Annotated in this window: 57 protein-coding genes, 1 pseudogene and 1 riboswitch (2 of these 59 running past the window's edge); of the genes and pseudogenes, 28 read left to right on the top strand and 30 right to left on the bottom strand. The window is 67.4% G+C overall.

Going from position 1 to position 56,947, the window contains the following annotated elements; genetic code table 11:
• Positions 1-253, bottom strand: the 5' end (the start) of a protein-coding gene (rfbB, locus tag DR843_RS02635) for a dTDP-glucose 4,6-dehydratase (RefSeq protein ID WP_109683979.1). The gene continues 749 nt to the left of window position 1, outside the view; 253 of the gene's 1,002 nt are visible here — the first part of the coding sequence; the start codon lies at positions 251-253; the stop codon falls past the left edge of the window.
• A 135-nt stretch (positions 254-388) separates the two neighbouring features.
• Here rfbB and DR843_RS02630 point away from each other — a divergent pair, with 135 nt between their 5' ends.
• From DR843_RS02630 to DR843_RS02620, 3 genes are all read left to right on the top strand, one after another.
• A complete protein-coding gene (locus DR843_RS02630; RefSeq protein WP_109683978.1) occupies positions 389-1,339 on the top strand; it encodes a glycosyltransferase family 2 protein in 951 nt (316 codons plus the stop codon).
• A gap of 166 nt (positions 1,340-1,505) precedes the next feature.
• Complete coding sequence (gene rfbA, locus DR843_RS02625) at positions 1,506-2,390, top strand: glucose-1-phosphate thymidylyltransferase RfbA (protein ID WP_109683977.1); 885 nt, start codon at positions 1,506-1,508, stop codon at positions 2,388-2,390.
• On the top strand, positions 2,387-2,986 hold the full coding sequence (locus DR843_RS02620) for a dTDP-4-dehydrorhamnose 3,5-epimerase family protein (RefSeq protein ID WP_109683976.1): 600 nt from the start codon (positions 2,387-2,389) through the stop codon (positions 2,984-2,986). The genes rfbA and DR843_RS02620 overlap by 4 nt, the downstream gene beginning before the upstream one ends.
• Here DR843_RS02620 and DR843_RS02615 read toward each other — a convergent pair.
• From DR843_RS02615 to DR843_RS02605, 3 genes are read right to left on the bottom strand one after another with little or no spacing between them, the layout of a single operon-like run.
• Positions 2,972-3,436, bottom strand: a complete 465-nt coding sequence (locus tag DR843_RS02615; RefSeq protein ID WP_109683975.1) for a PTS sugar transporter subunit IIA — start codon at positions 3,434-3,436, stop codon at positions 2,972-2,974. The two genes, DR843_RS02620 and DR843_RS02615, sit on opposite strands and share 15 nt — an antisense overlap.
• A complete protein-coding gene (locus tag DR843_RS02610; RefSeq protein ID WP_109683974.1) occupies positions 3,433-3,663 on the bottom strand; it encodes a PTS sugar transporter subunit IIB in 231 nt (76 codons plus the stop codon). Before DR843_RS02610 ends, DR843_RS02615 begins: the two co-directional genes overlap by 4 nt.
• A 45-nt stretch (positions 3,664-3,708) precedes the next feature.
• Positions 3,709-4,707, bottom strand: coding sequence for an SIS domain-containing protein (locus DR843_RS02605; protein ID WP_245933955.1), 999 nt, complete (start codon positions 4,705-4,707; stop codon positions 3,709-3,711).
• Between the two features lie 181 nt (positions 4,708-4,888).
• Here DR843_RS02605 and DR843_RS02600 point away from each other — a divergent pair, with 181 nt between their 5' ends.
• The 3 genes from DR843_RS02600 to nagA are packed head-to-tail and all read left to right on the top strand — an operon-like array spanning position 4,889 to position 8,005.
• A complete protein-coding gene (locus DR843_RS02600; protein ID WP_211310173.1) occupies positions 4,889-5,623 on the top strand; it encodes a GntR family transcriptional regulator in 735 nt (244 codons plus the stop codon).
• Between the two features lie 10 nt (positions 5,624-5,633).
• Positions 5,634-6,899, top strand: a complete 1,266-nt coding sequence (locus DR843_RS02595; protein ID WP_109683971.1) for a PTS transporter subunit EIIC — start codon at positions 5,634-5,636, stop codon at positions 6,897-6,899.
• Positions 6,896-8,005, top strand: coding sequence for an N-acetylglucosamine-6-phosphate deacetylase (gene nagA / locus DR843_RS02590; RefSeq protein WP_109683970.1), 1,110 nt, complete (start codon positions 6,896-6,898; stop codon positions 8,003-8,005). Before DR843_RS02595 ends, nagA begins: the two co-directional genes overlap by 4 nt.
• Here the strand turns inward: nagA and DR843_RS20750 are convergent, their stop codons facing one another.
• A complete protein-coding gene (locus DR843_RS20750; RefSeq protein WP_109683969.1) occupies positions 8,006-8,578 on the bottom strand; it encodes an acyltransferase in 573 nt (190 codons plus the stop codon).
• Between the two features lie 41 nt (positions 8,579-8,619).
• Here DR843_RS20750 and DR843_RS02580 point away from each other — a divergent pair, with 41 nt between their 5' ends.
• Positions 8,620-9,882 (top strand): polysaccharide biosynthesis protein, encoded by a 1,263-nt coding sequence (locus tag DR843_RS02580; RefSeq protein WP_146202466.1) that lies wholly within the window; start codon positions 8,620-8,622, stop codon positions 9,880-9,882.
• Here the strand turns inward: DR843_RS02580 and DR843_RS02575 are convergent.
• Genes DR843_RS02575 through DR843_RS02565 form a run of 3 tightly spaced genes read right to left on the bottom strand, consistent with a single transcriptional unit; the run spans position 9,863 to position 14,552 of the window.
• Positions 9,863-11,059 carry an Nramp family divalent metal transporter gene (locus DR843_RS02575; RefSeq protein WP_109683967.1) on the bottom strand — a complete coding sequence of 399 codons (1,197 nt, stop codon included), beginning with the start codon at positions 11,057-11,059 and terminating at the stop codon, positions 9,863-9,865. The genes DR843_RS02580 and DR843_RS02575 overlap by 20 nt on opposite strands.
• Positions 11,056-12,039, bottom strand: a complete 984-nt coding sequence (locus tag DR843_RS02570) for a ribonucleotide-diphosphate reductase subunit beta (protein ID WP_109683966.1) — start codon at positions 12,037-12,039, stop codon at positions 11,056-11,058. The genes DR843_RS02575 and DR843_RS02570 overlap by 4 nt, the downstream gene beginning before the upstream one ends.
• Positions 12,036-14,552: a ribonucleoside-diphosphate reductase subunit alpha gene (locus DR843_RS02565; protein WP_109683965.1), complete on the bottom strand. Its 2,517-nt coding sequence runs from the start codon at positions 14,550-14,552 to the stop codon at positions 12,036-12,038. The genes DR843_RS02570 and DR843_RS02565 overlap by 4 nt, the downstream gene beginning before the upstream one ends.
• Positions 14,553-14,666: 114 nt before the next feature.
• A riboswitch (cobalamin riboswitch) is annotated at positions 14,667-14,875 on the bottom strand.
• 270 nt (positions 14,876-15,145) lie between these two features.
• Here DR843_RS02565 and DR843_RS02560 point away from each other — a divergent pair.
• The 8 genes from DR843_RS02560 to mctP all read left to right on the top strand — a co-directional run bounded on the left by DR843_RS02560 (position 15,146) and on the right by mctP (position 21,939).
• The gene (locus DR843_RS02560; RefSeq protein ID WP_109683964.1) at positions 15,146-15,970 is read left to right on the top strand and encodes an endonuclease domain-containing protein; all 825 of its coding nucleotides are present in this window, start codon (positions 15,146-15,148) and stop codon (positions 15,968-15,970) included.
• Positions 15,971-16,206: 236 nt separating this feature from the next.
• Positions 16,207-17,127: an ABC transporter substrate-binding protein gene (locus DR843_RS02555; RefSeq protein WP_109683963.1), complete on the top strand. Its 921-nt coding sequence runs from the start codon at positions 16,207-16,209 to the stop codon at positions 17,125-17,127.
• Positions 17,117-18,073 carry an amino acid ABC transporter permease gene (locus DR843_RS02550; RefSeq protein ID WP_245933954.1) on the top strand — a complete coding sequence of 319 codons (957 nt, stop codon included), beginning with the start codon at positions 17,117-17,119 and terminating at the stop codon, positions 18,071-18,073. Before DR843_RS02555 ends, DR843_RS02550 begins: the two co-directional genes overlap by 11 nt.
• Positions 18,073-18,909, top strand: a complete 837-nt coding sequence (locus DR843_RS02545) for an amino acid ABC transporter ATP-binding protein (protein WP_109683962.1) — start codon at positions 18,073-18,075, stop codon at positions 18,907-18,909. The genes DR843_RS02550 and DR843_RS02545 overlap by 1 nt, the downstream gene beginning before the upstream one ends.
• Positions 18,906-19,229 (top strand): S24 family peptidase, encoded by a 324-nt coding sequence (locus DR843_RS02540; protein ID WP_211310172.1) that lies wholly within the window; start codon positions 18,906-18,908, stop codon positions 19,227-19,229. Before DR843_RS02545 ends, DR843_RS02540 begins: the two co-directional genes overlap by 4 nt.
• A gap of 110 nt (positions 19,230-19,339) precedes the next feature.
• On the top strand, positions 19,340-19,741 hold the full coding sequence (gene sodN / locus DR843_RS02535; RefSeq protein ID WP_109683961.1) for a superoxide dismutase, Ni: 402 nt from the start codon (positions 19,340-19,342) through the stop codon (positions 19,739-19,741).
• Between the two features lie 195 nt (positions 19,742-19,936).
• Positions 19,937-20,248, top strand: coding sequence for a DUF3311 domain-containing protein (locus tag DR843_RS02530; RefSeq protein ID WP_109683960.1), 312 nt, complete (start codon positions 19,937-19,939; stop codon positions 20,246-20,248).
• Entirely contained in the window at positions 20,245-21,939 is a 1,695-nt protein-coding gene (gene mctP, locus DR843_RS02525) for a monocarboxylate uptake permease MctP (RefSeq protein WP_245933953.1), read from the top strand. The genes DR843_RS02530 and mctP overlap by 4 nt, the downstream gene beginning before the upstream one ends.
• Before the next feature lie 11 nt (positions 21,940-21,950).
• Here mctP and DR843_RS02520 read toward each other — a convergent pair whose 3' ends face one another.
• Complete coding sequence (locus DR843_RS02520; RefSeq protein ID WP_109683959.1) at positions 21,951-23,237, bottom strand: HD-GYP domain-containing protein; 1,287 nt, start codon at positions 23,235-23,237, stop codon at positions 21,951-21,953.
• Positions 23,234-24,631, bottom strand: coding sequence for an HD-GYP domain-containing protein (locus tag DR843_RS20745; protein WP_146202465.1), 1,398 nt, complete (start codon positions 24,629-24,631; stop codon positions 23,234-23,236). Before DR843_RS20745 ends, DR843_RS02520 begins: the two co-directional genes overlap by 4 nt.
• Before the next feature lie 427 nt (positions 24,632-25,058).
• Between DR843_RS20745 and DR843_RS20900 the strand changes: the two genes are divergently transcribed.
• Positions 25,059-25,133, top strand: a complete 75-nt coding sequence (locus tag DR843_RS20900; RefSeq protein WP_370670760.1) for a 50S ribosomal protein bL37 — start codon at positions 25,059-25,061, stop codon at positions 25,131-25,133.
• 65 nt (positions 25,134-25,198) lie between these two features.
• On the opposite strand, the gene rsrA is transcribed toward DR843_RS20900, so the two are convergent.
• Together rsrA and DR843_RS02505 are read right to left on the bottom strand one after the other, a co-directional pair.
• Positions 25,199-25,486, bottom strand: coding sequence for a mycothiol system anti-sigma-R factor (gene rsrA / locus DR843_RS02510; RefSeq protein WP_109683957.1), 288 nt, complete (start codon positions 25,484-25,486; stop codon positions 25,199-25,201).
• Positions 25,483-26,160, bottom strand: coding sequence for a sigma-70 family RNA polymerase sigma factor (locus tag DR843_RS02505; RefSeq protein ID WP_170119727.1), 678 nt, complete (start codon positions 26,158-26,160; stop codon positions 25,483-25,485). Before DR843_RS02505 ends, rsrA begins: the two co-directional genes overlap by 4 nt.
• A 136-nt stretch (positions 26,161-26,296) precedes the next feature.
• On the opposite strand from DR843_RS02505, the gene DR843_RS02500 reads away from it, so the two are divergent.
• Positions 26,297-26,845: a ferritin gene (locus tag DR843_RS02500; protein ID WP_109683955.1), complete on the top strand. Its 549-nt coding sequence runs from the start codon at positions 26,297-26,299 to the stop codon at positions 26,843-26,845.
• On the opposite strand, the gene DR843_RS02495 is transcribed toward DR843_RS02500, so the two are convergent.
• A complete protein-coding gene (locus tag DR843_RS02495) occupies positions 26,813-27,436 on the bottom strand; it encodes an alpha/beta hydrolase family protein (RefSeq protein ID WP_109683954.1) in 624 nt (207 codons plus the stop codon). The genes DR843_RS02500 and DR843_RS02495 overlap by 33 nt on opposite strands.
• On the bottom strand, positions 27,433-28,251 hold the full coding sequence (locus tag DR843_RS02490) for an SOS response-associated peptidase (protein WP_109683953.1): 819 nt from the start codon (positions 28,249-28,251) through the stop codon (positions 27,433-27,435). The genes DR843_RS02495 and DR843_RS02490 overlap by 4 nt, the downstream gene beginning before the upstream one ends.
• A gap of 45 nt (positions 28,252-28,296) precedes the next feature.
• Between DR843_RS02490 and aroA the strand changes: the two genes are divergently transcribed.
• The 6 genes from aroA (at position 28,297) to DR843_RS02455 (ending at position 36,257) form a co-directional block, all read left to right on the top strand.
• Complete coding sequence (gene aroA, locus DR843_RS02485) at positions 28,297-29,595, top strand: 3-phosphoshikimate 1-carboxyvinyltransferase (protein WP_245933952.1); 1,299 nt, start codon at positions 28,297-28,299, stop codon at positions 29,593-29,595.
• Between the two features lie 4 nt (positions 29,596-29,599).
• Complete coding sequence (gene rsgA / locus DR843_RS02480) at positions 29,600-30,628, top strand: ribosome small subunit-dependent GTPase A (protein WP_109683951.1); 1,029 nt, start codon at positions 29,600-29,602, stop codon at positions 30,626-30,628.
• A 3-nt stretch (positions 30,629-30,631) separates the two neighbouring features.
• The gene (locus DR843_RS02475; protein ID WP_109683950.1) at positions 30,632-32,365 is read left to right on the top strand and encodes an FUSC family protein; all 1,734 of its coding nucleotides are present in this window, start codon (positions 30,632-30,634) and stop codon (positions 32,363-32,365) included.
• A gap of 25 nt (positions 32,366-32,390) precedes the next feature.
• Positions 32,391-33,185: a histidinol-phosphatase gene (gene hisN, locus DR843_RS02470; RefSeq protein ID WP_109683949.1), complete on the top strand. Its 795-nt coding sequence runs from the start codon at positions 32,391-32,393 to the stop codon at positions 33,183-33,185.
• An 80-nt stretch (positions 33,186-33,265) separates the two neighbouring features.
• The gene (gene gabT, locus DR843_RS02465; protein WP_109683948.1) at positions 33,266-34,609 is read left to right on the top strand and encodes a 4-aminobutyrate--2-oxoglutarate transaminase; all 1,344 of its coding nucleotides are present in this window, start codon (positions 33,266-33,268) and stop codon (positions 34,607-34,609) included.
• 649 nt (positions 34,610-35,258) lie between these two features.
• Positions 35,259-36,257 carry an HNH endonuclease signature motif containing protein gene (locus DR843_RS02455; RefSeq protein ID WP_109683946.1) on the top strand — a complete coding sequence of 333 codons (999 nt, stop codon included), beginning with the start codon at positions 35,259-35,261 and terminating at the stop codon, positions 36,255-36,257.
• A gap of 26 nt (positions 36,258-36,283) precedes the next feature.
• On the opposite strand, the gene DR843_RS02450 is transcribed toward DR843_RS02455, so the two are convergent.
• Positions 36,284-37,603 (bottom strand): M16 family metallopeptidase, encoded by a 1,320-nt coding sequence (locus tag DR843_RS02450; protein WP_245933951.1) that lies wholly within the window; start codon positions 37,601-37,603, stop codon positions 36,284-36,286.
• On the bottom strand, positions 37,600-38,865 hold the full coding sequence (locus DR843_RS02445) for a M16 family metallopeptidase (RefSeq protein ID WP_109683944.1): 1,266 nt from the start codon (positions 38,863-38,865) through the stop codon (positions 37,600-37,602). The genes DR843_RS02450 and DR843_RS02445 overlap by 4 nt, the downstream gene beginning before the upstream one ends.
• 119 nt (positions 38,866-38,984) lie before the next feature.
• On the opposite strand from DR843_RS02445, the gene DR843_RS02440 reads away from it, so the two are divergent.
• Positions 38,985-39,209 (top strand): hypothetical protein, encoded by a 225-nt coding sequence (locus tag DR843_RS02440; RefSeq protein ID WP_109683943.1) that lies wholly within the window; start codon positions 38,985-38,987, stop codon positions 39,207-39,209.
• A 5-nt stretch (positions 39,210-39,214) separates the two neighbouring features.
• Here DR843_RS02440 and DR843_RS02435 read toward each other — a convergent pair whose 3' ends face one another.
• On the bottom strand, positions 39,215-40,675 hold the full coding sequence (locus DR843_RS02435) for an NAD(P)/FAD-dependent oxidoreductase (protein ID WP_109683942.1): 1,461 nt from the start codon (positions 40,673-40,675) through the stop codon (positions 39,215-39,217).
• A gap of 215 nt (positions 40,676-40,890) precedes the next feature.
• On the opposite strand from DR843_RS02435, the gene DR843_RS02430 reads away from it, so the two are divergent.
• Entirely contained in the window at positions 40,891-41,514 is a 624-nt protein-coding gene (locus DR843_RS02430) for an FHA domain-containing protein (RefSeq protein ID WP_109683941.1), read from the top strand.
• 6 nt (positions 41,515-41,520) lie between these two features.
• Here DR843_RS02430 and smpB read toward each other — a convergent pair whose 3' ends face one another.
• From smpB to ftsE, 4 genes are read right to left on the bottom strand one after another with little or no spacing between them, the layout of a single operon-like run.
• Positions 41,521-42,000, bottom strand: a complete 480-nt coding sequence (gene smpB / locus DR843_RS02425) for an SsrA-binding protein SmpB (protein WP_109683940.1) — start codon at positions 41,998-42,000, stop codon at positions 41,521-41,523.
• Positions 42,001-42,040: 40 nt separating this feature from the next.
• Entirely contained in the window at positions 42,041-43,357 is a 1,317-nt protein-coding gene (locus DR843_RS02420) for a M23 family metallopeptidase (protein ID WP_109683939.1), read from the bottom strand.
• Positions 43,354-44,271, bottom strand: coding sequence for a permease-like cell division protein FtsX (gene ftsX / locus DR843_RS02415; protein WP_109683938.1), 918 nt, complete (start codon positions 44,269-44,271; stop codon positions 43,354-43,356). The genes DR843_RS02420 and ftsX overlap by 4 nt, the downstream gene beginning before the upstream one ends.
• Positions 44,271-44,978: a cell division ATP-binding protein FtsE gene (gene ftsE, locus DR843_RS02410; protein ID WP_109683937.1), complete on the bottom strand. Its 708-nt coding sequence runs from the start codon at positions 44,976-44,978 to the stop codon at positions 44,271-44,273. The genes ftsX and ftsE overlap by 1 nt, the downstream gene beginning before the upstream one ends.
• 148 nt (positions 44,979-45,126) lie before the next feature.
• On the opposite strand from ftsE, the gene prfB reads away from it, so the two are divergent.
• Positions 45,127-46,233: a peptide chain release factor 2 gene (gene prfB, locus DR843_RS02405; RefSeq protein WP_109683936.1), complete on the top strand. Its 1,107-nt coding sequence runs from the start codon at positions 45,127-45,129 to the stop codon at positions 46,231-46,233.
• A 4-nt stretch (positions 46,234-46,237) separates the two neighbouring features.
• Positions 46,238-46,696: a TspO/MBR family protein gene (locus DR843_RS02400; RefSeq protein ID WP_170119725.1), complete on the top strand. Its 459-nt coding sequence runs from the start codon at positions 46,238-46,240 to the stop codon at positions 46,694-46,696.
• A gap of 19 nt (positions 46,697-46,715) precedes the next feature.
• Here the strand turns inward: DR843_RS02400 and DR843_RS02395 are convergent, their stop codons facing one another.
• The 8 genes and pseudogenes from DR843_RS02395 to DR843_RS02365 all read right to left on the bottom strand — a co-directional run bounded on the left by DR843_RS02395 (position 46,716) and on the right by DR843_RS02365 (position 52,608).
• Positions 46,716-47,987, bottom strand: a complete 1,272-nt coding sequence (locus tag DR843_RS02395; RefSeq protein ID WP_211310171.1) for an LCP family protein — start codon at positions 47,985-47,987, stop codon at positions 46,716-46,718.
• Between the two features lie 78 nt (positions 47,988-48,065).
• A complete protein-coding gene (locus DR843_RS02390) occupies positions 48,066-48,539 on the bottom strand; it encodes a pilus assembly protein TadG-related protein (protein ID WP_170119724.1) in 474 nt (157 codons plus the stop codon).
• Positions 48,536-48,976 (bottom strand): pilus assembly protein, encoded by a 441-nt coding sequence (locus tag DR843_RS19970; RefSeq protein ID WP_170119723.1) that lies wholly within the window; start codon positions 48,974-48,976, stop codon positions 48,536-48,538. The genes DR843_RS02390 and DR843_RS19970 overlap by 4 nt, the downstream gene beginning before the upstream one ends.
• The gene (locus tag DR843_RS02385) at positions 48,973-49,362 is read right to left on the bottom strand and encodes a TadE/TadG family type IV pilus assembly protein (RefSeq protein ID WP_281268775.1); all 390 of its coding nucleotides are present in this window, start codon (positions 49,360-49,362) and stop codon (positions 48,973-48,975) included. Before DR843_RS02385 ends, DR843_RS19970 begins: the two co-directional genes overlap by 4 nt.
• Entirely contained in the window at positions 49,355-49,570 is a 216-nt protein-coding gene (locus tag DR843_RS02380; RefSeq protein ID WP_109683931.1) for a hypothetical protein, read from the bottom strand. The genes DR843_RS02385 and DR843_RS02380 overlap by 8 nt, the downstream gene beginning before the upstream one ends.
• A 38-nt stretch (positions 49,571-49,608) precedes the next feature.
• Positions 49,609-50,532 (bottom strand): type II secretion system F family protein, encoded by a 924-nt coding sequence (locus DR843_RS02375; protein ID WP_109683930.1) that lies wholly within the window; start codon positions 50,530-50,532, stop codon positions 49,609-49,611.
• Positions 50,529-51,385 (bottom strand): annotated as a pseudogene (locus DR843_RS02370) (type II secretion system F family protein). The gene DR843_RS02375 and the pseudogene DR843_RS02370 overlap by 4 nt, the downstream one beginning before the upstream one ends.
• Positions 51,382-52,608 carry a TadA family conjugal transfer-associated ATPase gene (locus tag DR843_RS02365; protein WP_109683929.1) on the bottom strand — a complete coding sequence of 409 codons (1,227 nt, stop codon included), beginning with the start codon at positions 52,606-52,608 and terminating at the stop codon, positions 51,382-51,384. Before DR843_RS02365 ends, DR843_RS02370 begins: the two are co-directional and overlap by 4 nt.
• A 165-nt stretch (positions 52,609-52,773) precedes the next feature.
• Between DR843_RS02365 and DR843_RS02360 the strand changes: the two genes are divergently transcribed.
• On the top strand, positions 52,774-56,535 hold the full coding sequence (locus DR843_RS02360) for a type VII secretion EssC family protein (protein ID WP_170119722.1): 3,762 nt from the start codon (positions 52,774-52,776) through the stop codon (positions 56,533-56,535).
• Here the strand turns inward: DR843_RS02360 and DR843_RS02355 are convergent.
• Positions 56,480-56,947: the 3' portion of a GNAT family N-acetyltransferase gene (locus DR843_RS02355; RefSeq protein WP_245933950.1), read on the bottom strand. Its footprint extends 156 nt past the window's final position; the window shows 468 of its 624 coding nt (coding positions 157-624); the start codon falls outside the window, past its right edge; its stop codon occupies positions 56,480-56,482. The genes DR843_RS02360 and DR843_RS02355 overlap by 56 nt on opposite strands.

Below are 56,947 nucleotides of genomic sequence, written 5' to 3'. Positions count from 1 at the left end.
TGTCGTTGTGCGACTCCGCGGCGAAGTGCACGACCACGTCATGCTGAGCCACCAGGTCGTTGACCAGGTCGCGGTCGGCGATGTCGCCCTGCACGAACCGAATGTCATCCTGGACTCCCGCCAGGGACCGCAGCGTGCCGGCGTAGGTGAGTGCGTCCAGGACGGTGATCTGCACTTCTGGCAGGAGCTGCCGGGTCAGGTGGACGAAGTTGCTGCCGATGAACCCTGCGCCGCCGGTGACGAGCACGCGCATGCCAATTTCCCCTCGTGACGTGTTTGCGGCCCTGGCAAGAATACGGCACCCAAACCCGGCAAACTCCCTGTTCCGTGTGATATCGGCCGGACTGGCGGCATTCCTCAACCTCGTCGCCGTAGGCTGCACCACGACATGTCTGCAGAATCCCCCTTGACCCTCACCGTCGCCGTGCTCACGTTCCGACGCCCGGAGCAGTTGGCCGAGCTACTTCCCTTGCTGTTCGAGCAGACCGAGCGGCTGCGGGCTGCATATCCTGGGCGATTCGATGCGGGGGTGCTGGTCGTCGACAACGACCCCGCTTCCTCGGGCGCACCCGCCACTGAGAGCCACATCGATTGCACCGACCTGCGGTATGTGGTGGAGCCCCGCCCGGGCATCTCGGCTGCGCGCAACCGGGCACTGAGCGAGAGCGCGAATTCCGACCTCCTGGTCTTCATCGACGACGACGAGCGACCCAGCACCGACTGGCTGCCCCTCATGGTGGGTACCTGGCTCGACAGCGGGGCGGCCGCGGTCGCAGGGGCCGTGCAGTCGACCTTCGACCCGCCACTGGATCCGTGGATCGAGGCCGGCGGCTTCTTCACCCGGCGCCGGCTGCCCACCGGCACCATCGTTGAGGTTGCCGCGACCAACAACCTGCTGCTCGACCTGCGGCGGGTGCGCGAACTGGGGCTGACCTTCGATGAGGAGTTTGGGCTCACTGGCGGCGAGGACACGCTCTTCACCCAAGCCCTGACGGCGTCGGGAGCCACGATCGTTTGGTGCAACGAGGCTCTGGTCACCGACGTCGTGCCGACCGATCGAGCCACACGCAAGTGGGTGCTGCTGCGGTGGGTCAGCATGGGCAATTCGCAGGGACGAGTCCTGATCCACCTTGCGCCGAGCCGCCCAGAACGCACGCGCGCTCGCGTCAAGATGGGTGCCGGCGGCGTCGCGCGGATTATCGGCGGGGCTGCCGCCGCGACCGCCGGGATAGGAACGCGGAGTATGCAGCGCCGCGCAAGCGGTCTACGCACGGCCGCGCGTGGAGCAGGAATGACCAGTGCGGCCGCGGGATACGTATACCAGGAATACCGGAGATGAAACCGGCCGCTGCGACAGCACCATGGCCGCGTATCGCGCACCTCGATACACTCGACCTGTACGGATGCGAGGCCGGAATTCACCTCCGCCAGAATCCCGCTCGGCCTGAGCAGCAGTGGCGGCGATCGCGCCGCCAGCCACTCGGCGTACCCGTAGGCTCTGGGCCATGAAGGGGATCATCCTGGCTGGTGGTTCGGGCACCCGGTTGCACCCGATCACCCGTGGAATCAGCAAGCAACTCATGCCGATCTACGACAAACCGATGATCTACTACCCGCTGTCGACGCTGCTCACCGCGGGGATCCGCGAGGTACTGATCATCACGACGCCGCACGACGCCGACCAGTTCCAGCGGTTGCTCGGTGACGGCGCCGAGTGGGGCATCGATCTGAAGTACGCAGTGCAGGCCTCGCCCGACGGCCTCGGGCAAGCCTTCCTGATCGGCGCCGACTTCATCGGCTCCGACAGCGTGGCGTTGGTGCTCGGCGACAACATCTTCTACGGGCCCGGCCTGGGCACCGCGCTGGCAGCCAACCGCACGGTGACGGGGGGCAACATCTTCGCCTACCGCGTCGCCGACCCGACGGCGTACGGCGTGGTCGAGTTCGACCCGGAAGGCAAGGTGCTCTCGATCGAGGAGAAACCGGCCGAACCACGCAGCCGGTACGCCGTGCCCGGGCTCTACTTCTACGACAACGACGTGGTCTCCATCGCCCAACACCTACGACCGTCCGAACGCGGCGAACTGGAGATCACCGGCATCAACGACGCCTACCTGCAACGCGGCGATCTGACGGTCACCGTGCTGCCGCGCGGCACCGCCTGGTTCGACACCGGCACGTTCCAGGGCATGATGGCGGCCGCCCAGTTCGTCCAGGCGATCGAGGAACGCCAGGGCGACAAGATCGGCTGCGTCGAAGAGGTCTGCTGGCGCAACGGCTGGCTGTCGGACGAGCAGCTGGCTGACCTGGCCCGGCCCCTGGTCAAAAGCGGATACGGACAGTACTTACTGCAGTTGTTGGAGGAGGAGCACGAGGTGGTGTCGTCGTGAAGATCGAGCCCTTGCCGATCGAGGGCGCGCTGGTGGTGACCCCCCGGCAGTTCCCCGACGACCGGGGCGTCTTCCTGGAAGGGTTCCGCGGCGATCTGCTCACCGAGCACCTGGGGCACCGCCCGGACGTCGTGCAGACCAACATCTCGGTGTCCAGCCGCGGAACCGTCCGCGGGGTGCACTTCGCCGACGTACCGCCCGGGCAGGCCAAGTACGTCACCGCGGTCTCCGGGTCCCTGATCGACTACATCGTCGATATCCGGGTCGGCTCACCGACCTTCGGGCAATGGACTGCCGTTCACCTGGACACCATCGAGCGCCGGGCGGTGTACGTCGGTGAGGGCCTCGGGCACGCCTTCTGCGCCCTCGAGGACAACACGACCGCCGTGTATCTGTGCACCGCGGCCTACAACCCCGGACGCGAGCACGGGATCCATCCGCTGGATCCCCAACTCGCGATCACCTTCCCCGAGGGCATCGAGCCGCTGCTGTCGCCCAAAGATGCAGCCGCCCCGACGCTGCGCGAAGCCCAGTCATCGGGGTTGCTGCCTACGTACGAGCAATATCTGGCGTTCGTGGAATCAGTCGCCGACTGACTCGAACAACGCCTCCCCGGCGGTCACGTCGCGGGCTGGGCCCGCGTCCACCGAGCCGGCCGGGCGATCGAGCAGGACGACCGGGACAGTGCGCAGCATTCCGGCTGTCTCTCCCTCGCCGGTGATGTCGGCCGGATTCCAGCGGACCATGGGGTCGCCCGCCGCCACCGTGTCGCCCTGGGCCGCCAGCACCTCGAAGCCTTTACCCTCCAACTTCACGGTGTTGATGCCCAGGTGCACCAGGACGCCCAGCTTCTCCTGGGCGTTGAGGACGACAAACGCGTGCGGGTGGACCTTGACGATCGTGCCGGAGATCGGCGAGACGACGGTGGCGGGCTCCAGGGTCGGCTCGATCGCCACCCCCGGACCCACCATCTCGCCGGCGAAGACTGGATCGTCGACCTGCGTGATCGGGATGACCCGACCCGCACATGGCGCCAGCAGCTTCACATCAGGTCCTCGATGTCGTCGGCCAGGGTGTCGGCCTCCGGCCCGACGACGACCTGCACGACGTTGCCCGAGATCACGACACCGTGCGCCCCGGCCGCCTTCAGCGCCGCCTCGTTGACCAGCGAGCCGTCTTCGACCTCAGTGCGAAGTCGGGTGATGCACGGCTCGATCTCGACGATGTTCTCGGCGCCACCGAGGCCGGCCAGGATGTCTTCTGCTTTTCCCATGATGTTGCTCCTTCTGGATCGAAACTCGGGTTCGGAATGTGGGGATCAGTCTGGGTCCGTGGTGGTCACTTTGGCCAGACCTCGCGGATTGTCCGGATCCAACCCCAGCGACAGCGCCAGGGACTCCACGACCAACTGCGCGGGAACGATGGAGGCGATCGGCGACAGCGCTTCGGTCAGTCGCGGGCCGCCGACGGCCACGTCAACCGCATCTGCGAACTGCGCCGTGCCGCCGATTCCGACGGTGGTGGCGCCGCGCTGGTCCAGGTCCTGCGCCAACTCGATCATCGGCGTACTCATCGGGCCATCGGCCGCGGACACCAGCACGGCCGACATGCCCCCGGTCACCACCGAGATCGGGCCGTGCCGCAGATCGGCGTAGGAGTACCCGCGCACCGGGCGCAAGCAGGTCTCCTCCAACTTCAGCGCTGTCTCCAGCGCGGTACCCATCAACAGGCCGCGCCCGGACACCACGGCGTACGCCGAATCCTTCAGCGCCGCAACGGCTTCGGTCACGCCCGAACGCTCGGCGAGTAACCGCTCGATCTCACCGGGCACGGTCGCCAACTCATCGTCGTACGCCGATGGGTCACCTGACAGCGCCGTCCCCAGGACCGCCATCGCGACCGTCTGGGAGACGTAGGTCTTGGTCGCCGGGACTGCCAACTCGGGTCCGGCCTGGGTGAGCAGTCCCAGGTCGGCGTCGGCGAGGAGCGGCGAATCCGGAACGTTCGCCACCGCGATGGTCGCGGCGCCGCACTCCTTGGCCCATTGCTGGGTCTGCACGATCTCCTCGGTCTGCCCTGACTGGGAGACACTCACGACCAGCGCGTGCGCCAGATCGAGTTTCGCGCCGTAGTGCGTGGCCACACTCGGCGACACAAGGCCGGCCAGCACCCCGGAGTGTGTCTCCAGCAGATACCGCCCGTAGATCGCGGCGTTGTCACTGCTGCCGCGCGCCACGAAGAGCACCTGCTCGCGCCCGGCGTACGCCTCGGCGATTCTGTCCCGTAGCGGGATCAACGCATCCAGCGTGTCCCGCACAGCCTGTGGCTGTTGGGCAATTTCTCGACCCATCTGGGTCTCGCGCGTATCTCCCACGTCCGGTGGCCTCCGCTCGTTTCTTGACGCATTCCGCCGCTAGCAGCATGATATGCGAACTGGTCCGGACCAGACCGTACCAGTGAAGGACCAGTCTCGACCAGTCTCACGAGGGGAGGAATCCGTGCCAACTCGCCACATCACCGACGGCCCCGAACCGAAGTACGCGCAGCTACGGGAAGCACTCACCGTGATGGCCACCCGCGAACTCCGACCGGATGACGCCCTGCCTTCCGAGCGCGAGTTGATGCGCCGGTACGCCGTGTCCCGCTCCACCGTCCGGCGGGCCATCGAGAGCCTCACCGCCGACGGACTGCTGCACCGCATCCACGGCAAGGGCACGTTCGTCGCCCGGCCCCGGTTGGAGTCCGACCTGCATCTGGCGTCCTTCAGCCAGGACATGGCCCGACGGGGTTTCGCTCCGTCCACCGCCATCCTCACCCTCGAAATCGACTCGCCCCCAATGGAAGTCGCGAAGGATCTCGACCTACCCCGGCACGGGCGGGCCTGGCGACTCGAGCGCATCCGGTTCGCCGATGAGGTACCGATCGCCTTGGAGGACGGGTGGTATCCCGCGCACCTGGTGCCCGACCTCGACCAACGGGACCTGACCGGCTCGCTCTACGAAGTGCTGGCCAACGACTACGACCTGGTCATCGATCACGCCGAGCAGACGCTCTGGGGCGAGCCCGCCGACCCACCGACCGCGCGCCGCCTGAAGACTCCGTCCAACGCCGCGCTGTTGGTCTTCCAACGCATCAGCAGCGCATCCGGCATCCCGGTCGAGTACGTCGTCTCCCGCTACCGCGGCGACCGCTACTCCATCCACATGAGCCTTGATCAACCCAACCCATCCTGAAGGAGCATTCATGAGCACCGCTGACATACCGGCCGATTCGCCACCGGCCAGCAAGAAGAAGCGCTTCAACCTGGCACCCATCCAGAAGTTCGGCCGCAGCCTGATGCTGCCGATCGCCGCTCTGCCGGTGGCCGGCCTGATGCTCCGGTTGGGTCAGCCCGACCTGCTGGGCACGGACGGTCTGGGCTGGGACAAGGTGGCCGCGATCGTCGGCGCCGCCGGTAGCGCCCTGTTCAACAACCTGCCGCTGCTGTTCGCGGTCGGTATCGCCATCGGCATGGCCAAGAAGGCCGATGGTTCGACCGCGTTGGCCGCTGTCGTCGGCTACCTGGTTTTCAAGAGCGTCGGGGACGCCATGTCGCCGTACATCCTCGGTGAGCCCAAAGAGGGCGCGACCCAGGAATTGATCAACTTCGGCGTCCTGGGCGGCATCATCGCCGGTCTGGTCTCGGCGTACCTGTGGCAGAAGTACCACCGGATCAAACTGCCGCCTTACCTGGCGTTCTTCGGTGGCCGACGCTTCGTGCCGATCATCACCGCCTTCGCGATGTTGATCATTTCGGTCCTGATGTCCTTCATCTACCACCCGTTCAACACCGGCCTGACCGACCTGGGCAACTGGGTCGCGGAGAACGACGTCGTTGGTGGTTTCGTCTACGGCACCGCGAACCGACTGCTCATCCCGCTCGGTCTGCACCACATCCTGAACAACCCGCCGTGGTTCATCTTCGGCTCCTACACCCCGCACGGAACCGGCGTCCCGGTGCACGGCGACATCGCCCGGTTCCTGTCCGGTGACCCGACCGCTGGAGCGTTCATGACCGGCTTCTTCCCGATCATGATGTTCGCGCTGCCCGCCGCGGCCCTGGCGATCTACCAGGAGGCGAAGTTCAAGCACAAGAAGGCCGTCGGCGGTGTGATGCTCTCGGTGGGTCTGACGGCCTTCCTGACCGGTGTCACCGAACCGCTGGAGTTCGCCTTCATGTTCGTGGCGTGGCCGCTCTACGTGATCCACGCGGTCCTGACCGGCACCTCCCTGGCGCTGGTCAACGCCCTCGGCATCAAGGACGGATTCTCCTTCAGCGCAGGCCTATTCGACTATGTGCTGAACTTCAACATCGCCACGAAACCGTTGCTGTTGATACCCATCGGCCTGGCCTACGCGGTGGTGTATTACTTCCTGTTCCGGTTCGTCATCCGCAAGATGAACCTGAAGACGCCTGGCCGCGAGGACGACGACGAGGCCTCGATGGCCGAAGCGGACACCAGCGCGTGATCGTCACCGCCCCCCTCGTTCTCACCCCGGCGCGGGCTCTCGCGCCGGGGTGGGTCGAGGTCTCCGGCGACTCGATCGCCCGCGTCGGTGCGGGTACGCCGCCCGGTCCGGTCGACGTACCTCTCACCGGCACCCTCGTCCCCGGCTTCGTGGACACCCACGTACACGGCGGCGGCGGGGCCTCCTTCGACGCAGGGACCGCGGCCGCCGCGGTGACGGTGACCGACGCGCATCTCGCGCACGGCACGACCTCGATGATCGCCTCGTTGGTCACGATGTCCCACGAGGACATGGACCGGGCCGTGCAGGAGCTGGCGTCGCTCGTGGCCGACGGCCGCCTGGCCGGGATCCACCTCGAAGGTCCGTGGCTGTCGCCGCTGCATCGCGGTGCGCACGACCCGACGCTGTTGGAGAACCCCACGCCGGAACGCATTGCGAAGGTGTTGGAACGCGGCGACGGGACGATCCGGATGGTCACGATCGCCCCGGAGCTGCCCGGTGGGTTCGAAGCCGTTGCGCAACTGGCCACCGCGGGAGTTGTCGCTGCCGTCGGACACACCGACGCGACGTACGAGCAAGCCGCCCGGGCCCTCGCCAGTGGGGCGACCGCGGGCACCCACCTCTTCAACGCGATGACTCCGCTGAACCATCGCGCGCCGGGCGCCGTTGGCGCACTGTTGGATTCGGATGCGGTAGTGGAGTTGATCTGCGACGGGGTGCACCTGCACCCGGCCACGATCCGCATCGCCACTGATCTCGCGCAGGACCGGTTCGTGTTGGTGACCGACGCGATGGCCGCGGCCGCGAGCGCCGACGGTGACTACCGGTTGGGGCCACTGGACGTCTTCGTCCGCGATGGGGTCGCTCGGTTGGCGGACGGGACGATCGCTGGCTCGACCCTGACGATGGCTCGGGCGGTGCAGTTCTGCGTGACCGTCGTCGGACTCCCGCTGGAGGTCGTGCTGCCGGCGGCCACCTCGCGCGCTGCCGAGCACCTTGGCCTGGCCCGGGTTGGCTCGATCGAACCGGGCTACTTCGCCGACTTAGTCGAACTAGGCGACGACCTAGGGGTCACGCGCGTCATGCGCCGTGGAGCCTGGATCTGATCACAGGAAGTACATGGCGTCGCCGTTGTGCAACGAGTAGTTGCGCTGCACGGGTCGCTGCCGGATTGGTTTCGCCGGGATTCCCGCAACGACCGTCCACGGCGGCACGTCCTTGCTGACGACGGCGCCGGCAGCAACCACTGCGCCTTCGCCGATGGTGACGCCCGGCAGGATGATGGTGGACGGGCCGATCACGGCGAAGTCCTCGACGGTGATCGGCGCACCCTCGGCGTGGAAATCGTCGGCCCGGTAGTCGTGTTGCATCGTCCAGAACGACGCGTCCGACGACACCGAGACGGTGCGCCCGATGGTGATCCCTTGACGCCCGTCGAGGATGGACCACAACCCGATCACGCTGCCCGAGCCGACCCTGATACCGGATCCGTTGCGGATCTCGCGCCAGCGATAGACCAGGGCGTCCGGCGCGATCTGGACGCCCAGGACATGCCGGGCGATCGCCGTACGCGCACTGCGCACTGGTAGTCGACCAGTAGCCTCCCCAGCGAGGAACAGTGCACCCTCGACACCGAGTCGAGCCGGGCGCACCGACTTGATCACGTCCTTGACCGACATGATCGCGAGACTAGCCGACGCTAGTACGGCACAATCGGCGCTTGAGCGAGGGGAACGGCGTGGAGCGGGTGCGGCAGATGCGGCAGATGCTGCTGTATGTGCTCATCCCCGCAGCAGGGTTTCTCTCCCCGCTACTGGTCATCCCGGCGATCACCGCACGGTTCGGGTCGTCAGGGTGGACGTCGATGGCGCTGGCCCAGGCGCTCGGCGGCGCAGCAGCGGTGGCTGGGCAGATGGGTTGGGGCGTCGCCGGACCGCAGCAGGTCGCTGGTCTCGACGATGCCGGTCGTCTCGAGCAGTACCGGCTCTCGCTGACCTCCCGGCCGCTTGCCGTCGTGCCAGCCGCCGTTGCCGTCGGCCTGGGCACGTATTTCTTGGTTGATCATGCGCCGCTGGCGGCCGGCATTCTCGCGGCCGGGACCGCGGCTCAGGCGATGACTCCGCAGTGGTTCTTCGTGGGCATCGGTCGACCGCTGGCGGTGCTGTGGAGCGAGTCGCTGCCCAAGATCCTGCTCGCGATCGCCTCAGCGGTCGCCCTTCGGGCTGGGGCACCCTTCATCACCTTCAGCCTGCTGACCTGTTTGTCGGTGCCGCTCATGCTGCTTGCGGCGCGATTGATCCTCGGCCGAGCATCGGTGCCGACAGCGGTGGACTGGCGGCTCGCCCCCGGGGTGGCCCGCAGTCAGCTGGTGATGGGGTCAGGACTGTTGTTCAACGTGCTCTACATCGGGCTTCCGGTCTCGATCGTGCAACTGGTCGCGCCCACGGCTACACCGGTGTTCGCGGCGACCGAGCGGCTGATGCGGATGGGTGCATCGATCCTGCACGCCGTGCCCGCGCGGTTGCAGAGTTGGGTGGGCAGCGCCGACCCGAACGACCGGGATCGCCGGGTGCGCACCGCCGCACGCATCTGTGCCAGCGTCGGCCTGATCAGTGGCATCGGGTACGCCGCGTTGGCACCGACCGTGTCCCGATTGGTGTTCAGCGGTCAGGTCGACATCCCCTATCCGGTGGCCGCGGCGTCCGGCCTCCTGCTGGCGATCATCTGCACCACGATGGGTCTTGGTCTTGCCATGGTGGCGACGGGCCAGGCGAATCTGATCACGGCTGCGACGATCCCGGCCGCTGTCATCGCCCTGGGCGCCGTCGGGCCTATGGCCCGCTGGCACGGCCCCTCCGGTGCGGTGATCGCAGAGATCGCCGCGGAGGCCACGGGCGTAGCCATTCAGTGGTTCCTGCTGCGGAGGTACGTCGAGCGCCGCGGTCAGCACACAGCGGGTCGGGTCACAGACCGGTCAGGGTGACCAGCACCAGGGCAACGTTGAGCACCCCGATGGCCGCCACGATCGCCCACGCGCAGACCCTCATGACGCGATCGTTGACTCGCTCCCCCATCAGCTGCCGGTCGCAGGTCAGCCGCACCAACGGCACCAGGGCAGCCAGGATGCCCAGTGACAGGACCATCTGCGAGGCCAGCAGGCCGGTCACCGGCGGGATGTGGAGGGCGATCAGCACGAGGGCGGGCAGGAGGGTCAGGATCCGTCGCAGGTACGGCGAGATGCGGCGATGGAGCAACCCCGCCATGATCGTCTCCCCCGCCGCCGTGCCCACGGCGGTGGAGGTCAGCCCGGACAGCAGCAGTGCGACGAGGAACGCGGTCGTGGCACCCTGCCCCAACCGGGCGGTGATCGCCCCGGCGACAGCGGCGAAGTCGTCGTCCGTCTGACCCTGCAAGGCGCCGGCACCGAAGAGCAGCATTGCGACATTCACCGTACCGGCGAGGACCATCGCCCGTCCCACCTGCCTCTTCAATTCCGCTGTCGGCTGGGGGCATTCAGCACTCAAGCCCGAATGAAGATAGATCGCATGCGGCATGATCGTGGCTCCGACGATGGCCGCGGCAACCATCACCTGCTGCCCGGATCCCAGCGTGGGGATGAACCCGGCAGCAGCGTCCGCCATCGCCGGCGGTGCGATCGCCGTGCCGAGCAGGAATGCGGCACCGATGAGCACCAACGACCCTGCGGCCAGAGCTTCCAGCGCCCGTGCCCCGAGCCGGTCGCGGCAGAGCAGGATCAGGAGTCCTAGCGCGCCGGCCGCCAGCGCCGCCGGCAACATCGGCAGCCCGAACAACAGGTGCAAGGCCACGGCCGCACCGATGACCTCCGCCAGATCCGTTGCCACCGCGACGATTTCGGCTTGAGCCCAGTAGGCCAGCCGTGCTCTGGCACCGAGGCGTTCGCGCATCAACTCCGGCAGCGATCGGCCGGTCGCGCCACCCAACTTCGCCGACAGGTACTGCATCGGCGCGGCCACTGCGCTCGCCAGGACGACGACCCACAGCAGGGCATATCCGAACCGAGCCCCCGCAGAGGTGTTGGCCGCGATGTTGCCCGGGTCGACGTACGCAATGGCGGCGACGAACGCCGGGCCGAGGGTGAGGCTGCCCCTGCGCACGAGGCGCAGGGGCAGCACACTCATGAGCCGGCCTTAGCGTCCACCTCGTAGCTGGTGTTGATCGACTCGAAGAAGTTGACCAACTGCAGGGTGTCGTTCGCGGTCGCCATCCACTTGGCGGGATTGCTGACGCCCCAATGGGGTTCGAAGCCCAACTCCTCCAACCGGCGGTCCGCCAGGTACTGCACGTAGGTGTTGATGTAGTCCGCGTTCAGACCGAGGATGCCGCGCGGCAACAAATCCCGGTTGTAGGCCGACTCCATCTCCACCGCATCCAGGATCATCGCCCGGATCTCGTCGGCGAACTCCTGCGTCTGCAGGTCGGGATTCTCCTCCAGCACCGTCAGGATCAGGTTGATCCCGAACTTGAGGTGCAACGACTCGTCCCGCACGATCCAGTCGATGAGGGAGCCGAAGTTGCGCAGGAGGTTTCGCTGCCGGAAGCTCAGCGCCACCATGAAGCCGCTGTAGAACCAAATCCCCTCCAGCACAACGTTGTACGCCACCAGATTGCGCACGAAGTCCCGCTTGCCCTCGGTGGTGGTGATGTCCAGCTGGGTGCTCGCCATCCGCTCGATGAACTTCACCTCGAAGGCTTCCTTGGCGGCCATCGAAGGGATGTCGACATGCGCGCTGTAGGCCTCGTCGCGGTCGATCGGGAAGGTCTCCAGCACGTACTCGAACGCCATGCAGTGGTTGGCCTCCTCCCACATCTGCTTGGCCAGGTAGAGGTGCCCCTCCGGCGCGTTGATGTAGGGGTAGACCCCGAAGGCCAACGCCTTGTTGACCAGCAACTCGTTGGGATTGAAGTAGCTCATCAGGAAGGTGACCGCGTGCCGCTCCTCGGCGGTCATCCGCTCGAAGTCGGCCAGGTCCTCCCCCAGTTGCACCTCATGCGGGAACCACGTGTTGGCCACTGCCTGGTTATAGAGGTCGTAGGCCCACTGGTAGCGAATCGGCTTGAGTAGCAGACCATCCTGGATACCGGTGCCGAGAATCGTCATTGGCATGCCTCACAGTTCAAGAGTTCCTGGGGGTCGGTCGGGCAGACCAGACCTTCGATGATTTCCGGTACGTCGATCGCTGGCTTCTCCTCGATCGTCACCTCCCGCGGTGACGGGACGGGTGCCTTCTCGGGAGCGGTCTTCTTGGCGAAGCCGAACCCGCCGCCACTGCGGCCACTGGCCTGCGCCTTGTTGACCTTCACGGTCGATTGCTCAGCGGTGTGCCGCGGCTTCATGTGCAGGTAGTAGGTCGTCTTCACACCCTTGCGCCACGCATCGATGTAGAGGTCGGCCATCGCACCCACGTCCCGGGACTCCAGGTAGATGTTGCGACTGATCGCCTGGTCGATCCACTTCTGCGCCCTGGAGGCAATGACCAGATAGGCGTCCGGCGGCAGTTGGAACGACGTCTGGTAGGTCTCCAGCAGGTCCTCGGGGATGCCGGGCACCGCTGACAAGTCGCCTTGCGCCCGGAGCAACTCCTCCCGCACCTGCTCCCACAGTCCGCGCTCCTGCAGGGCAGCCACGAGGTTGCGGTTGACTTCGAGAAACTTCCCGGCCGAGGTCGCGCGCGAAAACAGTTGGGAGAACTGCGGATCCAGCCCCGGGGTGGTCCCGGCGACCAACCCGATGGACGCGGTGGGTGCGATGGCCATCAGGGTCGCGTTGCGGATGCCACCCTTCACTTTGGTGCGCAGCGCGTCCCAGTCCAGGCGCGCCGTACGGTCGACTTCGACCTCGACGCCGCGGCGCCGCTCGAGCACGTCGAGGGTGTCGTACGGGACCAGCCCCTTGGACCAGCCGGATCCCTCGAAGTTGGCGTAGGCACCCCGCTCGGCAGCCAGATCACACGACGTGTCGATGGCGTGCCAGGAGATGAACTCGGTCACTTGGTCGATGAGGTCAGCAGCCTCCGGACTGGCGTAAGACAGGCCCAGCCGCTCGACGACATCGGTGAAGCCCATCAGACCCAGACCGATCGCGCGGTTCTTACTGTTGGAGTGCTCGGACTGGTGGACCGACGACTTGGTGATGTCGATGAGGTTGTCCAGCTGCCGCACCGCCAGGCGCGTGGACTCGGCCAGGCGGTCCCAATCCCATTGGCCGTCAACCAGGTGCCGTGACAGGTTGATCGAGGCAAGGTTGCACACCGAGACGTTGTCGCGGTCCTGCGGCAAGGTGATTTCGGTGCACAGGTTGCTCAGGTGGATGGTGCCGGTGTTGTCGTTGAGCGCCCGCTGGTTGATGGTGTCCTTCCAGGTCAGCCACGGGTGCGAGGTCGTCTGCAGGGAAACCAGGATGGCCTTCCACTGCTCCCTGGCCCGCACCTTCCGATACGACCGCAGACCGCCGCGCTCGGCGAGGGCCACGTACTCGGCGTACCGCCGGGAGAAGTCATCGCCGACCAACTCGACCAGGTCGGGGGTTTCCAGCGGGTCGAAGAGGTACCAATCGTCATCGGCGACAACCCGCTTCATGAACTCGTCGCTGATCCACACGGCTGTGTTGGCCGTGCGGGTGCGACGGTACGGGTCGCCGGCGTTCTGCCGCAGGTCGAGGAACTGCGGGAAGTCCAGGTGCCAGTTCTCCATGTAGAAGCACAGCGCACCGAACTTCTTGCCACCCCGGGACACCGCACGCAGGATCGAGTCGATGGTGTGCATGAACGGGATCGGCCCGGTCGATGCGGTGTTGTTGGACCGGATCGGGCTGCCCTCGCTGCGTAGCTTGGTGACCGAAAGGCCAATGCCACCAGTGCCTTTGGTCAACCACATGACGTCGCGCATTGAGGTGGCGATGTGCTCGATGTCGTCATCCATCTGCATCACGAAGCAGTTGGACAGCTGCGGGGTCTGCGTGCCGGCGTTGACCAGCGTCGAGCCGGCCGCGAGGTAGTCCAGCGAGGCCATCTTGCGGTAGAAGCCGATCGCGGCTTTGGTGGGCTCGGTCTCGCCCACCGACAGACCCATCGCGACCCGCATCCAGAAGTAGGCGGGCACCTCGATCGGGTTCCGGCGTGCGTCGGTGGCCATGTAGCGATTGCGCAGGGTGACGATGCCGATGTAGCGCAGACCTTCGTCGAGTTGCGGATCGAGGGCTGCCGCGAGGTCTTCGAGGTCATAGGTGCTCGCAAGGCGCTTGTCGAAGAGTCCGTCCTCGACGCCTTCGCGGATGTACCCGGGGAAGCGGGCCTGGTGCAGCAGCGCCAACTCGGTCGTCGTCTCGAAGTCGCCGAGGACCTTCTTGTAGATGGTTTTCAGCAGCAACCGGCTGGCGATGACGTCGAAGTCCGGGTCGTCCTTGACGTTCTGCACCGCGACGTTGATCGCGGCCTCGTCGAGTTGTTGGGTGGTGATCCCGTCGAAGAGCGTGATCGCCAGCTCCGAGGCGATCTGCATGGTCTTGGCCATCGCGTCCGGCAGACCGGCGGCCGCCCGCTCGATGGCCCGGTTGATGCGATCGGCGTCGTACGGCTCACGAGTGCCGTCGCGTTTGGTCACGTGAAGTGTCACTGCTGCGTTCCTTCCCTCGAAGTCCGCTCACGGGCGGGGAAGGGGGAGGTAGCGCGCAGCGATCGACGTACCTGCCCGGCTCGTCCCACGAAAGCCGCAAGCACCCCGCCGCAGGCTGCGGCAGGGGCAATGGCAGGTCTTCGGACTCGTGACTGTGCGGCTCTCACCGCGCCTACCGGCCGTCGCTTCCCAGGTGGCTCACCCAGTGCTGATGACGGCTTTCGTCCTCACTTACCGCTGCGGGGCAGTGCCGGAATCTCACCGGCTTCCCTCTTGCCCCTCCCCGGTGTTCGCCAGGGAGGACCACTGCGTGCGCCACACTATCTAGGGGTTGCTTCGCTGACAACCCCTAGATGCTGTGTTCCGGCGTGTCGAATCACATGAATGTCATTTCCGCAGGTCAGCGCCCGGCCGCCCTGCCACTCTGCCCCGCCACCTTCCCCTCACCGATTTTGAGGATTTAGACGTTGCTGAGGATGCTGCGCGCCCAGAAGTCCTCAGGAACCTCACTGTCCTCAGAATCGTCGAGCGGTTATCCACACATCTGCTTCGGCGGCCGCGCGTCAACCAGCACATTCCGCAACCGTGTCCGGATGACCATCGTTGAAGTAACGCGACGCGCCGGCGGCATCGTCCCCACCCGCGCATTACGGGCGGCCGGATTCAGTGATCACGCGATCCGACAGGCCCTCGCGACGCGACAGATCTACCGTGTGCGCAAAGGTTGGGTCGCAACGCGTGACGTCGACCCGGCCGTCATCCGAGCGGTCCGCGCCCGCGGCGTGTTGACCTGCCTGAGCGAGGCGATTCGACGGGGCTTGTGGGCAATCGACGACGGTCAGATTCACATCGCGGCGAGGAAGCACGCCGGTGGCATCAAGTCCACAGGTTGCGTCGTCCACTGGGCCGAGCCAGCAATTCCGCGACATCCCGACGTCGCTGCGGACTCACTGGAAAACTGCCTGCTACTCGTTGCCGACTGCCAACCCCATGAGCGCGCAGTCGTAATCTGGGAGTCGGCGATGAACAAGGCCCTCGTCACCGCTGAGTCGATGGGGCGGCTGCCGTTGAGTCGGCGCGCTCGCGCCGTGCTTGCAACAGCGGCGCCGTGGTCGGACTCCGGCCTGGAGTCGATCGCGATGACCCGGTTGAGATTCCTGGATGTGCGGATCCTGCAGCAGATAGTCATCGCAGGACGTCCGGTGGATCTGCTGATCGGCGACCGCCTCGTCGTCCAGATCGACGGCGGGCATCACGTGGGACCACAGCGCGACAAGGACATTGCGCACGATGCGCTGCTGATCACCATGGGGTACGTCGTGATTCGCGTCAGCTATGACCAGGTCGTCAATCACTGGCCGGAAGTGCAGCACCGCATCATGCAGGCCGTGGCCCAAGGGGTACACCTCGCCGCCTGAGACCGGGCCAATTTTGAGGATGGCGAGCTTTCTGAGGACGCACAGAGCAGCGGCGTCCTCAGAAACGTCGGAATCCTCAAAATCGTCGGGAGGGGGCTGGGATTGGGGTGAAAGCTCGCCGGGAAGGTGTTACGGGCAGGTCACAAACCCGCGCGGCGACCCTCCCCCGGCACCGCAGGATGCCAGGATCAGGGAACGACCGTCACGGTCGATGTGCCGATTTTCAAGGAGCAGCAATGCGCAGCATCACCAAAGCCTCGGGTCTGGGCGCCATCACGGCGGTCGCGCTCATGACCGCACTGTCCGCATGTGGGTCTGACAGCCTCAACACGGGCAGCACCGGCTCGGCCTCGCCCACCGGCAGCGTGACCACCGGCGGTGCGGACTCCAGCCTTGCCGCGATGGTTCCTGCGGACATCAAGGCCAAGGGCACGCTGACCATCGGGTCCGACGCCAGTTACGCGCCCAACGAATACCTCGAGGGCGGCACGACCGTCGTCGGTATGGACGTCGACCTGTTCAACGCCGCCCTGGCCAAGTTGGGCCTGAAGGGCACCTGGCAGAACGCCAACTTCGACACCTTGATCCTCGGCGTGACCTCCGGCAAGTACGACGCCGCCGCGTCCTCCTTCACCATCAACGCCGACCGGATGAAGCAGGTCAACATGATCAGCTACTTCTCCGCCGGCAGCCAGTGGGTCACCGCCAAGGGCAACCCCAACAAGGTGGATCCGGACAACGCGTGCGGCCTCACCGTCGGTGTGCAGAAGGGCACCGTGCAGGTCGATGACCTGACGGCGCGCAGCAAGAAGTGCACCGAATCCGGCAAGGAAGCCATCACCCAGGTCGTCGAGCAGGACCAGTCGAAGGTCACCGCGGACCTGATCAGCGGCAAGGTTCAGGCGATGGTCGCCGACTCCCCCGTCGCGCTCTACGCGGTGAAGCAGACCGGTGACAAGCTCGAGGCCGTTGGCAAGATCTACGACTCGGCCCCCTACGGCATCGTGGTCGCCAAGGACCAGACCGACTTCGCCAAGGCCATCGCGGCTGCCTTCACCGCAATGGAGAAGGACGGCAGCTACAAGCAGATCCTGGCCAAGTGGGGCCAGGAGTCGGGTGCGATCACGACCTTCGAGGTCAACCCCAGTGTCGGTTGATCCACGGACGACGACGGACCGGCCGGGCGAAATCAACGCCCGGCCGGTCCGGCATCCCTGGCGCTGGGTAGCACTGGCGATCATCGCCGTCCTCGTGGCGATGATGATCTCCTCCTTCGTCACCAACCCCCGATGGGATTGGGGCTTCGTCGGCACGGTGATGAACTACAAGCCGGTCCTGCAGGGTCTGGTCCAGGGCACCATCGTCGGCACCATCGGCGCCATGATCATCGGCATCATCGGCGGCGTGATCCTGGCGATCATGCGCCTGTCGGAGAACCCGGTGCTGCGCGGCGTTGCGTTCGTCTACACCTGGTTCTTCCGGGCGATTCCCCGACTGGTGCTGTTGGTCATGCTCGGCGCCGGTGTTGCGGTGCTCTACCCGAAGTTGGACATCGGTTTTCCCTTCGCCCAGCAGATCCTCGGCCTGGACAACGCGCTGATGATCGGCACCATCAACGTCAGCAAACTGTCCAACGGGATCATCGTGGGCATCATCGGCCTGGGCCTGTCCGAGGCGGCCTACATGGCCGAAATCGCCCGGGCTGGAATCCAATCGGTCGACCCCGGCCAGGCCGAAGCAGCGAAGGCCCTCGGTATGAGCAGCGGTAAAGCGATGCGCCGGATCATCCTGCCGCAGGCGATGCGGGTCATCGTGCCGCCGACCGGCAACGAGACCATCGCCATGGTCAAGGACACCTCGCTGCTGTCCGCGGTTCCGGTGACCATGGAGTTGTGGTTCCAGGTCGAACAGGTCGCGAACCAGACCTACCGCATCGTCCCCGCGTTCGTCGCCGGTGTGATCTGGTACCTGATCATCTGTTCCATCCTGATGGTCGGCCAGTCCTACCTGGAGCGCTACTTCGGCCGCGGTTTCGGCACCGGCCCGGCAGCGGGCGCCAAGAAGAGTCGGCTTCGCCTCAACTTCATCGGAGGTGACCACTGATGAGCACGACAACCCCCGGTAAGCCCCTGGTCCACGCCCTCAACGTGACCAAGTCCTTCCACAGCACCCAGGTGCTCAAGGGCATCGACATCGACGTCCACTCCGGTGAAGTGGTCTGCCTGCTCGGCCCGTCCGGTTCCGGCAAAACGACCTTCCTGCGCTGCATCAACCAGTTGGAGACCATCAACGGTGGCCGTATCTGGGTCGATGGCGAACTCATGGGGTACGACGATCGCGACGGCACGCTGTACCGCCTGAGCGACAAGCGAATTGCCCAGCAACGCGGCGAGATCGGCATGGTCTTCCAGCGCTTCAACCTGTTCCCGCACAAGACGGCGTTGCAGAACGTCGCCGAGGGCCCGATCCAGGTGCAGAAGCGCTCCAAGGCCGAAGCCCTGAAGGAAGCCCGCGAGCTGCTGGACCGGGTCGGCCTGGCCGAACGCGCCGACCACTACCCGGCGCAGTTGTCCGGTGGTCAGCAGCAGCGCGTCGCGATCGCCCGCGCCCTGGCGATGAAACCGAAGCTGATGCTCTTCGACGAACCCACCTCCGCACTGGACCCCGAATTGGTCGGCGAAGTGCTGGACGTGATGCGCGAATTGGCCGAGGCGGGCATGACGATGATCGTGGTCACCCACGAGATCTCGTTCGCCCGCGACGTCGCCGACCGGGTGGTCTTCATGGACGGCGGCGTCGTCGTCGAGGAAGGCCCGTCCAAAGAGGTCATCGCCCGCCCGCAGCACGAGCGGACCAAGACCTTCCTGCGGCGCATCCTGGCCGAACAGCACGAGAGCGCGGTGCCGCAGGTGCCGGTGGCCGATCCCGCCGACGGGTGAGTCTGCCGTTCGGGATCGCCATCGTGCGGGGCAGCTCCATGGAGCCGACGTACGTCGAGGGCGACCGTCTGGTGGTGCGCTACAGCCGGCGTGTGCACCAGGGCCGGCCCCACGTCGTACGTCTACCGAAGGGACCGGACGGTCCCCGGCCGGTTGCCGTCAAGCGGATCACCCGTCGTACTGCTGACGGCTGGTGGCTCAGCTCGGACAATCCGAGCGGCACCGACTCACGGCAGTTCGGTGCCGTCGGCCCGGACGCGGTGCTGGCAGTCGTGCTGTTCCGGCTACCACGACGGTTGCCGCGACGCGGTCGCACCTGACCCCACGGAGTAGGTGCGCCTTCCAGCGCGCCCCGCCCCCGGAGTAGTTTCGACGTAGCGGACCCGCCCGATCGGAGTCCCGCCTATCCGAGCCAACGAAAGGACGCCACATGCTTCGCAAGCTGTTCGCCCCCACCATCGAGGTCAGCGCTCACTGCGACCTGCCGTGCGGGGTGTACGACCCGGCCCAGGCCAAGATCGAGGCCCAGTCCATCAAGGGCATCTGCGAGAAGGCGGAGGGCAATGACGAGCCCGACTTCCGCACCCGCGCCCTGATCATCAAGGAGCAGCGCTCCGAGCTGGTCAAGCACCACCTGTGGGTGCTGTGGACCGACTACTTCAAGCCGCCGCACTTCGAGAAGTACCCGCAGCTGCACACCCTGATCAACGAGGCCACCAAACTCGCGGGCGCCTCCGGCACCAAGGGTTCGCTCGACGTGGCGGTCGCCGACCAGCTGCTGGCCAAGATCGACGAGATCGCGGACATCTTCTGGGAGACCAAGAAGGCCTGAGTCACAGCACCTCACGAGAACCGCCGCCGGCCCCGCCGGCGGCGGTTTTCGTTGGCTCGACGGCATTCTTCGAATAGCTATCTAAAACACCGGCCGGGTTGAACCACGTGACGCCGGTCACGCGCTAGCTTGATCGATGGCCGCGGACCTCAGCGCGGTCGAGAGCCAGTGTCCACCGTCGGAGGGAGCCCCACCATGTCTGAATCCGAACCGGTAGCAACCAGACCCGATCCGAACGCCGCACCACCGGCCCGGCGCGATCTGCAGATCCTCATGGCGATCTTCTTGATCATCCCGCTGCTCGCCCTCATCCCCGTCGGCTGGTACTCGAGGGAGGATCCGAAGCTCGGTAGCTTCCCGTTCTTCTTCTGGTACCAGATGCTGTGGGTCTTCCTCACCGCGATCTGCACCTCGATCGCCTACGCGTTGTCCAAGAAGGCCCGTCCGCGGCAACCGATCGCCGAACGCACCCTCGGCGCAGATGACCACCAGGCGGGTGAACTGTGAATACCCTTGTCGCAGCAGCGAATCCGTCAGAGCCCAACACCGGCATCAACGGCGTTGCCCTCGCCATCCTGATCTTGTTCTTCGTCGTCGTGACGGTCATGGGATTCCTCGCCGCCCGCTGGCGGCGCGGTGACCATCTGGACTCCCTGGACGAATGGGGCCTGGGCGGAAGGTCATTCGGCACCTGGATCACCTGGTTCCTGATCGGCGGGGATATCTACACGGCGTACACCTTCATCGCCGTGCCGGCGGCGATGTTCGCGACCGGTGTCGTCGGCGGCTTCTTCTCGATCCCGTACACGATCGTCCTCTACCCGATGATCTTCTGGTTCATGTCTCGGTTGTGGTCGGTCAGCCATCGGCACGGTTACGTGACGTCGGCCGACTTCGTCCGCGGGCGCTACGGATCACGCGGGTTGTCCCTCGCCATCGCGATCACCGGCTTCGTTGCGACGATGCCCTACATTGCGCTGCAGTTGGTCGGTATCCAGGCGGTCCTGGAAGTCCTTGGCGTCGGCGGCGGCGGCAACTGGTTCGTGCGGGACCTGCCGTTGTTCATCGCGTTCCTCGTGCTGGCGGCCTACACCTACTCCAGCGGTCTGCGGGCGCCGGCGATCATCGCCTTCGTCAAGGACATCCTCATCTATCTGGTCGTCATCGTGGCGATCGTCTGGTTGCCCAGCAAGATCGGCGGTTGGGATCACATCTTCTCCTCGGCCGAGACGAAGATGAACGCACCGAGCAAGGCCGACCCGAGCAAACCCACCGGAACCTTCCTGGTGCCGCCGGCGCAGAACTGGGCCTACGTGACACTGGCGTTCGGCTCGGCGATGGCGCTGTTCATGTACCCCCACTCGGTCACCGCGGCCCTGTCCTCCAAGAGCCGCAACACGATTCGCAAGAACGCGGCGATCCTGCCCGCCTACTCCTTCGTCCTGGCCCTGCTGGCCCTGCTCGGCTGGGTCGCCATCGCCGCCAAGACCAAGCCGATCGGTCTGGACGGTAAGGCCAATCCGCAGTTGGCGATCCCGCAGCTGTTCGAGGACCAGTTCCCCAGTTGGTTCGCCGGTATCGCGTTCGCCGCGATCGCGATCGGTGCCCTGGTCCCCGCCGCGATCATGTCGATCGCCGCAGCGAACACCTTCACCCGCAACATCTACAAGGAGTGGATCAAGCCCGACGCGACCGCGGCACAGGAAGCGAAGGTCTCCAAGTTGGTGTCCCTCATCGTGAAGATCTTCGCGGTCGCCTTCGTCCTGGGCATGGACAAGCAGAACGCGATCAACCTGCAGTTGCTCGGTGGTATCTGGATCCTGCAGACGTTCCCGACCATCGTGGCCGGTCTGTTCACCCGGTGGTTCCACCGCTGGGCGCTGCTGGCCGGTTGGGCGGTCGGGATGGGCTACGGCACCTGGAAGGCGTACGGCGTGGCAAGTGCTGCCACAGACCACTTCGGCGGATCGACGGCGATCATGCCGATCATCGGCAAACTGGGCTACATCGGACTGACGGCCATCGTGCTGAACTTCCTCGTGGCCGCCGTCCTGACGCTGATCTTCCGGGCCACCAACGTCCCGGACGGCAAGGACTCGACCGTTCCGGCGGATTACTTCGCCGACAGCGACGATCCCAAGGTGCGCGCCTACGACCCCGACCCGTTCCCGGACGAGGCCGCACCCGGCCGCGCCTGACCTGGCCGAACTCAGTGCTGTGGCACCTCGCCACCGAGTTCGGTCAGCAGCGCATCGATGACCTGTGGGTCGTACTCGTAGCCGAGGCCGAGGTAGAGCCGCTCGACCGCCAGCGCGTGCCGACCCGGCTCACCGGCCAGGTGGTCGACATAGGCGTTGCAGACCTTGATGATCCGGCTGCCCAACGGAATCTGCGCGCCCTCGATGACCTCCATGTGGTACGGCGTGGCCTGCTCGTCCAGCAGGGTGGCCACCGACTCCATTCGGCCGGTTCGACGCACGATGCCCGCCCCCGCGGCAGCGATGGAGCGCTGGTCCAACGGTGCCGCCTCGGTCGTCGCGCCGTCCGGGATGGGTCGGTCCAACGACACCTGGCCGATGTCGTGCAGCAGGGCCGCATCCTCCAGCACGATCAGCTGCCGCGCGCTGAGCCCCAGCCGCATCCCGACCAACCGGCACAGTTGCGCCACCTGCCGGGAGTGCCCGGCCCGGTTGTACCCCGCGACCTCGGTCAGTCGGGCGAGCGCCGCGACCGTTTGCCGGCGGGTCGCCCGCTGACGTTCTTGCTGATGGATCGCGAACCGCATCAGCACCAACGGGAACGCAACCAGCGGCGCCGCCAACAATCCCAGCGCGCTTGTGCCGAAGGCGATGGCCACCGCCGACCCGGCGCAGGCGGCCCCTACCGGGACCTGCACGAGCACCGTGTCGGTCAGCACCATGCCGGCCTTGTCCGGACGGGCGGCCAGCAGCAGCACGATCAGCCACAGCAGACCCGGCGCGGCGGCGCAGGCGAGCATGATCAGCATCGACTGCCAGGTGTAGACGCCGCGGCTCGGAACAGCATCGAACGCCAACCCTGCGATCGCCGCCGAGATCAGGATCGCGCAGCGGACCGGCCACCGGACGCGGACGACGCCCACCCATCGGGCCAGGACCGCCCCCGCCGCCAGGCCGAGCGCGACAGTCAGCAGGATCGGCCCGTTGCCGTGGCCGACCCGGTGAACCGTGGCGTGTTGCAGCGAGCCCAGCGATGGCCACAGCACGACCATCGGCAGCGCCAGGGAGACCGCGAGACTCACCGGCGCGATCACGACACCCGCACCAGGCAGACGTACGTCGAGCAGGCCACCGAGCGCGATCCAGAGGGCGAATCCGCCCAGTAGTTCCAGGTCCGCCGTCGACAGGCCGGCCGTGTTGTGCGCGACGGAGATGATCGACCACAACACCACCGCAGCGGCGGCAACCAGCAGCCCGATCCGGACGGCGTATTCCCGGTTGCGTACGAAAGCCCTCACCGCCCGACCACCCTCGACGGCTCGATCCGTTTGCGTGGCAGGCGGTCCAGTGCGTCGGCGATGGCTTCAGAAGCGGCCGGCAGATCGTGGTCGAAGCCCGCTTGGGCAACGACCCGGTCATCGTCCTCCGGCGGCAACGAGCCCACGACGGCGTCGAATGCGGCCACGCACCCCGGGTCGAGCTGGCTGCCGGCCAGCTCCCACATGACCGGGACGGCTGCCGCCAGATCCCCGCCCAGATCGACAGAGACGGCGTAACCGGTGGCGGCGACCGCGACGATGCGCGCCAGTAACGGGATGGAGGAACCCGCGAGCCGGTCGGGGTATCCACGACCGTCCCAGCGTTCGTGATGGTGCAGGATCGCGGTCGCGGACGGGTTGAGGAAGTCGATGCCCTCGACCATCCGCACACCGCGCTCGGGATGCGACAGCAACCGCTCGATATCCGAGCCCGCCAGGTCGATCCGCTTCGTCGTGCCGGGGAACTGGCGCACGGCGTGCCGCGTCCGGTCCGGGCTGGCCAGGCCGACGTCATGCAACCAGGCAGCGAATCGCAGCGACTCCACCTCGTCGTCGGACAGCCCGACGTGCTCGCCCATCGCAATGGCGATTGCGGCGATCCGGGCGCCCCGCCCTTCCAACACCGGGTCGCGGGCCTCCAGAGCGGCGACGAGGGTCTCGACGGTGCGTTGCTGGGTGCGCTGCTCGGCGGCCTGCTCGCGAAAGGACCACTGGGCCAGCAGGAGCGGGCCGGCCATCAGCACGATGGTCGCGGCGCCGAGACCCACCGGTGCCCAGAGCACGGCGATCACGAAGCCGACCAGCCCGTAACCCAGATACCGCAACCACGATCCCCGGACCATGTCGGTGAGGGTCCGGCGCAGGTTGGCCGGCGAGGTCAGCACGATCATCCCGGCCAGAAGCGCCATGTTCAGCACGAACAGCAGGACGATCGCCGCGATCAGCGGTAGCAGTCCGTGCACCAACAGCCACAGCGGCGACTGGACGCGAGTGCTGAGGACCTGGCCACCGACCAGTCCGTAGGCGCACGCGGCGACGACGCTCGCCAAGCCGGTCATCCCGCCGTTGAATGCGCGGGCGATGGGACGCCAGTGCACCGGGCTCAGCATGGTGCCAAGACCGCCGACGACCAGCGCACCCCATGGGCCGAGCAGAGCGATGGCGGCAGCGATCAGGATCGAGGTGACCGAGATGGTCGCGGCGCTGCGCCATTTGGAGGTGTTCCACTGGGCCAGCACGGCCAACGCCAACAGCGTGGCGGTGGGTAACGGATCCGGTGGATCAACCCGCCCGACCGCCAGAATCACCATCACAGCCGCCAGCGTCAGATATATCCCGGTGACGTAGGCGCGTCGGGGCGCGAAAAAACGCACGGACCAGCCCCAAGGGCCGGTCCGTGCAGCTGAGGAACTACCCGTTGTCAGAGCACCCTCAGGCGTCAGGGTCCCACGTAGCGACGTGCGGGTGCACCATCGCTGCGCCCCCGCCGAACCACCCGGACCACGTGGAGAACCACGATGCAAGATGTAGACCCATATCGATCTTCCTTTCCAACCACTCGAAGCGACGCCCCCAGCGCCCCGCCTACTACGTGAGTAGACGGTGGTGTATCCGCGCGGACCGCGGATACCACTACTCCTATAGTGACAGAACTCCTCCCCTTGCGGGTGGGTAGACAATACGAAAATTCACACTCTCTTTACCAAAGGTGCACTATTATTCGCCTCCGACGAGCCGATTGGGTGCAACGGGTCCCCCTGTGACACCATGGTGGATCCGGTCCTCGTGAAGGAGACAGCAATGAGCAAGCGCGCCCGCAAGCGTCGCAGCCGCAAGGGCAAGGCCGCCAACCACGGCCGCAAGCCCAACGCCTGAGACTCTGCATCAGCGAGAAAGCCCCCGGCCGGAGCCGGGGGCTTTCTCATGCTCGCGGGACCGTTTCAGTCCAGTTCGGTCACTGTGGTCACCGTGGTGGAGCGGAAGGTCTGACCGTCACTGGCGAAGGTGCTGATCCGGGTGAGGATCTGGGCCCGCAGGGTGCTGGGCGCTTCCTCGCACTGGCACGATCGACGTACCAGAGCCTTGAGCAGGGCGTCCCGCTCGTATTCGCTCAGGCAGGACGGACACTCGACCAAATGCGACTTGAGCTGCTCGCACTCCCCGGCGGACAGTTCGCCGTCGACGTAGGCGTCGAGCAACTGGTAGAGCTCCGCGCAATCGCCGCTCACGACCGGGCCTCCTCGTCACGCACGAACCCACGCTCCCGCGCGTAGTCCTCCAGCAGCTCGCGCAACTGGCGCCGACCCCGGTGCAACCGGGACATCACGGTGCCGATCGGGGTGTCCATGATCTCGGCGATCTCCTTATAGGAGAAGCCTTCGACGTCGGCGAGGTAGACCGCCAACCGGAAGTCCTCGGGCACCTGCTGCAGCGCCGCCTTCACGTCACTATCCGGCAGGTGGTCCAGCGCCTCGGTCTCGGCCGAACGCAGTCCGGACGAGGAGTGCGACGCGGCCCGGTGCAACTGGTAGTCCTCCACCTCGGCGGCATCGGACTGTTGCGGCTCGCGCTGCTTCTTGCGGTAGGTGTTGATGTAGGTGTTGGTCAGGATCCGGTAGAGCCAGGCCTTGAGGTTGGTGCCCGGCTTGTACTGGTGGAACGCGGCGAACGCCTTCGCGAACGTCTCCTGCACCAGGTCCTCGGCGTCGGTGGGGTTGCGCGTCGTGCGCAGGGCGGCGCTGTAGAGCTGGTCAAGGTAGGGCATCGCGTCCCGCTCGAAGCGCTCGATGCGCTCCGCCGGAGTTTCGGCGGCAACGTCCAGTCCGGCCGGGTCGTGCACGACGGCCTCGTCCGGAAGTTGCTCCTGCGGCGCGTGCGCCGGCTGCTGATCCGTGTGAGTCATTGCCTTCCAGGGTAGTCGGGTCCCGGTACGGGCCACCTGCGGCGTTCGGGTTGCAACCAGCATGTGAGCAGTAACGCCGGGCGGCGGGTCGGCATTCCACGGGATCGGCACCACCCCTACGGATACCCTCACGGCTATGACCTCCGACACGACCTCTGGTTTCCGCGATCTGCTCACCCAGCAGATCCGCCACGAATTCACCGCCAGCCAGCAGTACATCGCGATCGCCGTCTGGTTCGACGACAAGGATCTGCCCCGACTGGCCGCGCACTTCTACGCGCAGTCGGTCGAGGAGCGCAACCACGCGATGATGATCGTGCAGTACGTCCTGGACCGCGACTGGCCGGTGAGCATCCCCGGTGTCGATGAGGTCAAGAACGACTTCGCCTCGATCACCGAGCCGATCGCGTTGGCCCTGGCCCAGGAGAAGACCGTCACCGACCAGATCGAGGCGATCTTCCGGGCCGCCCGCGACGCCGGCGACGTGCTCGGCGAGCAGTTCATGCTGTGGTTCCTCAAGGAGCAGGTCGAGGAGGTCGCCTCGATGAACACGCTGCTGACCGTCGCCGAACGCTGCAAGGACGAATCCGACTGGTTCCAGATCGAGGAGCACCTCGCGCGCGAAACCGTCGGGGACGGTGGCGCCGACGCCTCAGCCCCCGAAGCTGCCGGCGGCGCCCTCTAGCCAACCTCGAACGGCGGTGACCACGTCCTGCGGATCCTTGGTGAAGCCGTGGTCGCCGCGAGCGGGGCGTACGGTCGCGTTGGGTACTGCGGCACCGACCTCGTGCGGCGTGCCGAACGGGTCCCGCTCGCCCTGCACGACCAAGAGCGGTACGCCGACCTGCAGCCCTTCGTGGGCCCTGGACTTTTCGGGGTGGCCGGGTGGGTGCAGTGGGAACGCGAGCGCCAGCACACCGTCCGTGCCGGTGGCCGCAGCGGTCCGGCAGGCGACGCGGGCTCCGGCTGATCGACCGCCGGTGATCCACGGCCCGGTGAGGCGCCGGCGCCCGTCGTGCAACGCCGCGATGACCGGAATCCACGCTGCGTCAAGGGTTTTCGGCGCTGGAGCGACCTTCTTGCCGGCCACCCGCCACGGTTGCTCGACCAGCACGTAGTTCCAGCCGTCGTCGACCAGAGCTTTCAACGCCACGAGATCCGGTGCGTCGACGCCACCACCGGCGCCATGACTGAGGACGACTGTTCCTCGCGGCCGTGCTGCTCGGTGCAGGTGGGCGCGGGCCGGACCGACCGGGGTCGCGATCTGCGTGGTCACTCCAGCACCTCCCCCGTCTGCGGATCCACCACGCCATGCAACTGCGAGCGCGGAACCGCTTCGATCAGCCCGGGCCCGTTACTGCGGGATGAGGACACCGCGGTGCTCACCGGCCACGCCTCGAACCGGCCGGTGGGCTGGGAGTTGAGCACTCGGCGTACGTCATCGGGATCGGTCACGGCCGGGTCCAGCCAGGTCGCCCAGTCGTCGCGGTCCAGCACCACCGGTTGGCGGTCATGTATCCGGTCCAGGCCGGGCTCGGCGGCGGTGGTGATGATGGTGAAGCTGACCAGCCAGGCGTCCGGGTCGTCGTCGGCGAGCGCACGGTCGCGCCAGAACTCGTACAAGCCGGCGAACGCCAGCAGGTCCTCATCGGCCCGGCGGGTGAAGAACGGCTGTTTGCGCGGCTTGCCCTTGGCGTCGGTCTGCGTCGGACTCGCCTGCCACTCATACCAACCCGTCGCGGGCACCAAACAGCGACGGGCGCTGGCGGCCTTGGCGTAGGCGCCCTTGTCGAAGAGCGTCTCGGCGCGCGCGTTGATCATCCGATAAGCGGTCTTGGTGTCCTTGGCCCAACTCGGCACCAAGCCCCAGGTGAGCATCCGTAGTTGCCGCACGGGCGCATCGTCGACGTTGCGGGTCAGCACAACGGGTGCCTCCTTGGTCGGCGCCATGTTGTAGTCCGGCGCCCCGACCGGTGGCTCCTGCGGACGACTGAGGACCGAGCGGGTGCGCTCACCGCTGCGGTCGGCTTCGATCTCCATCCGCTCCACGAGGTCCTCGGGATGGAAGCTCGCCGCATAGCGCCCGCACATAGGACAAGAATGCCGCTGTCGGCGCACGCGACTAACCTGGGGCGGGTGAATGCGACGCATCTGCTCACCGACGGTGACTGGGCCGCACCGCGCGCCGGTGGCCCCCTGGATGCGCGGGTGCGGGTCCCCGGCAGCAAGTCCCTCACCAACCGCTTCCTGGTGCTCGCCGCGCTCGCGGGCGATGAGTCGGTGCTGCGGCACCCGCTGCGCTCGCGGGACACCGTGCTGATGGTGGATGCGCTGCGCGCCCTCGGTGCGCAGATCACCGACGCCCCTGAGGACTACGGGCACGACGCGTGGCTGGTGCGGCCGCAGCCGGTCACCGGTGGCGCGCAGATCGACTGCGGCCTGGCCGGGACGGTGATGCGGTTCGTGCCGCCGGTCGCCGCGCTGGCCGACGGGACGGTGCGCTTCGATGGCGACGAGGGTGCGCGCCGGCGGCCGATGCGCCCGGTGGTGCAGGCGCTGCGCGATCTCGGCGTCGACGTCGAAGGTGACAACCTGCCGATCACCTTGCACGGCAACGGTTCTGTGCGTGGCGGCACCGTCCGCATCGATGCCTCCGGCTCCTCACAGTTCGTGTCCGCGCTGCTGCTGGCCGGTGCCCGCTACGACGAGGGCATCACCGTCGTGCACGAGGGCAAGCCCCTGCCGTCGCTGCCGCACATCGCGATGACCGTCGAGGTGTTGCGCGACGCCGGAGTGCTGGTCGATGACAGCGAGGCCAACACCTGGCGGATCGAACCGGCCGAGATCAGCGCTCTCGACGTCGAGATCGAGCCCGATCTGTCCAACGCGGCACCCTTCCTGGCTGCGGCCATGGTGGCCGGTGGCAGCGTGACCATTCCGGGATGGCCGCACGTGACGACCCAGGGCGGGGACCACCTGCGCGACATCCTGGACATGATGGGCGCCGAGGTGCAGCAGACCCGCGACGGGCTGACCGTCGCGGGCACCGGGGAGATCCTCGGAGTCGATCTGGACCTGCACGAAGCCAGTGAGTTGACCCCGGTCATCGCCGCGCTGGCGACGTTGGCCGACTCCCCCACCCATCTGCGCGGTGTCGCCCACATCCGCAGCCACGAGACCGACCGCCTGGCGGCATTGAGCACCGAGATCAACCGCCTCGGGGGCAATGCCACCGAGACCGAGGACGGCCTGGTCATCCGGCCCGCTCCGTTGCACGGCGGGCTGTTCCGGACCTACGCCGACCACCGGATGGTGATGGCCGCCGCGGTGATCGGGCTGGCCGTGCCCGGTGTGGTGATCGAGAACATCGCCACCGTCGGCAAGACCATGCCGGAGTTCCCGGCCCTGTGGACACAGATGCTCGGGGCGGCCTGAGCCGGTGCCGCCGCGCTACGACTACGACGAGAGCGACATCCGGGTGCGCCCCGGGCGTCGCGGCAGCCGGCCCCGCACCAAGGACCGTCCAGCCCACCTCGACGCCGTCATCGCGATGGTCGTCGGGGTCGACCGCGGCCGCTGGACCTGTTTGTACGACGACCGCACCGTGATCGCGATGCGCGCCCGGGAGCTCGGCCGCACCAGCATCGTCGTCGGTGACCGGGTCGCCCTGGTCGGCGACACCAGTGGCGATGACGGCTCCCTGGCGCGGATCGTGCGGGTGGAACCCCGCACCACGATGCTGCGCCGGACCGCCGATGACACCGACCCCGTCGAGCGGCCCATCGTCGCGAACGCCGATCAGTTGGCCATCGTGACCGCGATCGCCGACCCGACCCCACGGCCACGGATGATCGATCGTTGTCTGGTCGCGGCGTACGACGCGGGGATGGATCCGTTGCTCGTGCTGACCAAAGCCGACCTGGGCGACCCGAGCGCGTTCCTGCAGGAGTACGTCGCCCTCGATGTCCCGTACGTCGTGACCAACCTGCGCGTGGATCCCCCTACCGGGGTGGACCAGTTGCGATCCCTTCTGGACGGACGGGTGACGGTGCTGGTCGGCCACTCCGGCGTGGGGAAGTCGACTCTGGTCAATGACCTTGTCCCCCAGGCCGATCGGGCCACCGGACATGTCAACGAGGTCACCGGCCGCGGTCGACACACCTCGACCTCCACCTCCGCGCTGCCGCTGCCCGGCGGCGGCTGGGTGATCGATACCCCCGGGGTGCGGTCCTTCGGCCTGGCGCACGTCGACCCGACCCGGATCATCGAGCACTTCCCCGACCTGGCCGCCGGCACCGCCGACTGCCCCCGCGGCTGCACCCATGACGAAGCGGACTGCGGGTTGGATGCGTGGGTTGCGCAGGGCCATGCGGGACCCTCCGGCCCGGCGCGGTTGGCGTCGTTGCGGCGGCTGCTGCGCTCGCGCCTGGGCACCCCGGATCCGGACGAGGCGCCGGCGGAGAACTGACTCGTGGATTGGGCTCTTCCGGACAACGTCAGCCGCAACCTGATGACCTTCACCCAGGTGAAGAAGGCCCCGGGCCGGTGGAAGTTCGCGCTGTCGGCCACGATCTGCACGGCGGTCGCCGTCATCACGGTCTCCAGTTTCGCCGGGCTCAAGGTGGGTCTGCTGGGCACGACCGGTGCGTTCATCGGACTGGTCGCGCCCGACCGGCCGCCCCGAGCGCGGATCCCGATCCTGACCGGCATGATCGCGTTCTACGTCGTGGCGATCACCATCGGCGCCCTGACCGGGGGCATCCCGGTGCTGCTGACGGTCAGCCTGACAGCGATCGCGATGATCGCCGTGCTGGGCTACAACACGTTGGTCGCGGACCCGCCCGGGGCGATGTTCCTGATTCTCGGGCCAGCCATCGCGTCGTACGTCGGGCAGCGTCTGCCGCTGCACGAGATCGTGCTCGTGTGTGGCGGTGCGGCCGTCGTCGCCTGCGCCGTTTCCTTGCTCATCACCGTGATTCGCGGTGTCCACCCCGAGCGCGATGCCGTGCAGGTGGCGCAGGAGTCCGTCGACGCCTACCTCGCGGCCGGTCCGGACACCAGCGCTCGGGACCTGGGCACCCTGCGCGACGAGGCGTACACCGCGGTGATCAGCGGCGGCATCGTCCTGGAGGACGCTGTCGGTCGTGAGCCGCGCCGTAAGGAATGGCGCCGCCTCAACGCCAGCCTGCGCCGGATGCACGTGGCACTCGTGCGGCGGATCCTGCAACGCTCGATTCCGCAGGCCAAGGTCGCTGTCCGCACGATGGAGCAGCGCCGCTACCTGGGCCGACCCAAGACGCAGTACCTCGTGCGGTGGGGGTTCTCCCGCTCCTCGCTGCCCTGGCTCGCCGCCCGGCGGATCGGCGCCGCCATTTTGTTGACCTGCGTCATCGCCTACGGACTGCACGTGGAGCAGCCCTATTGGGCGGTGATGACGACCGCCCTGGTGATGTCGCTGAACACCGACCGGCTGTCCCTGACCCATCGGGCCGCGCAACGCCTGGCCGGCACGATTGTCGGCATCCTGCTGTTCTTCGGTGTGCACGCGCTGCATCCCGATGAGTACGTCACGTTCGCGATCGTCCTGCTGTGCGTGTTCCTGGTGCAGTGGACGGCGGCGATCAACTACGCGATCGCGGCGATGTTCGTGACCCCAATGGCCCTGCTGATCACCAGCACCTCCAGACCGACGGCAAACATCGACACGCTGGTCCGTGACCGGATCCTCGACACCGCCATCGGCGCCTTCGCCTCGATCGTGGTCATCTGGCTGACCGGGCGGCGAGCTCCGATCATGTTGGCGCGCAGACAGTTCCGTCGGGGCCTGCGGTCCCTGGAGCGGGTGCTCGTGCTGGCCTCGTCCGGTCGATGGGCCACCGACGCCGGTTTCGAAGCCCGGCGGGATCTGGCCTTCGAGCAGTTGCAATGCGCGCACATCCTGTCCCTGGCCCAGACCGACCTGCCGACGCAGATGAAGGACTGGGATCTGGTCGAGCGGCAGTTCAACGAGGCGACCTACCTGGTGCTGGCGGCGTGCTGGACCGACGACCCGCGCCGCTATCTGCGGCTGGACAAGATGGCGGCTGCGCTCCAGCAGATCTTCGCCGACCTACCGCCGATCAACACTCGTCAGATCGACGCGGTCGCCCTCGCTGACCGACTACGAGCGATGTTGCGAATCGGCCTGTCCCGACCCGCCCGGTGAGGTGCGGGGCACTACGGTCAGGTGCGTGACGACGTACGACGATGATCTGCGGCTGGCCCACGTCCTCGCCGACGCGGTCGAGCCCATCACGCTGGACCGGTTCCGCGCGCAGGACCTGAAGGTCGAGACCAAACCCGACCTGTCGCCGGTCAGCGACGCCGACCTGGAGGTCGAGCGGGTGATCCGCGCGCAACTGGGCCGGGTCCGCGGGCGGGACTCGGTGCGCGGTGAGGAGTTCGGCACCGAGGGCAGCGCGGCACGGCAGTGGATCATCGACCCGATCGACGGCACCAAGAACTACGTCCGGGGCGTCCCGGTGTGGGCGACGCTGATCGCGCTGGTCGAAGACGGCGTGCCGGTGGTGGGCGTCGTCGCGGCACCAGCGCTGGGTTCGCGCTGGTGGGCGGCCGCAGGCACCGGGGCGCGGGCCGGGCGCTCGTTGTCCTCCTCCCGACCGATCCACGTATCCGCGGTGTCGTCGCTCAGCGACGCTTCGTTGTCCTATTCCAGCCTGCACGGCTGGGCCGAACTGGGCCGCCAGGACCACTTCGCCGACCTGCTGGACGTCTGCTGGCGCAGCCGGGCGTACGGCGATTTCTGGTCCTACATGCTGGTCGCCGAGGGGGCCGTCGACGTGGCGGCCGAGCCGGAACTGGCTGTCCACGACATGGCCGCTCTGGTGCCGATCGTGCAGGAGGCCGGCGGCCGGTTCACCGGGTTGACCGGGGTCGACGGGTGCTGGAGCGGCAACGCGGTGGCCAGCAACGGGTTGCTGCACGACGAGGTGCTGCGGACCCTGGGCACTGAGATTGCGAGCTAGTTCGAAATCGAAATGACTGCGGTGGCAGACTGTTAGTACCCCGACTCTCCGGGACCAGACTTGGCACGACAGGAGCCGCCATGAGCACGACCGTCAGCACCGAACTGCCCCAGCGCCGCGAACTGCGCACCCCGCTGCCGGGTCCGCGCTCGCAGGAACTGGCGCAGCGCCGTACCGCCGCGGTTGCGGCAGGCGTCAGCTCCACGATGCCGGTGTTCGTCGCCCGGGCCGGCGGCGGCGTCATCGAGGACGTCGACGGCAACCTGTTGATCGACCTGGGGTCCGGCATCGCGGTGACCACCGTTGGCAACAGTGACCCGCGCGTGGTGGCCGGCGTGCAGCAGCAGGTCGCGGACTTCACACACACCTGCTTCATGATCAGCCCCTACGAGGGATACGTCGCGGTGGCCGAGAAGCTGTCCGAGTTGACACCTGGCGACCACGCGAAGAAGTCCGCGCTCTTCAACTCCGGCGCCGAAGCCGTTGAGAACGCGATCAAGATCGCCCGACACGCGACCGGCCGGACCGCAGTCGTGGCCGCCGACCACGCCTACCACGGCCGCACCAACCTGACGATGGCGCTCACGGCGAAGGCGATGCCCTACAAGAAGGGGTTCGGGCCGTTCGCCTCCGACATCTACCGGGTCCCGGCGTCCTACCCGCTGCGCGACCCGGCCGGAATGACCGGCGCGGAGGCTGCGGCGCGCTCCATTGCGATCGCGGAGAAGACGGTTGGCGCCGACCAGATCGCTGCCTTCATCATCGAGCCACTGCAGGGCGAGGGCGGTTTCATCGTGCCGGCGCCTGGCTACCTGGCCGCGATGGCTACGTGGTGTCGTGACAATGGGATCGTCTTCATCGCCGATGAGGTGCAGAGCGGATTCGCCCGCACCGGAACGTGGTTCATGAGCGAGCAGGAAGGCATCGTCCCCGACCTGGTGACGACCGCCAAGGGCATCGCCGGTGGCCTACCACTGGCAGCGGTGACGGGGCGCGCGGAGTTGATGGACGCCGTACACGCCGGGGGCCTCGGTGGCACGTACGGCGGGAACCCGGTCGCGTGCGCCGCCGCTCTGGGCGCGATCGAGACCATGGCGGCCGACGGTCTGCTGGCCAAGGCGCAGCACATCGAAGAGGTGGCTTCCGCCCGGTTGCGGGAGATCCAGTCGGCCCATCCGCAGATCGGTGACATCCGCGGCCGGGGTGCCATGTTGGCGATCGAGATCGTCCAGCCGGGCGGGATCGAGCCGGATGCCGCGCTGACGGGTGCGGTCGCGAAGTTCTGCCACGAGCGCGGCGTCGTCGTGCTGACCTGCGGCACCTTCGGCAACGTGATCCGGTTGCTGCCGCCGCTGGTGATCGGCGACGACCTGCTGCTGGAGGGTCTCGGCGTGTTGGCTGAGGCGTTCGACGAACTGGCCTGAGCCGCAGCCTTTTCCACAGCTGCGGCCGACCGTCGCTGCGTACTGCGTGGTTATCCACACCGGCTGATTTCCTCCTGTCGACTGTCGGTGCTCCGCACTAGCGTTGGAGCATCCAAGTCGGGTTTCTCGTGGGGACGGGAAAGGGGGTGGGGTCGATGGGCGTCACTGGCGATGGCACTGGCACTGTCGCTGTCGCTGTCACAGAGCGGGTTTCGTGGGCGGACGGTGTCGCCGGCGTCCACGCTGCGGTGGACGCGTTGACCGCGTGCCGCGCCACCGGCACCGACCTGGGCAGCGACTCCTCGGTGACCGATGCGGAGTTGCGGGCACTGAGTGCCTCGCTGTCCCGGGCGAAAGCCCGGATCGACGCCGCCTTGATGGTGTTGGCCCGCGGGTTACACGACCGGGACACCGCCCGGGCGGTCGGTGCGACCAGCACCGGGCAACTGTTGGCGGCGGATTTCGGTGGCGACCGCCGCGAAGGCAACGCCCTGGTCCGCACCGCCGTGCACTTGTCCAACACCCCCATCGTCGAAGACGCGTTAGCTGAGGGTCGAGTGAATCGGGAACAAGCCGGGATCATCGCCAAAGCCCTCACCCACCTCCCCGTCGCCGTGGCCCGGAGGACCGGGTCCGGGCCCAAGAATCGCTGCTCGATGCGGCCCGGTTGTTGTCGATCCAGGACCTGGGCCGCGCCGCGACCCGCGCCGCCGACGCCTTCAAGACCCCGGCCGCCGCGGACGAGCACGAAGAGAACCAACTACAAACCCGGGAACGCCGCGCCGCCCGAGCGAGCAGGTTCTGGATGCGCGACAACCGCGACGGCACCCACCGCGGCGGGTTCACCGTCCCCGACACCGAAGCCGAAATGCTCCGCACCGCCGTCGAAGCGATGTCCGCGCCCCGCCGCTACCACCTAGAAGACACCGAACCAGCCGAACCGGCTGAATCAGGTGAGCCGGGTGAGTCGAGGGATGCTGGGTTGCCGTCGGACCAGGCGCACCGCCAAGGCCGCGCGTTCGCCACGATCTGCTCCCACCTGCCCGCCGATGCGCTACCCAACGCCGGCGGCATCAGCGCCGTGCTCACCGTGAACGTCGACTACGACACGATCACCAGCCAACTGGGTCCCGGCACGTTACCCTCCGGGGCCCGGATCTCCGCCAGCAAAGCACGGGAAATTGGCTGCGGGGCCGGGATCCTGCCCCAAATCCTCGGCGGCAAGTCACTGCCCCTGGACCTGGGCCAAACGCAACGGTTCTTCAACACCACCCAACGCCGCGCCCTGGCCCTGCGAGACCGAGGCTGCGCCTACCCCGGCTGCGACCGCCCACCCCCATGGTGCGAAGGCCACCACTGGCGAAACCCCTGGACACCCCACAACCCCGAGGACCCCCATGGCGGCACTGATCTGGACAACGGGTGCCTGCTATGCGCCCACCACCACCGCCTCGTGCACGACCGCAACTTCCAGATCCGCGAACGCCACGACCACCTGGAATTCCTGGTACCACCAGTGATCGGACAGAAAACCAGAACCGGGTACGGCGGCGACCTCTTCACCCCCGACAACCCACCCGGCACACTCCGATGGCAACGCAACTACCACTGGTCAGCACACACCCCACCCGACCCCGAAAGTGGCTGAGGCGTTCGACGAACTGGCCTGAGCCGTCAGTTCACGACGGTGACCGAGCCGCGACCGAGTGCCTCGACGGCGGCGGCGTGTTCAGTGGCGTCCCCCACCAGCACGATGCTGCGGGGGGTGTCGCGCCACAACGACCATGCAGCGCCCACCTCGTCAGCGGTCAGGGTCGGTAGCTGGGCCAGGTAGTCGGTGACGTAATCGGTTCCGAGACCGAACAAGGCCAGACCGGCCGCTTCGTCGGCGACCACATCGGCGGTTGCGTATCGTCCGGGTGCGGTCCGGGCGACGTAATCGGCGCCGTGACGAACCTCGTCGGCACTGAATTCCGTTGCGCCATCGAGGATTCCGAGCAGCAGATCCAGCGCGTCCGCGGTGACATCGGCGCGCACCGAGCCGGACACCAGGAAGGTTCCGTCGTCCTTGCGCGGTCGGAAGCCAGCCCGGATGCCGTAGGTGTACCCCTTCTCCTCCCGCAGCACCGCGTCGATGCGCGCCGTCGGAGCTCCCCCGAGCACGAAGCCGAGGACCGGGTACGGCGCCCAGGGGACGTTGCGCGCGGGACCCGCCTGACCGACGTACAACTCGGTCTGCACCGACCCGGGACGGTCAACGAAGACGATCCGCGCCCGGTCGGCGGCCAACTCGTCCGGTGTGGATGGCGCTGGGACGCTCGATGGCGACCACGCTCCGAACGTGCTGGTCAACGCCTCGCGTGGATCATCCAGGTCCCCGGCCAGAATCAGCGTGGCCTCCTGCGGTGACAGGTACCGATAGAAGTCGCGGCAGTGGTCCGGGGTGATCGCCCCGACCGACTCCGCGCTGCCTGCGGTCGGTCGTGAGGCGCGACTCTGCGGCGTGTAGTACGTCTTGACCCACTCCAGCGCCGCACGGCTTCCTGGGTTCGCCAGCTGGTGGTCGATCTCGGCAATGCGTTGCCGCACATGGCGATTCACTTCGTTCTCGTCGAAGGCCGGCTGGCTCAGGAACTCCGTCAGTAGTTCCCAGCCGAGGTGCAACCCGCGGGCCGTCGACTCGGTGTCCAGGGTGAGACCGTTCTGCCCGAACGACGCCCCGTAGGCGACCCCGTGTCGCTCGAGGAGTTCGGCCAGCTCGTCCGCCGAGTGGGCAGTGGTGCCCTCATCCAGGGTGCGGCTGACGATCGTCGCCACGCCTTCGACCGAGCGCGGCTCGGCCGACAACGGCACGGGTACGACGACCCGCGTCGAGATCACCTTCTGCCCCGGGCGGTGGTAGAGCAGCACCCGCAACCCGTTGGGCAGGTGGAAGCGCTCCGGGACCGGGAACGCCCACGGCTTCGGCGGGGCCACCGTCGGACGGGTACTCACGCCTTCACCTCGTAGGTCACAACCGCTCGGGATTCCGGCCGCAACCATTGCGCCGCGACCCGGGCAATGTCGGCCGACGTCACGCGCGCGACGCGGTCCAGGTAGGTGTTGATGAAGTCCGGGTCGTCGTACAGCAAGGTGTATTGGCTCAGCAGGTCAGCGCGCTCATCCTGCGCGGCCAGGGACTGCAACCACCAGCGCTCGGTGTCGGCCAGCAACACCTCCATCTCGACGTCGGTCGGTGGTCGCTGCACCAGACCCGCCAACTCCGCCACCAGGGCCGCCTCCAGCGTTTCGAGGGTGACCCCGTCGGCCGCATCGAACGTGAAGTAGCCAAGGGACACCCCGGCGGCCAGGCCCATGACCGAGCGTCCTACGTGGGTGGCTTCCTGCGTGCCGCGGACAACCCGCCGATAGAGCCGGGAGGTCGCGCCGCCGGCCAGCACGTCGAAGGCCAACTCGGCGACCAGGAAGTCGGGGTCCTCGGCGGACGGCAGCCGGAACGCGGCGTAGAGCCGGTTCTCGGGCACCTGCTCCACCCGCTGCAACCGCACCGGCGACTCCAGCGGTGCGAGCGGCGGCACCGGCCGATCAGCGACGTCCACCGGTGCCAGACCGCCGAAGTAGCGCTCCGCCGCGGCAAATCCGTCGTCCTCGCTGAGGTCGCCGACCAGGGTCAGAACCGTGTTGTTGGGTGCGTAGTGCGCCCGGAAGAAGTCGTGAACGTCCTGCAGTGAGGCCGCGTCCAGATCCGCCATCGAACCGATCGTCGGATGCTGGTAGGGGTGGCCGTCGGGGAACACCGTCGCATAGATATCGACCAGGTCGTTGCCGTAGGGCCGGTTGTCGTACCGCTGCCGCTTCTCCTCCTTGACCACGTCCCGCTGGTTGTCCAGACACTCCTGGGTCACCGCGTCCAGCAGTCCACCGTGCCGGTCGGCCTCCAGCCACAGGGCCAGCTCATAGGCGCCGGTGGGGACCGTCTCGAAGTAGTTGGTGCGGTCGAACCAGGTCGTCGCGTTCAACCGGGCGCCCTGGGCCAGGAGGGTTTCGAAGTGCTCCCCTTCGGCGACGTTGCGTGAGCCCTGGAACATCAGGTGCTCGAAGAGATGGGCGAAACCGGTGTGCCCCGGCTCCTCGTGACGGGACCCGACCCCGACCCACAGGTTCACCGAGACGGTGGGCACGGAGCGGTCGGAACTGACGACGACGCGCAGCCCGTTGGCCAGTTCACGTACGGCGATCGGATAGTCCAGCGGCATGCCGACACCTTAGGCGTGCCGCTGTGCCCCGCCACATTCAGGCGCGGTTCAGCTAGCTGCGCCATGGTGCACGCGAGCGTCACACTCCCGACGCCGTACCGCTGAAAGGAACAATTCCGATGGCTGTTTCCGTGGACCTCGCCAAAGCCCTCGACAAGGCATACGAAGACAAGACGCTCGAGGAAATCCTGGACGCCCCGGTGGACGCGCTTGCGGGGCTGACCCCCAAGCACGCCGAGGCGCTGCAGGAACTCCTGGGCATCACCTCGATCCGTGACCTGGGCTCCAACAAGTACTTCGCCACCGCCGGAGTGCTGGTAGCCCTGGCCAATCGCGCGGGCTGACGCGGTCAGGCCCCCGGGCGAGCGCCGTACGCCTGAGGTACGACGTCGTCCGGGGCGTCCGGATCGGTCAGCGGGCGCCCGTCCTCCGTCGTGGCCCGGCGCGGCAGATCCGCCGACGGGGTGAAGCTGTCCCCGAGTTTGTGGATCGCCAGGCGCCCGTAGATCTGCTGCTCGGTGCTGGTCCGCTCGCCGCGGGCTCGACCCAGGAACGACACCAGCCAGTGGAAGAACGTCGTGAACTGGCTCTTGAACCCAATGATGTAGAACAGGTGGACGGCCAGCCACATCAACCAGGCCAGGAAGCCCGACAGCCGCAGCTTGCCCACCGACGCCACCGCGCTGAACCGGGAGATGGTGGCCATCGAGCCCTTGTCCTTGTAGTGGAACTGCTCATCGGTCGGTTTGCCGTTCAGCCGGTTCTTCACCTGCTTGGCCGCGAACCGGCCACCTTGGATGGCCACCTGCGCAACACCGGGGAGCTTGTCCAGCGACATCATGTCGCCAACGACGAAGATCTCCGGGTGCCCGGGCAACGTCAGGTTCGGGTTCACCGAGATCCGTCCCGCGCGGTCCACTTCGGCGCCGGTCTGGTCACCGAGGATCTTGCCCAACGGGCTGGCCTGCACCCCGGCCGCCCACACCTTGCACAGCGCGATGATGCGCCGCCGGCTGCCGTCGGAGTCCTCCACGTTGATCCCGTTGGCGTCCACGTCGATGACCTTGGCGCCCAACTGCACGTCGACGCCGAGTTGCTCCAGCTTCTTCTGCGCCTTGCCGCCGAGCCGGTCACCGAACGCGGGCAGCACCTGGGGCGCCGCGTCCAGCAGGATCACCTTGGTGTCCTTGGGGTTGATGTAGCGGAAATCCTTGGCGATCGTGCGCCGCGACAGTTCGGCGATCTGCCCGGCCATCTCCACACCGGTCGGACCGGCACCCACGACCACAAAGGTCATCAACCGCGGCACGTCGTCGTGGTAGCCGCCGCTAGCGGCCAACTCCGCCAGTTCGAAGGAGCCGAAGATCCGGCCCCGCAGCTCCAGGGCGTCGTCGATGCTCTTCATCCCGGGGGCGTACCGCGCGTACTCGTCGTGGCCGAAGTAGGACTGTCCGGCACCGGCGGCCACGATCAACGTGTCGTAGTCGTAGGTGTTGGTGGTGTCCAACGCATCGGCGGTGACGACCCGGCGCTCGACGTCGATGTCCCGCACGTGTCCGAACAACACCGTGACGTTGCGCTTGTGCGACAACACGTCCCGGGTCGAGGGCGCGATCACTCCCTCGGACAGGATGCCCGTGGCCACCTGGTAGAGCAGCGGCTGGAACAAGTGGTGGGTCGTGCTGGAGATCAACAGGACGTCGACGTCAAGGCGCGCCAGCTTGCGAGCGGCGAACAGTCCGCCGAAGCCGGATCCGATGATCACGACACGGTGACGGCCGTTGTGGGTCGAGCCAGTCTGGTCAGGCATGGTCCCTCTGCACTCTGGTCCGGGAACAATGGTCGAAGAGGCTAGTCTGCCGTACGGCCACCACGACCGTAACCGTCGCTCGTGCGCTGCGCGCCACATTGTTTAACGCTTGGGATGCGTAAAGGTCCTGGTCAGGGGCGAAGCTCCGGGACCAAGACCTTCAGCGCAGCCCACTAGAGTGGCCAGCACTGTGACGAATCCCGCATGGAGCATCGATGAACCAGTCTGAAGCCCGTCCCGCGACGCCGATCTCCTGGGGCGATGCACCGCAATCGGCCCACCAGGCCACCTGGCAGGGGCCGCCCGCAAAGCGTCCCGCCACGCCCGTGGGTGATCCGGTCTCCGGACCCAGGCACGCGGCGTACGTCGAGCCGGCACCGGACGCGCCCTCCCCGGAGTACGCCGAGCCCTGGGTGAAGGACGGCACCGCGCACACCGCCGACGAGGTCCACCAGGTGTGGACCGAGCACCGCACCAGCCCGGAGGAACTGTCTGGCGAACCGGCAGCCACCCCCGCGCCCGCGGCCACCGCACCAGCCGCCACCGCGCCCGCCGCTCCGGCGGCGCCGCCCGCACCCGAGCCGGCCAGCGACGACGACAGCCTCACCTTGGGCCGGGCGCGGTCGAACTCGATCGTGCTGGACGACATGCTCGTCTCCCGGCACCACGCCCGGATCAGTGCCGATGACCAAGGCCTGATCATCGAGGATCTCGGCAGCCGGAACGGCACCTTCGTCAACGGCCGCCGGGTGCAGACCACGCGGCTGCACGAGGGCGACCGGATCGGTATCGGTGCGTCGACCTTCGAGGTGCGCGACGGGTGGCTGGTCAGCGCCTGAGCCAGGTCAGCCCGTACCACGCTTCAGGCGTACTGACATCGCTCGCTGGGCCTCGCGGTTGTCCTGCCGCTCACGCAGTGTCTGCCGCTTGTCGTGCAGTTTCTTACCCTTGGCGACCGCGAGTTCGACCTTGGCGCGACCGTCGACGAAGTACAGGGCCAACGGAATCAACGTGTGCCCTGACTCCCGCGAGGCGACGACCAGTTTGTCGATCTGATGGCGGTGCAGCAGCAGCTTGCGCCGACGCCGGGCCGCGTGATTGGTCCACGTGCCCTGGAGGTACTCGGGGATGTACACGTTCTCCAGCCACAGCTCGCCGTCCCGCTCACTGGCGAATCCGTCCACCAGGGACGCCCGGCCCATCCGCAGGCTCTTGACCTCGGTGCCCATCAGAACCAGACCCGCCTCGACGGTGTCCTCGATGAGGAAGTCGTGACGGGCCTTCTTGTTCTGTGCGATCACCTTGCGACCGCTCTCCTTGGCCATACCGGCCAGTCTACGAAGCGACCGCAAATCGATATCCGGCTCAGGTCAGCCAGGTCAGCGGGTTGACCGCCCGCCCGTCCTCCATCACCGCGAAGTGCAGGTGGCAACCGGTGGAGCGCCCCGTCGTACCGGAGTAGCCGATCAACTGGCCCTTCGTGACGCGGACACCGGGTTTGGTGGCAAACCGCGACAAGTGGGCGTACCAGGTGCCGAGGTCGACGCTGCCGACCAGCCCGTGGTCGATGACGACGTGGTTGCCGGCCACCGGGTCATAGGAGGTGCTGATCACGGTCCCCGCCGCCGCGGCGTACACCGGAGTGCCGCAGGGGAACGGGAAATCGTCACCCTCGTGCATCAGCCAGATGTGCAGCACCGGGTTCAGCCGCATCCCGAAGCCGGACCGGATGGTGCTGACCGGCATCGGCGGGGTGAGGAAGAGCCCTGAGGTGTCGCCGCTGCTCTGGGCAGCCGCCTGCTGCCGGGCGTTGGCGGCGGCTTGGGCGCGCAACGACGCGTTCTTGGCCGCAGCGGCCCTGGCAGCGGCAGCCCGGGCCGCGAGCACCTTGGACAGCCGGTCCGACTCGGCCTTCTCCTGCTTGAGGTTGGCCAGCTCGGCGGTCTTCTGCTTCTCCAGGTCCGCCTTCTGCTGGCTCTGGGTCTTCTGCAACGCGACCAGGTCGTTGCGGGCCTTGGTGGCGGCATCACGGGCCGTGTTGGCCCGGGTCAGCGCGTTGTCCGCGTCGATCTTCAACTGGGCGACCCGGCGCTTGGCCGCACTGATCCGGTCCTGGGCTGCCTGCTGCGCCGCTCGCTGGCTGGTCAGGTCCGACAGGACCGAACCCTGTTGGCGCATCACCACGTCGGCCACCGTCAGGTCGGTGCTGTCGTTGGAGGTGAGCAGATTCAAGGTCAGCCCCAGTGAGCCGAGCCCACCGGACATGTAGCTCTGGCGAGCGATACCGCCGACCAGGGCGCGGGTCTTGGTCTGGGCTGCCGCGTTGGCGGAGAGGTCCGCTTTGCCCTGCGCTTCGTTGGCGTCCGCGATCTGCAGCTGCGCGGCGATGTCGCGTTCGTTGTTCTGCGCGGCCACGACCTCTGCCTGCTTGTCCTGCAGGGTCTTCGTCGCCGCGGCCACCTTCGCGTTGGTGGCAGCCAGCTTGTTGTTCGCCGCGATGAGCGCAGCGCTGGTGTCATCCAGGTCATCTTGGAGTTGCGAGATGTGCTGGTCGACCTTGCGCTTCTGCGCGTCGGGGTCATCGGCGTACGCGTGCGTACCCATGGCCAACGTGCCCAACAGCGTCACGGTCACCAGACCCGTTCGCACCGTGCGCATCCCCAGGACCCCTTTGCCCCTCATACCTGAACCTGTCGCCGCAAGGTGATCCACGACGTCACAAACGCCAGTATGAGCGCTCCACCCACCAACCAGGGTGCAATCAGCCACACATCGCGCGTCGTGATGATGCTGATGATGGTTCCGTCGGTCGGGGCCGAGACCAGCTGGCTGACCCCGAAATGCACCATCGCCCAGAGCAATCCGACGGCGAGCCCAGCGCCGACGAGGGCCGCCGCCATCGTCTCGATGATGAACGGCAGCGAAATCGTCGCCTTGGAAGCGCCCACCAGTCGCATGATGTTCACCTGCCGTCGCCTGGTGAACGCGGCCTGCCGGATGGTGGTGCTGATCAACAGGATCGAACACAACACCATGACCACCGCCAGGACTGCGGCGCCGATGCTGATGACGTTCAGCAGTTTGAAGAAGGAGTCGAGCACCTTGGTCTGATCGCTGACCGCTTCGACTCCGGCCATCCCGTCGAACGCCTGCACGATGTCGTCGTACCGCGACGGGTCGGACAGTTTGACCCGGAACGAACTGGGCATCGAATCCACCGTCACCTGCGAGAGGTACGGCGATCCGGCGAACTGCTCCTTGAAGCGGGCGTAGGCGTCCTGCGCGCTTTCGTAGTAGACCTGCTCCACCAACGGCTTCATCGACTCCAGTTGGTGCTTGATCGCCTCCTGCTGGGCAGGGGTCACCGCGCCGTCGGAGCACGAGGCGACGTCGCTGGACTGCGCCGTGCACATGAACACCGACACCTGGACCTTGTCGTACCAGTAGCCCTTGGCCAGATTCACTTCACGCTGGGCCAGCAACCCGGCGCCGAGGAAGAACAACGAGACCATCGCCACCAGGACGACCGAGATGAACATGGAGGCGTTGCGTCGCAGGCCGCTGCCGACCTCGCCGAGGATGAACCGCAACCGCATCAGCGATCGTCCTCCCCCGGCTGGCTCGCGTCGTACCCTCCGGTTTGTTCGTCCCGGACCAGGGTCCCGTCACGCAACTCGATGACCCGCTTGCGCGATTCGTCGACGATGCCGCGTTCATGGGTGGCGACCACGACGGTGGTCCCGGTCTTGTTGATCCGTTGCAACAACCGCATGATCTCCTGGCTGGTTTCCGGATCGAGGTTGCCGGTGGGCTCGTCGGCAAGCAGGATCGGCGGGGCTTTCACCACGGCCCGAGCGATCGCGACGCGCTGCTGCTCACCACCGGACAGTTCATGCGGTAGCCGCTTGGCCTTGTCGGCCAGACCCACCAGTTCCAGCGCCTCGGGCACCTGTTGTTTGATCCGCCGGCGCTTGGCGCCCAGCACCTGCAGCACAAACGCGACGTTCTGCTGAACCGTCTTGCCCTCCAGCAGCCGGAAGTCCTGGAACACCACGCCGATCTCGCGGCGCAGCGCCGGGATGCGTCGTTCCGGCATATCGGCCAGGTTGTAGCCGGCGACCTGGATCCGCCCGTGGGTGGGCGCGACCTCCCGGGTCACCAAGCGCAGCAGGGTCGACTTGCCCGACCCGGACGCGCCGACGACGAACGCGAATTCACCGCGCTCGATCTCCACGCTCACGTCATCAAGCGCAGGAGCCGATGCGGCGTCGTACCGCTTGGTCACATGGTCGAGCAGAATCACGGTGTTAAAGAGCGCTCCGGGTCGCGGTATCGGACAGGTCCGGGACGAACCTACGTTCCCGGTTGCCGCCGAGGGACACGGCACGCCGGGGGCCGCCCAAGTCCTGCGATTCCGCCGGACCGGGCCCAGCGAAGTAACCTGGACAATCGTGGCCGTCGACTTCCCTGAAGAGATCAAGAAACTGCGCACCACGATGGACTCGGTCCGCGAGGTGACGGATCTGGACTCGCTGCGCGCCCGCATCAGCGACCTCGAGGCCAAGTCCGGCGCACCCGACCTGTGGGACGACCCGGAGCATGCCCAGGAGGTGACGTCCGCGCTGTCGCGGGCCAACTCCGAACTCGAGCGCGTCGAGTCGATGGACAGCCGCATCGACGACCTTGAAGTGCTGGTCGAGATGGGCCAGGAGGAGGGCGACGCCGACACCCTGGCCGAGGCGGAAGCCGATCTGGCGACGTTGACCAAGGACGTCGGTGAACTCGAGGTCCGCACCCTGCTGTCCGGTGAGTACGACGAACGCGCCGCCGTGATCACCATCCGCTCCGGCGCCGGCGGGGTGGACGCCGCCGACTTCGCCGAGATGCTGATGCGGATGTACCTGCGCTGGGCCGAGCGGCACGGCTATCCGACGAAAGTCATGGACACGTCGTACGCCGAAGAAGCGGGTCTCAAGAGCGCCACCTTCGAGGTCAACGTGCCCTACGCGTACGGCAATCTGCAGGTGGAGGCGGGCACGCACCGGTTGGTGCGCATCAGCCCGTTCGACAACCAGGGTCGGCGCCAGACCAGCTTCGCCGCCGTCGAGGTGGTGCCGTTGATCGAGTCAACGGACTCGGTGGAGATCCCCGAGAACGAGATCAAGGTCGATGTGTTCCGCTCCTCCGGCCCTGGCGGGCAGAGCGTGAACACCACCGACTCGGCGGTCCGGATGACGCACATCCCCACCGGCATCGTGGTGTCGATGCAGAACGAGAAGAGCCAGATCCAGAACCGCGCGGCGGCCCTTCGGGTGCTGCAGTCCCGACTGTTGTTGCTGCGCAAGGAGCAGGAAGCCGCCGAGAAGAAGGAACTGGCTGGTGACATCAAGGCCAGTTGGGGCGACCAGATGCGGTCCTACGTGCTCAACCCGTACCAGATGGTCAAGGACCTGCGCACCGACCACGAGGTGGGCAACACCGCCGCGGTCCTCGATGGGGACATCGATGGTTTCATCGAAGCCGGGATCCGCTGGAAGCTGTCCGCCGACAAGGAGTAACCGTATGCGCTACCTGAAGTGGACCGCTCCGGCGGTGGCTGCCTGTGCCGCCCTGGGGACCCTCGGCACCAAACCCCAGTCCCCCTGGTATCTGGGGCTGAAGAAACCCGCATGGCAGCCGCCGGCGTGGCTGTTCGCTCCGGCGTGGACGTCGATCTACGCCCTCACCGCCGTGGCCTCGGCGCGCACGCTCGAGCGGTTACCCAACGACCAGGAGCACCGCAACTACACCGTGGCGCTGGGCGCGAACCTGGCCTTGAACACCGCCTTCACCTGGGTGTACTTCGTCGGCGAGCAGCTCAAACCCTCGGTCGCCATCCAGGCCGTCCTCGAAGTGAGCACCCTGGACCTGATCCGGCGCAGCGCCACGGTGGACCAGCCCTCGGCGCTGATGCTGGCGCCGTACGCCGCGTGGGGCGCCTTCGCGTTGACCCTGAACGCGGACATCGCCCGCCGCAACTGATCGGCCGGGTCCGCGGCGATCAGCTGGCCGAGTCCGGGACGTTCGGGGACAACTCGTAGGCCCGGGTGGGCGTCATCGGAATGCCGTTCAACGAGACCGTCTTGTAGGTGCTCACCTGTGCGCAGCCGGTGGCCGCGTCGGCGGTCGTCGCGTAGTCCGGTGCCGCGGAGGTCGCCGATGCGCTGGGGGTGGCGGTCGACGTACTCGGGGTCGGTGCCTTGCTCGTTGTGGTCTTCGAGGTGGTCTTCGAGTGCGAGAGCGGCACGTCGTCGGCGATCTTCTTGAAGAGCGCCGCCGCGTTGGGCGCGAGGACCAGCTCGTTCTTGTTCGCCGGGTTGTAGTCGGTCGGGGTCGTGACGAAGGTGATCCGACTGCTCGGGATGTCCTTGATCTCCAGGAGCAGACTGCTGAGGGCGGTCACCGAGCCGAGATCGTCATCGACGGTGACGGCCTTGGTCGCAGCGTCGGCCAGGTTGTAGACCTTCACCGGGTTCGCCAGGGTCGAGGCGGACTCGACCTGGCGGATCATCGAGGACAGGAACAGGTGCTGGGCAATGGTGCGCCCGACGTCGCCACCGTCACCGAACCCGTGCCGGGTCCGCAGGAACTCCAGGGCCGCCTTGCCCTCCAGCGTGTGAGTGCCCTTGGCCAGCTTCAGATGCGAGTAGGTGTCGTACACGTTGTTGTCCACGCACACCTCGACTCCGCCGACCGCATCGGACATCGTCACGACGCCGGCGAAGTCGATGACCACGAAGTGGTTGATGGTGATTCCGGTCAACTGGCCGACGGTCTGGGCGGTGCACGACGGGCCCGCCATCAGACTGGCGTTGATGCGGTCGGTGCGAGCCGGGACGGTCTTGCCCTCGTAGGTGCAGGCAGGGATCTTGACGACCGTGTCACGCGGAATGCTCAGCACGGTCGCGTTGGACCGGTCCGCGGCGACGTGCACGACCATGATCACGTCCGCGTTGGCGCCTTCTGACTCCGCGGCCGCGTTCGAGGTGGCGGTCGTCTTCGCGCAGGCCCCGCCCAGTGCACAGTTGGCCTCGCCGTCCCGGGTGTCCGAACCCATGACCAGGATATTGATCGGCCCGGTTTCCTGCTGCTTGGCGGTTCCGCTGCCCACCAGGGCATCGGTGCGGATGTTGCCGTTCAGGTGGTGCAGGAGCAAGCCCCCGCCGACCCCGATCGCCACGAGGACCACCAGGACACCGGCGAGGATACGACGGCGGATCACAGCGGTGCGGGCTCGACTGCGCTTTGCGGAGCGGGAAACGGGTTCGGGCACCGGGCGACGATAGTTGGGCATCCTGTGCGAATGATGAGCGGGGTTGGGTGAGTACCTGAACGCTGCCTGGGCGGCGGGCTACGGTGCGGTGTCGGTGTCGGACCGCGCCTCGGATTGCACGGTGATGGTCACGTCCTTACCGATGAGCGCCAGCAGCCCACCGGACAACGGTGGGCGCACCGTACCGCGCAGGATGACCCGCGCCGTGCGACCGTCGACGCTGCCGGTCCCGCCGACCACTGCCCATCCGGTCACCTGACCTGGCCGGTGCTGCCGGCCAAGGCTCGCGGCCGCGTCGGTGCGGACACTCTGGTCGGACAAGCTCACCTGCTGACCGACCCCGCCGCGGTAGATCGCACCGGGATCGACCGCGTCGGCGGCATCCAACGCCGCTGCGTCCGCCGCGTCGATCATCTGCACCCGGGCGAGTTGGACGGCGGTCACGTCGATGCCACCCATCACCAGCAGCGCGAGCAGCGCGAACAACCCGGCGCCCAGGATCAGCACCCGGCCCTGCTCGGGGTCCTGGCGCAACCGCTGGAGCCGGGTCACCGTTTGAACCGATCGACGGCCTCGGTGTGCGTCGCCGACACCGAGATGCTGGAAGGTACGACACCGCGCAGGAAGTCGGGGATCAGCGGCAGATCCACCGACAGGTCGGCGCGGGTCGTCACGGAGCTGCCCCGCGACAGGCACACCCCGGCGCATCGGGCGCTCACCTGGCCCGCGGAGCCGAAGCCCTGATCCTGGAAAGCCAGTCGTGCCGCTGCGCTCGCGCGCTGGTTGGCTGACACCGGGTCGTCTGCTGCGACAAAGGTGCGCGCGCTCTCCCGGGCGGCGGCGGTCACGGCGTACGTGCCCGCCTGCAACCGGGCAAGGGTGATGATCAGATAGAAGACCGGCAGTGTCAGCACGATTCCGACGACCAGGAACTCGATGACCGCTGAGCCGCCCTCGGCCGCACCCAGCCGCCGGCGCACTGCGTTCACTGGCCCTCCTGGTAGGCCCGCCCGCTGACAGTGAGGGTCTGGGCCGGGCCGAACGGGCCGACGATCGGCAGCGGGGCAACGACAGTCACGCGTACGACGCGTGCCCCGCCCTCGTTGACCACCTCCGCATGCACGTCGCGGGCAAAGCGCCCGGCCAGTCCACGCGTGATCAGGTCCCGTGTGCGGCTGGCTCCGGCGTCCGCAGTCGCGTCGGCGCGGGCGCCGAACCGGGCGCCCTCGGTGGCATCGGAGATCAGCGTGTTGCGGACGAAGAGCGCGAAGCCGACCTGGAAGGCCGCGAGGAACAGCAAGATGAGCAAAGCGCCCACCATGACGAATTCAGCTGGTGCAGAGCCCCGTTCGCGGTGTGACCGGCGCTCAGCCACCCGTAACACTGTGGATCGCCGTGCTGAACATGTTGGTCAGCGCCGGCCCGGCGAACTTCCACAGAGCGGTGACGAGGCCGGCCGTCATGATGGTGATCAGCACCCATCCGGGCACGTCACCCCGCTCTGGTTGCCGACCAGCGGATAGGTGGGTACGGGCCACCATGGCGCGCAGGATGCGCTCGTTCAATCGTCGTGCGGTGTTCATCTCTTCCTCCGGTGTGTTCTTAGTGCGGTGGGACGGGTTCACATGTTGAGGTTCAGGATCGAGAGGCCTGGATAAATGGCGAACAGGATGGTGATGGGCAGCACCAAGAACACGACCGGGATCATCATGTAGATCACCCGTCGGCCGCCGGATTCAATGAGTTGCTGCTTGCTGGCGTCCCGGGCGTCCTGGGCTTGGGCACGCATCACGTCAGCCAATGGGGTGCCTCGCTCGACAGCCACGACAATGCCGTCGACGAACCGAGCCAGACCGGGGAGCCCGGTGCGATCGGACAGGCCCTGCAAGGCTTCGGGCAGGGACGCTCCGGCGCGGGCATCGACCAAGCACCGCTGCAGCTCCGCGGACAGGTGACCGCTGGACAGGTTCGCGATGCGCTCGAGGGCGGCAGCGGCGCCCTCTCCCGCGGTGATCGCCAACGCCAACATCTCTGCCACTGCAGGGAATTCACCCAGGATGGCGCGCTCGCGCGACTCGGCCGCTCGCGTCAGCATCTGGTCGCGCAGCACCACGCCGCCGGCCACGGCGATCGGAATGAGGATGACGTCGGTGAGGGAGGTTCCGCCGTTCATCAGTTGCAGCGTCGCGTAGCCAGCGGCGGCAATGCCCGCCACCATGCCCCACATCGCCTGCTGGGCGCGGAAGCCGTCGACGTCGTCGGGTTGGCCAGCCCTGGCCAGTCGGCGACGGACCGACGTCGTTCCGCCCAACCAGTGGTCCACCAGCGCCCCCGCCCGACGCAACAGCGGTGCCAGCGCGGCGTTGACCGATATCTCGTCGGTGGTTCCCGCCAGGAGGTGGGAGGGCCGGGGTGTGGTCACGACGTACGGCGCAATGCGATCGGCCAAGGTGGCGTGTCGGCGCATCGGCAACCCGCGCCACACCAACAGCAGTCCGGTGCCGACCAGCGCTCCGCACAACAACCCACTCCACAACGGATTCATCGCATGACCCGTTCTTCGTCGGGTAGCTGACCCAACCGGCGCATCACCGGTAGGCGACCAGCGACACTGCGGCGCCGATCGCAAGCACTGCGACTCCGGTGGAGCTCTGGTACGCCTGAAGGGACTCGCCGCGAGTTGCCATGAGCGCCAGCACAATCCACGGAGCACACAACGCCAGACGCGCTGCGTTGACCGTCCAGCTCTGACGCGCTTCGAGCTCGGCGCGGGTGCGCGCGTCGTCCCGCAGGAATGAGCTGAGGGTCCGCAGCAGTCGGCCCAGATCCGTGCCACCGACGGCGCGCGCGATCCGCAGTGACTCGACCAGTCGGTCCGACACCGGGTCCGCCAGGCGATCCTTCAACCGGTCCAACGCGTCGTTGAACTGACCGGTCGCGCGGTAGTCGTGCGCGAAGTCGGCGAACGCCGGACGCAACTCCTCCGGACCGCGGACGCCCAGTTGGGCGAGCGACTCCGGCAGGGCCATCCCCGCGCGCACGGCCGAAGAGATGTTGTCGACGACGTCCGGCCAGACCTCGCGCAGCACGGTGCGCCGTCGTCGCGCCCGCATCCGCACAAAGGCCAGCGGCGCGTAACCCGCAATGACCGCGAAGGCTGCGCTCACCGGTGCGACGGACGTCATCGCCATCGTCAGGACGAACACGGCGGCGCCGGTGATCAGGCAGATGGCGATCAACTGACCTGGGCTGATCGAGGTGTAGCCGGCCTGACCGATCAGGTCGCGCAGCCGGGTCAACGGGTCGACCCGCTGCGTGCGGGTCGACTCCCCGGTCCGCGGCCACCACGACCACCACAGGCAGAAGACGCCGGCCCCGAGCAGCAGTACCGGGATCATGTCGCCTCCGCGAGGACCGCGGCCACGTCGATGCCGGCGCTCTCGAACCGGTCCCGGTGCGGCGGGAAGCCGTCGGCTCGCACCAACTCCCCCGATCGGCGTACGAACAAGGGTGCCAACTCGATCACGTCACCCTCGGCTCGGCCGGGCACAGCGCAGATCTCCCGTACGACGCGCCGACCGTCGCGCTCCAGCGCGACCTGAACGACGATGTCGATGGCGTTGGCAACCGTGGGCACCACGAAGCTGGAACTCACGTTCGGCCCCGCCAGCAGGGGAAGTGTGCACATCTTCATGACGGCCTCACGCGCCGAATTGGCATGCAGCGTAGCCATTCCCGGTAGTCCACTGTTCAACGCGATCAACAGGTCGAGACTCTCCTCCTGCCGCACCTCACCCACGATGATCCGCGAGGGCCGCATCCGCAGCGCCTCCTTGACCAACCGACGCAACGGAATCTCGCCGGTGCCCTCCAGACTCGGTTGACGGCACTGCATCGCCGCCCAATCGCGCAAGCTCAGTTTGAGTTCGAAGACTTCTTCGCAGGACACAACCCGCTCGTTGGCCGGGATGGCCGACGCGAGGCAGTTCAGCATGGTCGTCTTGCCCGCCTGGGTGCCGCCGGCGACGAGGACGTTGAGCCCGGAAGCCACCGCCGCCGACAGGAACCGCGCGGCGGGCGTGGTGATCGTGCCCAGCGCGACCAGATCTTCCAGACGGTCGGCGCGGGCGACGAACTTGCGAATGTTGATCAGCCAGTGGGTGCGCGACACGTCGGGGATCGTGACGTGCAGTCGGGAGCCGTCCGGCAACGTCGCATCGACAAACGGAGAGCTGAGATCTATTCGGCGACCGCTCGGTTTGAGCATGCGTTCCACCAGAGCGCGCACCTGCTCCGCGCTCAGCAACGTGCTGGTCAGTTCGGTCCGGCCGTGCCGGGCGATGAACACCCGCGACGGCTCATTAACCCAAATTTCTTCAACGCTCGGATCATCGAGAAATGGTTGCAACGGACCGAAGCCCGCGACCGCGTCCAAGACCTGCCGGTGCGCCGCCGTGCTGTCCGGTAACGGGTCGAGACCGCCGTGCAGCGCCCGCTCTTCGTAGTCCCGCACCGCTGCGCGGACCAGATCGGCGACCGCGTCATGATCGCGCGCCGGGTCCAGGCGCTGGCGACGGATCAGTTCTCTGACCTCGCCCTCGACCATCTGGACGCCGTTCATTGGATACCCCCTCGCGCCGTCATGTCCCGAGCGACGAGCACGATGAAAGCGGATTGGAGATGCCCTATGGGGATTTCCACAGACGACTTTAAGAAACCTTTACAACTTCTGGGGTTATCCCCAGCGTGTCCTGCGCCCCCTGCGCCGACGACGCACACTGCGGCTATGACGACGGTGCGGTTGACCATTTGCGAGGGCGCCCGGAGCCGGGATGTCGTGGTGCGCGCGCCCGCCGGAACCACCTGGGCCGAGGTCATCGCCGCGAATCCGACGCTGCCCCAGGGCCTCTTCGCCGGTGCGCGACCGATTGCGGCCACCGATGTCGTGGGTTCACACCCGCTCGTTCATGCCGCAGTGCTCAGCAGCACGCCGGCTGCGGCGGTGACGCGCCACCTGCTCGAACTGCACGTCATCGAAGGACCGGGTGCTGGAGCGTGGGTGCCGTTGGGTCCGACCAGTGTGACGGTGGGCCGTGCGCGCAGCGCCGTGCTGCAGGTGCCCGACCCCGGTGTCAGTCGCCATCACCTCACCGTGGGGCTGGACTCCGGGCGGGTGGTGGTGACTGCTCACGATGCCACCAACGGCACACTGGTGGACGGTCAACCGCTCGCGCCGGCCACCGAGCGAGAACTCACGCTCGGCAACCGGATCGGCATCGGCAACAGCGTGCTGGAACTCGTCCGTCGTGACGGCGTGCCGACGATGACCTGGCCGGAGCCACCCCCGCAGGTGCAGATTCGGATGCCTGCAGCCCCCCAACCGCCCGAGAAGCGACCGTGGCCGCTGGCAATGGCGCTGCTGCCGTTGGTGGTCGCCGGCGGGGCCGCGCTGTTGCTGCACAACCCGATGTTCCTGATGTTCGCGGTGCTGTCTCCGGTGATGCTGCTGTCGCAGTACGTCACCGACCGCCGGGGCGGCTCCCGGTCCCATCGCCGGGCGATGGCCGCGCACCGGGACGACGTCGAGGTGGCCGAGGCGCAGGTGCGCCGCGCGCTGGAGCAGGAGATCGCCGTACGCCGATCGCGGACGCCCGCCCTCGGCACCACCGTGTGGGTGGCCCGGTCGGGCGCTGCTGCCCGGTGGTCGCGCGATCCCACGGCGGAACTCCGGCTACGACTCGGCACCGGCGTCGTCGAGTCCGGGGTGACCCGTCGATGGCAACGCCACACGTTCGGCGACGACGACATCGAGCCGGTCGCGCTGCAGCAGGCCCCGGTGGAGATCGATCTGCGCACGGCCGGTCGTGTGGAGCTCGCTGGGCCGCAACGCCAGCTGGTCGCCCAGTCGCTCCTCACCCAGCTCGCCACGTGGTTCTCACCCGACGAACTGCAGATCGTCGTCTGCGCGTCACCGGTGAATCGCCCCGCATGGCAATGGCTTCGCTTCCTGCCCCATGTGCTGCCCGCTCCCGACGCGACGCCACGAATCGGTCCGACCTGTGCGGACACCGCCGCCGACACCACGGTGGTCCTCGTGACGGATGAGGTAGCCGCCAACGCTCCAGCCGACGCCGTGGTCATCGCGCTCGTGGCCGACAGCACACCGCAGCCCGGTCGCATCGTGACCACCGCGCAGGGCAGGGTCGACGGACTCGACATCACCCTCGACCTGCCCGCTCCCGGTCAGGCCGAGACCGCAGTCCGCGCCCTCGCCGCCGCCACCGGATCGCAGCGCAGCAGCGTCGGTCTACCCCGCGAGGTCTCGCTGGTCGACCTGGCGCGCGAGTACCGCACCCTTGATCCCACCCATCCCGACGCCGTGCTGCGTGCGTGGTCCGAAGCCTCGGACCGTGTGCTGCTGGGACGGACCGCCGAAGGGCCGTGGGAGGTGAGCCTGCCGGTCGACGGGCCGCACGCCCTGATCGCCGGCACCACCGGAGCCGGCAAATCCGGTCTGCTGCAGACCTTCCTGGTGTCGTGGGCGCTGAGTCGGTCCCCGCAGGAGTTGAGCTACGTGCTCATCGACTACAAGGGCGGTGCGGCGTTCTCGGGGTGCGCCGGCCTGCCGCACACCGTGGGTATGGTCACCGACCTCGATGCGTCGCTGACGGTGCGAGCACTGCGCTCCCTGCAGGCCGAGATCCGCCGGCGGGAACAACTCCTGGCCAGTGCCGGCGCGGTCGACTACGCCGCCTATCGCGACAACGGCGGCGGGTTGGCTCGCCTGGTGCTGGTGATCGACGAGTTCCGGGTCCTGGCCGACGAGTTGCCCGATTTCGTGCACGGCTTGGTGCGGCTGGCAGCGGTCGGCCGCTCTATGGGTATTCACCTGATCCTGGCCACCCAGCGACCGGCGGGGGTCGTCTCGGCAGACATCCGGGCCAACATGGACCTGCGAATCGCATTGCGCCTCAACGATGTCACTGACTCGCGTGACGTCATCGACGCTGATGACGCCGCCCGCCTCGACCCCAGCCGGCCCGGCCGAGCAGTCGCCCAGCGGGCCGGAGGCGACCGGCAACGAGTGCAAGTCGCACGGGTGAGTGGGCACACTCCGCGTCTCGACGCTGCTCCCGAAGTGCTGTCCGTCGACCCGCAGACCGGCGCACCGATATCGCGCCGGGCACGCGAGGACGATGACGACCTCAGCCGGATCGTGTCCGCGATCCGCCGAGCGCACGCGTTGGAGGGATCCGCGCCCGCCCATCGGCCCTGGCTGCCGCCGCTGGCGGCGCGGCTCACCGCCGAATCCGGTGGGGCAGGAACCGCGCCGCTCGGCCTGGTGGATCTACCCGACGAGCAGCGCCAGGAGTGGACGGGGTGGTCGCTGAAGGACGGCAATCTGCTGATCGTCGGCGGTCCGGCCAGTGGTCGAAGCACCGTGTTACGCACCCTCGCCACCGGGAGTCGTGAGTCCGTCTATTGGCTAACCGCCTCGAAACCGACGGTCGGAGAGTCACTCCCGCACATCGGCGCCGTGATCCGGTTCGACGAACATGCACGGGTCCATCGTCTGCTGACCTGGTTGGAGGACCGCATCGCCCACGGCGGTGCGGACCCGGTGCGACTACTGATCGATGACTGGGACAGTCTGCAGGCCCGCACGGACGCCCTGTCGCTCACGCTGAGCGACCGGCTGCTCGCGATCTTGCGCGACGGCCCTCGCGCGGGGGTGGTGACCGCGGTCGCGGGCGGTCGTGGCGTCGTCAGCGGTCGGGTGTCGGGCCTGGCCGCGCGCCGGCTGTGTCTGACCAGCGGTGGCACCGACGACGTGATCCTGCTCGGTGTGAAACCCGCACAGCTACCCTCGCTCGGCACGCCGGGTCGTGGCCTTCTGCTACCCGAGGAGTTGGAGATCCAGTGCGCTCTGCCCGGCGCGCCAGCACCGGACGCGTCCGTCGCGGTGCGGTTCGATCCCCTTCCCGCACAGGTTGATTCGCTGCCCGCAGGGGCCTTCGGCGTCGGTCTCGACGGACCGATCGGGTGGCGGGACGATGACCGGGCAATCCTGATCGCGGGACCACCCGGCAGTGGCCGCAGCACCGCCCTGGCCGCGAGCGCGGCGGCCGACCCCGGCCGCACCTTCTGGCTCACCGATCCGGCACAGACCACCGACCTCACCCGATGGGCAGGTGAGCATCCCGGTGGCACCGTCTACGTCGACGACGCCGACCAACTCGGTGGTACGCCGATCGAGGGCTTGCTCGCCGACCTCGCCGGACGACACAGACTGGTCGTGACTTCGTCGCTGACTTCCGCAACTGCCGCGTTCACCGGTCTGCTGCCGTTGGTGAAGCGTGCGGGGGTCGGTGTGATCCTGCAGCCCGGGCCGCGCGACGGTGAGGTCCTGGGCGTCAGTCTGCCCACGTCGTACGACGAGGGGCCGGGTTCGGGGGTTGTGGTGCATCGCGGCCGACTGACCCAGGTGCGCGTCAGCCGAGCCGCTTGCCGAACCACTGGGTGCCCTCCGGCGACGGCAGCGGGGTGAACCCGAGCCGGTGGTAGAAGGCGATCGCGCCGGAGTTGTCCTTCGATGCACCCAGATGCACTCCGGGGACGCCGCGAGCCACCAGCGCCTCGCACAGCACCTCGATCAGGCGACGGCCGAACCCCTGGCCCTGCAACACCGGGAGCAGGTCGATGTGCAACTGCGCCGGGTACTCCGCGGCCAGCGGGTCCCGGGTCGAACCATGGGTGTACCCCGCTTCGGTCACCAACTCCTGCAGCGTCGTGGGGTGCTCGGCCCGGGGGTAGCGCTGGGCGACGCTCGGCCACCACTGCGTCGCGAACCACTGGTCGAACTCCAACGTGTCTGCGGTCGCGACCAGGTAGCCGACCGGAGGTTTCCTGCCATCGGCGACAACCCACGCAAGGTCCGGGCAGTGCGCCAGGTAGGGATT

Source organism: Branchiibius hedensis, assembly GCF_900108585.1.
GTDB lineage: Bacteria > Actinomycetota > Actinomycetes > Actinomycetales > Dermatophilaceae > Branchiibius > Branchiibius hedensis.
Note: the sequence above shows the minus strand (reverse complement) of the source record. Positions and strands in the feature narration are given on the sequence as shown.

What these genes read in the sequence shown, in the direction of transcription:
- DR843_RS02555 (WP_109683963.1), top strand. Translation starts at nt 16,207, where the DNA reads ATGCGCAGCATCACCAAAGCCTCGGGTCTGGGCGCCATCACGGCGGTC.
- sodN (WP_109683961.1), top strand. Translation starts at nt 19,340, where the DNA reads ATGCTTCGCAAGCTGTTCGCCCCCACCATCGAGGTCAGCGCTCACTGC.
- DR843_RS02545 (WP_109683962.1), top strand. Translation starts at nt 18,073, where the DNA reads ATGAGCACGACAACCCCCGGTAAGCCCCTGGTCCACGCCCTCAACGTG.
- rfbA (WP_109683977.1), top strand. Translation starts at nt 1,506, where the DNA reads ATGAAGGGGATCATCCTGGCTGGTGGTTCGGGCACCCGGTTGCACCCG.
- DR843_RS02490 (WP_109683953.1), bottom strand. Translation starts at nt 28,251, where the DNA reads ATGTGCGGGCGCTATGCGGCGAGCTTCCATCCCGAGGACCTCGTGGAG.
- DR843_RS02430 (WP_109683941.1), top strand. Translation starts at nt 40,891, where the DNA reads ATGAACCAGTCTGAAGCCCGTCCCGCGACGCCGATCTCCTGGGGCGAT.
- DR843_RS02630 (WP_109683978.1), top strand. Translation starts at nt 389, where the DNA reads ATGTCTGCAGAATCCCCCTTGACCCTCACCGTCGCCGTGCTCACGTTC.
- DR843_RS02560 (WP_109683964.1), top strand. Translation starts at nt 15,146, where the DNA reads ATGACCATCGTTGAAGTAACGCGACGCGCCGGCGGCATCGTCCCCACC.
- DR843_RS02440 (WP_109683943.1), top strand. Translation starts at nt 38,985, where the DNA reads ATGGCTGTTTCCGTGGACCTCGCCAAAGCCCTCGACAAGGCATACGAA.
- DR843_RS02445 (WP_109683944.1), bottom strand. Translation starts at nt 38,865, where the DNA reads ATGCCGCTGGACTATCCGATCGCCGTACGTGAACTGGCCAACGGGCTG.
- DR843_RS02380 (WP_109683931.1), bottom strand. Translation starts at nt 49,570, where the DNA reads ATGAACACCGCACGACGATTGAACGAGCGCATCCTGCGCGCCATGGTG.
- DR843_RS02400 (WP_170119725.1), top strand. Translation starts at nt 46,238, where the DNA reads ATGCGCTACCTGAAGTGGACCGCTCCGGCGGTGGCTGCCTGTGCCGCC.
- DR843_RS02375 (WP_109683930.1), bottom strand. Translation starts at nt 50,532, where the DNA reads ATGAATCCGTTGTGGAGTGGGTTGTTGTGCGGAGCGCTGGTCGGCACC.
- DR843_RS02500 (WP_109683955.1), top strand. Translation starts at nt 26,297, where the DNA reads ATGACCTCCGACACGACCTCTGGTTTCCGCGATCTGCTCACCCAGCAG.
- DR843_RS02435 (WP_109683942.1), bottom strand. Translation starts at nt 40,675, where the DNA reads ATGCCTGACCAGACTGGCTCGACCCACAACGGCCGTCACCGTGTCGTG.
- DR843_RS02595 (WP_109683971.1), top strand. Translation starts at nt 5,634, where the DNA reads ATGAGCACCGCTGACATACCGGCCGATTCGCCACCGGCCAGCAAGAAG.
- DR843_RS02365 (WP_109683929.1), bottom strand. Translation starts at nt 52,608, where the DNA reads ATGAACGGCGTCCAGATGGTCGAGGGCGAGGTCAGAGAACTGATCCGT.
- DR843_RS02610 (WP_109683974.1), bottom strand. Translation starts at nt 3,663, where the DNA reads ATGGGAAAAGCAGAAGACATCCTGGCCGGCCTCGGTGGCGCCGAGAAC.
- DR843_RS02530 (WP_109683960.1), top strand. Translation starts at nt 19,937, where the DNA reads ATGTCTGAATCCGAACCGGTAGCAACCAGACCCGATCCGAACGCCGCA.
- DR843_RS02575 (WP_109683967.1), bottom strand. Translation starts at nt 11,059, where the DNA reads ATGAGTGTGCTGCCCCTGCGCCTCGTGCGCAGGGGCAGCCTCACCCTC.
- DR843_RS02570 (WP_109683966.1), bottom strand. Translation starts at nt 12,039, where the DNA reads ATGACGATTCTCGGCACCGGTATCCAGGATGGTCTGCTACTCAAGCCG.
- ftsX (WP_109683938.1), bottom strand. Translation starts at nt 44,271, where the DNA reads ATGCGGTTGCGGTTCATCCTCGGCGAGGTCGGCAGCGGCCTGCGACGC.
- DR843_RS20750 (WP_109683969.1), bottom strand. Translation starts at nt 8,578, where the DNA reads ATGTCGGTCAAGGACGTGATCAAGTCGGTGCGCCCGGCTCGACTCGGT.
- smpB (WP_109683940.1), bottom strand. Translation starts at nt 42,000, where the DNA reads ATGGCCAAGGAGAGCGGTCGCAAGGTGATCGCACAGAACAAGAAGGCC.
- DR843_RS02505 (WP_170119727.1), bottom strand. Translation starts at nt 26,160, where the DNA reads ATGACTCACACGGATCAGCAGCCGGCGCACGCGCCGCAGGAGCAACTT.
- DR843_RS02360 (WP_170119722.1), top strand. Translation starts at nt 52,774, where the DNA reads ATGACGACGGTGCGGTTGACCATTTGCGAGGGCGCCCGGAGCCGGGAT.
- gabT (WP_109683948.1), top strand. Translation starts at nt 33,266, where the DNA reads ATGAGCACGACCGTCAGCACCGAACTGCCCCAGCGCCGCGAACTGCGC.
- DR843_RS02420 (WP_109683939.1), bottom strand. Translation starts at nt 43,357, where the DNA reads ATGAGGGGCAAAGGGGTCCTGGGGATGCGCACGGTGCGAACGGGTCTG.